Below are 55,483 nucleotides of genomic sequence, written 5' to 3' on the forward strand. Positions count from 1 at the left end.
TCGAGCATCGCACGGATCGCCGACTCGGGCTGGGCCCCGGCGAAACCGTCGACGGGCTGGCCGTCCTTGAACAGCACCACGGTCGGCAGGCTGCGCACGCCGAAGCTGGCGACGATGTCCTGCTCGACATCGCAGTTGACCTTCGCCAGCAGCAGGGCGCCGCCGTATTCCTCCGTGATCTTCGCCAGCAGCGGCATGAGCGCCTTGCAGGGCGCGCACCATTCGGCCCAGAAGTCGACCAGCACCGGCGTGTGGAAGGAGTTGTCGATGACCAGCTGCTGGAAGCTCTGGACGCCGTTGATTTCGAAAATATGGGGAGTCTGGCTCATCGGGTTCTCGACCGGGCAGGATGAACGAAAGGGCATGAAGCATGACATGTGAGGGCGCCCGGCGCCCGTTGCAAGTCTTCGCGCTGATCAGGCCAACCGCATCAGGGTGCCGTGAGCGGCCAGCTCTGCACGGCGTGGTAGCGCACGCCCTGGCTCGTGCTGTCGGAGCGGTACAGCCCGACGCGATCGGCCGTCAGCGCGTAGTCGACGGGTAGCGGCTGGGAGAGGGGTGCCGCGTCGCGCATCAGCGTGAGGTGCGGGCGATAAGGGCGTCCCTCGCCCGGCAGTCCGGCCTCGGCCAGGTGGTGGCGCAGCGTTTCGGCGAGCGACATGAGCGCCGCGGGCGGTGAGTCGCTGGTCAGCACCAGTGCGCCCGATCGCCAGCGCTCGAGGGTCGTGAATGCGAGGCTGAACGCGGCCCCGTCGAGCCGCGCGCCGATGTCGGCCAGCAGCGGCAGGTGGTCGGGTGGGTGGCCGCCGAGGAAGGCCAGCGTCACGTGGAAGTTCTCCACCGGCACGGGCCGCCCCGCAAGACCGAGCCCGTCGCGCCAGTGTCCGAGTTCGGTCGCCAGCGTGGCGGGGCAGGGAATGGCGAAGAACAGCCGCAGCGTAACGGACATCGGCGCCTCTCAAGCCGTCGCGGCGATCGCGACCGGCGGCGCGACGCGACAGGCGTGGTAGAGCGTGACGTGCCGAAACTCCGCTGGCTCGGCCAGATCCGGCCAGGTGCAGGCTTCGAACTGCGCCAGGCGGCTGTACAGCGGATGGGCGAAGTCGCGCACCCGCGAGTCCGCCACCAGCGCTTCGCGGCCGCGCGTCAGGAAGTGGTCGAGCAGCGGCAGGTTGGCGCGATCGTAGAGGACGTCGGCCACGATGATCAGGTCGTAACGGTCGGCTTCCGCGAAGAAATCCGCGCTGAAGCCAAGCTGCACACCGTTGAGCTCGGCATTCGCCCGGCAGGCCGCGAGCGCCAGCGGATCGAGGTCGCAGGCCACGACCTCGGCGGCGCCGGCCCTGGCGGCGGCAATGGCGGCCACGCCCGAGCCCGCGCCGAAATCCAGCACCCGCTTGCCTCGGACGCGCGCCGGCTGCTCGGCGATCCAGCGTGCCAGCACCAGGCCGCTCGCCCAGCAGAAGCACCAGTAGGGCGGCTCGTCGAGGATGCGTCGGGTCTCATCGACGTCGAAGGCGCGATCCATGTTGGCGGCGTCGATCAGCCACAGGCGCAGGTCCGTGCCCGGCAACGGCGTGTCGACCAGCCGGGCGCCGCCCAGCAGGCCGGCGAGCGCCGTTTGCAGGGTCTGCAGTGAACTCATGGTGCCGGCACGACACGCAGCGAGCCCAGCGCCTGGCTGGTCGAGCGTGGAATGCTGCGCGCCGGCAATCGGTGCGTCAGCGTGCCGGCCTGGGTGACCCGGCCACGCAGCTCGACGTGATCGCCCTGCTCGAACACCTCGGGGTTGAACTTGAGGACGAACGGCAGCTCGCCGCCGCGGCCTTTCAGGCGCAGGTTGCTCAGCAGCCGATCGGGTCGTTGCTTCGCATCGACGATGATCAGCGCCAGCTCGACCTCGGCACCGGCCGGGACGTCGAGCAGGCTGCCGCTCAGGCTGTTGAGCGGCTTGGTGTCGGGTGCGATGGTGATCGTTTCGGCCGGCGGCGGAGGGGCTGGTTCGGGCGTGGCGCAGCCGGCGATCGCGGCCAGCAGGACAGTCGGCAGAAGCGGGCGTAGGGTCACGGACGGCGTCCTCGCGAAGGCGGTTTGCGGGCTTGTATAGCAGCAATCCCGCCGGCTTGTCTTGCCGACCGGATGCGCTACCATGCCCGTCCCGACGTCTGACCAGCCCGCCTTCATGCACTGTCCCTTCTGTACCGCGCACGACACCAAGGTGATCGATTCCCGGCTCGTCGCCGAGGGCGATCAGGTGCGCCGCCGGCGTGAATGCCTGGCCTGTGGCGAGCGCTTCACCACCTTCGAAACGGCCGAGCTGGTCATGCCGCGGCTGATCAAGCAGGACGGCAGCCGCCAGCCCTTCGACGAAGACAAGCTGCGCGCCGGCATGCAGCGCGCGCTGGAAAAGCGCCCGGTCAGCGTCGAGCGTCTCGAAGAGGCCATCGTCCATATCAAGCACAAGCTGCGTGCCACCGGCGAGCGCGAAATCAAGTCGCGCGTGCTCGGCGAACTGGTGATGGCCGAGCTGCAGAAGCTCGACGAGGTCGCCTACATCCGCTTCGCGTCCGTCTACCGGCGCTTCCAGGACCTCAACGAATTCCGCGAGGAAATCGAGCGCCTGTCGCGCGAGCCCTCGAAAGCCTGATGGCCAATTCCGACCAGGCCTGGATGGCGCGAGCGGTTCAGCTGGCGCGCAAGGGGCTGTATTCCACCCATCCCAATCCGCGGGTTGGCTGCGTCATCGTCAAGGACGGCGTCGCCGTCGGCGAAGGCTGGCACCCGTTCGCCGGCGAGCCGCACGCCGAGGTGCACGCGCTGCGCCAGGCCGGTGCGGCGGCGAAGGGCGCCACCGCCTACGTCACGCTCGAGCCCTGCAGCCACTTCGGCCGCACGCCGCCCTGCGCCGACGGCCTGGTCGAGGCCGGCGTGGCGCGCGTGGTTGCCGCCATGCAGGACCCGAATCCCCAGGTGGCCGGTCGCGGCCTGGCCCGGCTGCGCGCCGCCGGTATCGAGGTCGCCAGCGGCATGCTGGAAGCCGAGGCGCGCGCGCTCAACCCGGGCTTCATCAAGCGCATGGAAACCGGCCTGCCGTTCGTGCGCCTCAAGCTGGCGATGAGCCTCGACGGACGCACCGCGATGGCCAGCGGCGAAAGCCAGTGGATCACCGGACCGGCCGCACGCCGCGAGGTGCAGCGCCTGCGCGCGCAATCCAGCGTGGTGCTCAGCGGCGCCGACACCGTGCTGATGGACGATGCCCGGCTCACGGTTCGCGCCGACGAGCTGGGGCTGGATGACGAACTGACCGCGCTGGCGCTGCGCCGGCCGCCGCTGCGCGTGCTGATCGACGGCCGCGGACGGGTGCCACTGGACGCCACCTTCTTTCGTGCCGGCCCGAGCCTGGTGGTTGGCCTCGCCGGGGTGCGCGCCGACGGCTACCACGCGGCCGGCCACGAGTGGCTCGCGCTGCCCGGCGCCGAGGGGCAGGTCGACCTCGATGCCTTGCTGCGTGAGCTGGGCCGCCGCGGCGTCAACGAGGTGCTGGTCGAAGCCGGGCCGCGGCTGGCCGGCGCCTTCGCCCGGCTCGGACGGGTCGACGAATTCCATCTCTTCATGGCGGGCAAGCTGATGGGCTCGGCGGCCCGGCCCTTGCTGGATTGGCCGCTGGCGCGCATGGCCGAGGCGCCGGCATTGCAGATCAAGGACATCCGCGCGTTCGGTGAAGACTGGCGAATCCTGGCGGTGCCGGTGCCTGCCTGACGCCTTTGGCGTGGGGGCGGTAACCAGCCGGGCGGTGACGAGGCTGCGCCGTTATCCGCCCTACGGGTTGCGCCCGGCGAGCCAGTCGAGCATGCCCCGTCCGGCCGCCCGACCGCTGGCGAAGCAGGCGCTGAGCAGGTAGCCGCCGGTCGGCGCTTCCCAGTCGAGCATCTCGCCGGCACAGAACACGCCCGGCCGCAGGCGCAGCATCGATCGCTCGTCGAGCGCCTCGAAGGGCACGCCACCGGCGCTGCTGATCGCCTCGTCTAGGGGGCGGGCTCGAACCAGCGTTATCGGCAGCGCCTTGATCGCATTCGCCAGGGCGGGCACGTCGTCCCACACCGGGCGGTCGGTCAGTTCCCGCAGCAGCGCGGCCTTGACGCCGTCCAGACGCAGCTGGCGGCGCAGATGGTTGGCCATCGATTGCGAGCCGCGCGGCCTGGCGAGGGCCTGTTCGACCGCGCCCAGGGTGCGATCCGGCAGCAGGTCCATCCGCACCGTGGCGTGTCCATGTACCCGAATCTGCTCGCGAATCTCGGCCGACAGCGCATAGACGAGGCTGCCCTCCAGCCCGCGCGCGGTCAGCACGCACTCGCCTTTGCGCGACGGGCCGTCGGCCAGCGCCAGGCCGATGCCCTTGAGCGGGGCGCCGGCGAATCGCTCGACCAGCAGCGCGCTCCAGGCGTCGACCTCGAAGCCGCAGTTGGCGGGCTTGAGCGGTGCGATCGACACGCCGAACGCTTCGAGCAGCCCGACCCAGGCGCCATCCGAGCCCAGGCGCGCCCAGCTGCCGCCGCCGAGGGCGAGCAGAACGGCGTCGGCCTCGGCCTGTCGTTCGCCGTCCGGGGTGGTGAAGCGCAGCGCACCGTCGGGCGCCCAGCCCAGCCAGCGGTGGCGCGTATGGAAGGTGACGCCGGCGTCGCGGAGCCGCTTGAGCCAGGCGCGCAGCAGCGGGGCGGCCTTCATCTCCGTCGGGAAGACCCGCCCCGAGCTGCCGACGAAGGTGTCGATGCCCAGCCCGTGGATCCACTCGCGCAGAACGGCTGGCGGAAAGGGGTCGAGCAGCCGCCGGACTTCATCCGCGCGCTCGCGATAGCGGCCGACGAACGCGTCGTAGGGCTCGGCGTGGGTGATGTTCATGCCGCCGACGCCGGCCAGCAGGAATTTGCGGCCCACCGAGGGCATGGCGTCATAGAGGTCGACCGCCACGCCGGCGCTGGCGAGGACTTCGGCGGCCATCAGGCCGGCGGGGCCGCCGCCGATGACGGCGACGCGGTGGGGGGCTTGTTTCATGGTCGGGCCTGCAATGCGGGGCGCCATTGTAGCGGCCTGCCGGGCCGCGGCCACTGGCGGCGCGCCTGGCTCAACGGCCGAGCCCGAACTGCGTCCACATCCGTTGCGAGCTGTGGTGCAGGATGCCGTGGCGACGGGCGAGCGCGGCGCGGTCCTTGTCGTAACCGCCGCCGATCACGCCGACCACGGGAATGTCGCGACCGAGGCAATGCTCGATGACCCGGCAATCGCGTGCGGCCAGGCCCTCGTCGGTGAGTTGCAGCAGGCCGAGCGCGTCGTCGCGGTGCACGTCGACGCCCGCATCGTAGATCACCAGGTCGGGCTGGTAGATCGGCAACAGGTAGCCGAGGGTGTCATCGACCACCTGCAGGTAGGCCTGGTCGCCCATCCCCGGCGGCAGCCCGATGTCCCAGTCGCTGCGCGCCTTGCGGACGGGGAAGTTCTTCTCGCAGTGCAGCGACACGGTGACGGCGTCGGGCACCTCTTCCAGCAGGCGTGCGGTGCCGTCGCCCTGGTGCACGTCGCAGTCGAAGATCAGTACCCGGCCGACCCGTCCCTGCTCGAGCAGGGACAGCGCGATGATCGCCAGGTCGTTGAAGATGCAGAAACCCGAGGCGTGGTCGCGATGCGCATGGTGCGTGCCGCCGGCCAGGTGACAGGCCAGCCCATGTTTCAGCGCCTGGTCCGCCGCCAGCAGCGAGCCGCCGACCGCGCGCACGGTGCGCCGCGCCAGTTCCGGCGACCACGGCAGGCCGAGCCGGCGAAGCTCCTCGCGGGTCATGTCGCCGGTGCAGTAGCGATCCACGTAGCCGGCGTCATGGGCGAGGGTGAGCAGCTCGCGCGGACAGAGGTCGGGGCGCAACAGCGCCTCGTCGGTGGTCAGGCCGCTATCGACCAGGTGGTCGCGCAAGAGCCGGAACTTCTCCATCGGGAAGCGATGCCCGGGTGGCAGCGCAGGGCTGTAATCCTCGTGATAGACCAGCGGCAACGGCATGGGTTACGACTCGACAAGGCGGCGCGCCAGTATGGCCGTCGCGCGCAACGCCCCTCAAGCAGGCCCGCGGGACGACGTCCGTCGCCGCGCTCCTCGGCGTCGCCGCCCGGCACATGCCTGAGCCGCGCGCGTCCGGCCCGGATCGGCGGGCGCGTATAGGCTCACATGGCGATGGAGCGCTGCCGGGCGAAGCCTTACCATTGCCGGCCTGCCCGTGCCCTCACAAGGAAGCCCCCAATGTCCCAGATACTCGAAGCCCTGGTGGACCTGCTGTCGCTGGAGCCGATCGAGGAGAACCTCTTTCGCGGCAACTCGCAGGATCTAGGGTTCCGCCAGCTGTTCGGCGGCCAGGTGCTCGGCCAGGCGCTGTCGGCCGCCAGCCAGACGGTCGATCCGGCGCGTCACGTGCACTCGTTGCACGGCTACTTCCTGCGCCCCGGCGATGCCCAGCTGCCGGTCGTCTACCTGGTCGACCGCGTGCGCGATGGCGGCAGCTTCACCACCCGCCGCGTCAGCGCGGTGCAGAAGGGCCAGACCATCTTCACCTGCAGCGCCTCGTTTCAGATCGTCGAGGAAGGCTTCGAGCATCAGTTGCAGATGCCCGAAGTCGTCGGCCCGGAAGGCCTGCCGAACGAAACCGAGCTGGCGGCGCAGGTCGCGCACCTGTTCCCGGAAAAGATGCGCGAGAAGTTCCTCTGCCCGAAGCCGGTCGAAATCCGCCCGGTGACCTACCAGAACCCGCTCGATCCGCAGCCGATGGAGCCGATCAAGCACGCCTGGTTCCGCGCCGACGGCACGCTTCCCGACAACGCGGCGCTGCACAAGTACCTGCTGGCCTACGCGTCGGACTTCGGCTTCATCGGCACCGCGTTGCAGCCGCATGCCGTGACCTTCTGGCAGCCCTACATGCAGCTCGCCAGCCTCGATCACGCCATCTGGTTCCACCGTGAGGTGCGCGCCGACGAATGGCTGCTGTACACCTCCGACTCGCCGTGGGCGGGCGCCGGACGCGGTTTCGCCCGCGGCAGCATCTTCAACCGCCAGGGGCAGCTGGTCGCCTCGGTGGCGCAGGAAGGGCTGGTCAGAAAGCGCAGCCCGCAATGAGCCACGCCCTGGCCGCCGCGACGCATTGGGTGTTCGACATGGACGGCACCCTGACGATCGCCGTGCATGATTTCGCGGCGATCCGGCGGGCGCTCGACATCCCCGCGGACGACGACATCCTGCATCACCTGGCCGCGCTGCCCCCGGACGAGGCGGCGCCCAAGCGCGCCTGGCTGCTGGAACACGAGCGGGAACTGGCCTACGCCGCGCGCCCGGCGCAAGGGGCTCGTGCGCTGCTGCATGCGCTACGCGCGCGGGGCTGTCGGCTCGGCGTGCTGACCCGCAATGCGCGCGAGCTGGCGCAGGTCACGCTGGAGGCGGTCGGGATGGGCGACTGCTTCGCGCCCGACGACGTGCTGGGCCGCGACGAAGCCCCGCCCAAGCCCGATCCGGGCGGGCTGCTGAAACTCGCCGATCGCTGGCAGGTAGCGGCGAACACGCTGGTGATGGTCGGCGACTACCGCTTCGATCTCGAGTGCGCGCGCGCCGCCGGTGCTCGCGGCGTGCTGGTCAACCTGCCGGGCAACCCCTGGCCGGCGCTGGCCGATGCGCATGCGGTCGACTGCGCCGCGCTGCTGGCCGAGCTGGAGCGCTGCTGGTCGGCGGGCTGAGCCTTCGTTCATCAAGCGCCCGCCGGGCTACAGCGTGGCGGCCTCGAAGGTGTTGCAGCGCTCCGGCGCGCCGCTCTCGAAGCCATTGCGGAACCAGCGCACGCGCTGCTCGGAGGTGCCGTGGGTGAAGGCGTCCGGCACCACCCGACCCTGCGAACGCCGTTGCAGGCGATCGTCGCCGATGGCGCTGGCGGCGTTCAGCGCTTCCTCGACATCGCCGGGCTCCAGCCACTGGTGGCGACGCTGCGCGTGATAGGCCCAGACGCCGGCGAGGCAGTCGGCCTGCAATTCCTGGCGCACCAGCAGGCCGTTGTCGCCCTCCAGCTGCACGCCGCGCTGCCGCGCCGCCTGGATATCCTGCGAGACGCCGAGCAGCGTCTGCACGTGATGGCCGACCTCATGGGTGATGACATAGGCCTGGGCGAAGTCGCCGGCGGCCGAGAATCGCTCGGCCATCTCATCGAAGAACGACAGGTCGAGGTAGACCTGCTCATCGCCGGGGCAATAGAACGGACCGGTCGCCGAGGTCGCGAAGCCGCAGGCGGAGTTCACGCCCTGGCGAAACAGGATCAGCCGTGGCTCGCGATACGGCGCGCCGGCCTGCTGGAACAGCGCGCCCCAGGTGTCTTCGGTATCGCCGAGGATGGCGCGGACGAACTCGACCTCGGGTTCGGCGACCGGCGGCGGTCCGGCGCCTTCGGTAGATACCGGGGCCGTGGCGACCGGTCCTTCGCCAGCGAGCTGATCGAGCACCTGGATCGGGTCCTGCCCCAGCAACAGGCTCAGCGCGACGACGATCACCACGCCGCCCAGGCCCAGCCCCCCACCGATCTTCAGCCCGCGCCCTGACCGCCCGCGGGCATCCACTACGTTGTCGCTGCGACGTGCCTTTTGCCAGCGCATGAGGTCTCCCGGCCGTTTGCGGTGCCGCCGGCAGGATTCCGAGCGGCGTTACCATCGAAGCAAACGACCCTGGCGACAGCGCAAAGGTTCGCGTCGGCCGGCTATGGCCAGGGCTCGGAGATCGGGCGAGGGCGCGAGCGAGGGAAAGGGAAGGCAGGGAAAGGGCGAGGCGATGGGCGCGAGGAAGCGCCGGCCCGCGATGGCCGGCGCAGGCGGATCAGCGGGCCGGGTATTCGGCCAGCACCTGTTCCCCGTTCGATTCGGTCAGGCCGATGACCTGATAGGCATCCTGGCGGTCGCCCATATCCATGCCGGGCGAGCCGGCGGGCATGCCGGGCACCGCGGCGCCGATGAGGTCGTCGCGCTTGACCAGCTCGCGGACCTCGCTGGCCGGTACGTGCCCTTCGACGAACTTGCCGTCGATCACGCCGGTGTGGCACGAGCCCAGGCGATGCGGCACGCCCTGCGCGGTTTTGAAGGCGGCCATGTCCGACTCGACGTGATCGCGCACCACGAAGCCGTTGCTCTCCAGGTGCTTGATCCACGCCTTGCAGCAGCCGCAGTTGGGGTCGCGATGGACGTCGATGGTGAGGGGCTCGGCAGCCTGGGCGAGACCGGCGAACAATGTGGCAACGAGCAGAAGACGGCGCATGGCGGCTCCGAAGGTGAGTGGAACGCGGCCAGCATAGCGGCACCCGGGCGAGGCTCAAGGGGCAGTTGTCGGCAAGATGTGTCCAGGGCCTGCGCAGGGCTGCGACCGATCGTCTCGGTCCGGCCGAACGAGGCGCAGGGCGAACGAAACGCCGTTTGTCGGGTCTTCTAGCTCACCCGTAAAGGATGCCCCGCGTCGGGGTTGCGCTATCGGCGGAGGAAAGCATGCGGTTCGCCCGGATCGTCTTGGCCATCGAGGCCGTCGTGATGTTGGGGCTCAGTCTGGCCTACTGGATCTGGCCCTACGAGATGGCCAATCTCAACGGCATGCTCCTGATGGAGACTGCATCGGTCAGCCATATGCGCGTCTATTACGGCGGCCTCCAGCTGGGGCTGGCGCTGTTCCTGCTGTGGTCGATGCGCGATGTCCAGCGCATCCGCCCGGCGCTGGTGCTGCTGGTCTTCACGATGCTGGCGCTGGTCATCGGCCGGCTCGGATCGCTGCTGCTCGATGGCGGCGAGCTGATCGGCTTCGACCTGGCGTCGCTCATCTACCGGTTGGTCGCTGCGCTGCTGGCCGGCATCGCCTGGCTGCTGGTACGCCGCGACGTCGCGCCTGAAGTCGAATCGGACGAGGACGTCGGCGCCGACCCGGAACCGCTGCCGCAGCGGGTCGAGCCGCCGACACGGCGCCTGTTCGACGAGCCGCCCAAGCCCTTTCGGGTTGGTGAGGTGCCGCCGGATGCCGAGCTGGCTCCACGCACGAGTCCCTCGACAGCCGATGCGCCGGCGCCCGGTGGCACTGGCGTCCACACCTGGGACCCTGACGCCCCCGGCCTGGACGGATCGATCGATCGACCCGACGGGCCGGTTCGATGAAGTACCCGACCCGCGTGCGCGGCCTCGGCCTGCTGGCCGGCGCCAGCCTGCTCCTGCTGCTCGGTGGCTGCGGTGTGCGCGGTACGGCGCCGATGCCCGAGCCCGAGGAAATCCAGTCGCGGCTGATGCGTGTGCTGCCCAAGACCGTGTCGGACCGCGCCGGCTGGGCGAAGGACATCCAGGTGGCCTTTACGGAGCTGGAGATCGAGCCCAGCTACGAGAACCTCTGCTCGGTGCTCGCCGTGACCGAGCAGGAGTCGACCTTCCAGGTCGCGCCGCCGGTGCCGGGGCTGGCGAAGATCGCCCGCGCCGAGATCGACCGCCGTGCCGAGCGGCTGCACATCCCCGCGTTTCTCGTGCGCGCCGCCCTGCAGCTCGAATCGCCGACCGGCAAGACCTACGCCGAGCGGCTGAGCGCGGTGCGCACCGAAGAGCAGCTCAACGACCTGTTCAGCGATTTCATCGGCATGGTGCCGCTCGGTCGGCAGCTGTTCGGTACTTTCAACCCGGTGCACACCGGCGGGCCGATGCAGGTCAGCATCGACTTCGCCGAGGAGTACGCGCACCGTTACCCCTACGAGGTCGAGCGCTCGATCCGTGACGAAGTGTTCAGCCGCCGCGGCGGGATGTTCTTCGGCATCGCGCACCTGCTCGACTACCCGGCGCATTACGAGCGCTCGCTGTATCGCTACGCCGACTTCAATGCCGGTTGGTACGCCAGCCGCAATGCCGCCTTCCAGAATGCGGTGGCCCGGCTGAGCGGCCGGCGGCTGGCGCTGGACGGCGACCTGATTCGCCACGGCACGCGCGAGCCGGGGCAGACCGAGCAGGCGGTGCGTTCGCTCAGCCGGAAGCTCGGGCTGGACGATGCCGAGATTCGCCGCGCGCTGGAACAGGGCGACAGCCTCGATTTCGAAGAAACCGAGCTGTACGAGAAGGTCTTCGCGTTGGCCGACAAGGCGGCCGGCAAGCGTTTGCCGCGTGCGCTGGTGCCGAACATCGCGCTGGAAAGCCCCAAGATCACCCGCAAGCTCACCACCGCCTGGTTCGTCGAGCGGGTCGACGAGCGCCGCAAGCGCTGCCTGGCACGCGCCGGCTAGGGCCTGCCGACGCGCTTGCGTTAACGACAGACGATCAGGCGCTGGCCGTCAGGGCGGGCCGGGGCGTCTGGGGTAGGGGCTCCTTACCGAGGCGGGCAGGGCGGCCGCCGGCAAGCCGGGCCTGGCGCCAGGCCGCAAGGCCGGTGTCGGCGGAAACGGGGGTGTTGCTGCGAGCGATCAGGCGTTCGAGCTTGCTCATGGGGCCTCCTGTCGGACCGGGTGCCGGTGGAGGCACCCTAACAAGCGACGGATGACCGAATGGTGTCAGCACGGGGCGCTGCCGATGGGCGGCTAGCGCCGCTCGAGCAGCACGCCGGCTTCCATGTGGTGGGTATAGGGGAACTGGTCGAACAGCGCGCTGCGGGTTACCCGGTGGGTGTCGTGCAATTGCGCGATGTTGGCCGCCAGCGTCTGCGGGTTGCAGGAGATGTAGAGGATGCGCTCGAAGCGCCGGGTGAGTTCGCAGGTGTCGCGGTCCATGCCGGCACGCGGCGGGTCGACGAACACGGTGCCGAAGTCATAGCGCTTCAGATCGATCCCGGCGAGCCGGCGGAACGGCCGCACCTCGTTCAGCGCCTGGGTCAGCTCTTCGGCCGACAGGCGCACCAGCGCGACGTTGTCGATGCCGTTGTCGGCCAGGTTCGCCAGCGCGGCGTTGACCGAGCTCTTGCTGATCTCGGTCGCCAGCACGCGGCGCACGCGGGTGGCCAGCGGCAGGGTGAAGTTGCCGTTGCCGCAGTACAGTTCCAGCAGGTCGTCGTCCCGCTCGCCGAGCGCCTCGTAGGCCCAGCCGAGCATCTTCTGGCAGACCTCGCCGTTGGGCTGGCTGAAGGCACCCTCGGGCTGGCGGTAACGGTAGGAGCGGCCTGCGACCTCGAGCGTTTCTTCCACGTAGTCCCGTCCGATGACCAGCCGCTGGCCGCGCGAGCGCCCCACGAGGCTGGCGCCGAGCGAGGCGGACAGTGCCTCGGCTTCGGCCCGCCAGCTGTCGTCCAGAGGGCGATGGTAGGCGAGGGTGATCAGCGCATCGCCCGCCAGCGTGGTCAGGAATTCGACCTGGAACAGCTTGAAGCTCAGCGCCTCGCTCGCCTGCCAGGCCGCCTTCAGCGGCGGCATCAGTTCATTGATGCGCCGGCTGGCGACCGGGAAGGTGTCGAGCAGGATCGGCGTGTGCTTGTCGCCCGGGGCGAACATGGCGTAGTGACGCTCTTCGCCCTCGCGCCACAGGCGGAACTCGGTGCGCAGCCGATAATGCTCGCGCGGCGACTCGAAGACCTGCGGCGCCGGTGCGTCGAAGGGGGCCAGCAGCTCGATCAGGCGCTGGCGCTTGTCGTCCAGTTGCGCGGCATAGCCCGCGGCGTCGACCGAGCCGGTCATGCGTTGGTGCCGAAGGCGAACTTGACGATGAAGATCGCCGCGAGGATTACCAGCGCCGCGTTCAGGTCCTTGAAGCGTCCGGCCAGCGCCTTGATCACGACCCAGGTGATGAAGCCGAACGCAATGCCGTTGGCGATCGAGAAGGTCAGCGGCATCGCCAGCGCGGTGATCACCACGGGCGCGGCGACGGTGATGTCGTCCCAGTCGATTTCGGCGAGGCCCGAGGTCATCAGCACGGCGACGAACAGCAGCGCCGGCGCCGTGGCGAAGGCCGGCACGGTGCCGGCCAGCGGGGCGAAGAACAGCGCCAGCAGGAACAGCGCTGCGACGACCACGGCGGTCAGGCCGGTGCGCCCGCCCGCCGCGGCACCGGCCGCCGACTCGATGTAGCTGGTGGTGGTGCTGGTGCCCAGCAGCGAGCCGCCCATCGCGGCGGTACTGTCGGCGATCAGGGCGCGACCCATCTTTGGCAGGTGGCCGTCCGGGGTCATCAGGCCGGCGCGCTTGGCGACGCCGATCAGGGTGCCGGTGTTGTCGAACAGGTCGACGAACAGGAAGGCGAAGATCACGCTGATCATGCCGACGTCCAGCGCGCCGGCGATATCCAGTTGCAGGAAGGTCGGCGCCAGCGACGGCGGCATCGACACCACGCCGGCGAAGGGCGTGATGCCCAGCAGCACGGCGATGGCCGTGACGACGAGGATGCCGATCATCACCGCACCGGTCACCCGCAGGGCTTCCAGCGCGACGATCAGCACGAAGCCCAGGATCGCCAGCAGCGGGCCGGGGGCGGTGAGGTCGCCGAGGCCGACCAGGGTCGCCGGGTTGGCGACCACCAGACCCGCTTCCTTCAGCGCGATCAGCGCCAGGAACAGGCCGATGCCGGCGGCAATCGCCGAGCGCAGCGGCAGCGGGATGCTGTTCACGATCCACTCGCGGATGCGGAAGATCGACAGCAGGAAGAACAGCGTCGCCGAAATGAACACCGCGCCCAGTGCCACCTGCCAGCTGTAGCCCATGTGCAGCACGACGGTGTAGGTGAAGAAGGCGTTCAGGCCCATGCCCGGCGCCAGGGCGATCGGGTAGTTGGCGATCAGCCCCATGATCGCCGAGCCGATGGCGGCGGCCAGGCAGGTCGCGACGAACACCGCCCCCTTGTCCATGCCGGTTTCGCCGAGGATCGCCGGGTTGACGAAGAGGATGTAGGCCATCGTCAGGAAGGTGGTGAGACCGGCGAGGATCTCGGTACGCACGGTGGTGCCGTGCGCGTTGAGTTGGAACAGCTTTTCCAGCATGGCGATTCCCCTGGGTTGTGCCGCTGCGGTGCGTGAGGGCGGTTCTTGTTATGGCATTCCGACCGGAGCGGCCGGAAAAAGGCCGGCATCTTACACCGGCTGCCGGCGCCTTGAGCGCGGCGTTCAGGGCGTGATGGCGGACGATCCTGCCAGTGCGCGGCGCAACGGGCGAACTTGTCCGCGGGCCGCCGGGTCTGTCCCCAAGACTCTAGCCGAAGCGATCGAACGGGGCGCGAATGGACACTGTGGATCTGGCGGTATTGCGCCGCGCGCGGGACTGGTTGGCCGACGGGCACCGCGTCGTCCTCTACACCGTGGTGGAAACCTGGGGCAGCGCGCCGCGACCCGTTGGCGCGCTGCTGGCCCTGCGCGAAGACGGGCGCGTGGAAGGCTCGGTCTCCGGCGGCTGCGTGGAGGACGACCTGCTCGCTCGCCTGCCCACCGCCGCAACCGAGCATGGCCGCGCCTGCCGGCTGATCACCTACGGCGTCACGCGCGAGGAAACCGCCCGCTTCGGCCTGCCCTGCGGTGGCACGCTGCGCCTGGTCGAGGAGCCGCTCGGCGAGGGCGCCTGGCTCGGCGAGCTGATCGAGCGTTGCGAAGCCCACCAGCGGGTGGTGCGTCGGCTCGATCTCGACAGCGGGCGCGTGACGCTCGCCCAGGTCGAACGGACCGCTCCGCTGCGATTCGATGGCCAGACGCTCGAGGCCGGCTTCGGGCCGAGCTGGCGGCTGCTGCTGATCGGCGCCGGGCAACTGTCGCGCTACGTCGCCGACCTGGCCGGGCCGCTCGGCTTCGAGGTGTCGATCTGCGACCCGCGCGAGGCCTACGCCCATGACTGGCCGGCCGGGCAGGCGCGCTTCGTCGACGGCATGCCGGACGACGCGGTGCTGGCCATCGAGCCCGACCCGCACACGGCGATCGTCGCCCTGACCCACGACCCGCGGCTGGACGACATGGCATTGCTCACCGCCCTGCAATCGCGCGCCTTCTATGTCGGCGCCCTGGGTTCGCGGCGCAACAATGAGGCGCGCAAGGGCCGTCTGCGCTCGCTCGGGCTTCCCGCGGAGGCGGTCGAGCGGTTGCATGGGCCGATCGGGCTGCCGATCGGCAGCCGCACGCCGGCGGAGATCGCCCTGTCGCTCATGGCCGAGGTCGTGGCCTGCAAGAACGGCCTGCGCCTGGGTGCGACCGAGGCTGCCCGCCGCTGTGCCTGAGCCGCGCGATGGCGTGGTGACGCTGCTGCTGGCCGGTGGGCTCGGCAGCCGGTATCGGCAGGAGGATGACCGCGACAAGCTGCTCGTGCCCAGCGCCGGGGCGGGCTCGCGACCGGTGCTCGAGGCAGCGATCGAGACGTTGCGGGGCCTGACCGAGCGGCTGGTGGTGGTCGCGCGGGCCGACAATCGGCCGCTGTGCGAGCGGCTCGAGATCTGGCGGCGCTCGCGGGCATTCGATGTGTTGTCGGTAGACACGCGTGGCCTGGGCCATAGCCTGGCGCAGGGGGTTGCCGCCTGTCCGGCTGCGCGAGGCTGGCTGGTGGCGCTCGGCGACATGCCCTATGTGCGACGCGACACCCTGGCCACGCTCGTCGCGCACATCGAACCCGATCGTCTGTTGCTGCCGGTGCACGACGGGCAGCCGGGGCACCCGCGCGGCATTGGCGCTCGCCATCGGTCGGCCTTACTGGCGCTCGACGGCGACCGAGGCGCGCAGGCGTTGTTCACTGAGTCGCCCGTTCTGCGGTTGCCCGTGCAGGACGCCGGCGTGCTGCGCGATATCGACCGTCCGGGCGATCGGACGGATCGGGCGTCGGGCCAAGCCGACGGCTGAACGTTTGCCGCCGCGGGGCAGTCGTAACCCCGACAACGCAGACGATCGGCGCCGATCGGTACGTCTGCCATGTACGCACGGAAGCGCCACCGCCAAACCGTGAGGCCCGCATGAGCGCCACTACCCCCATCCCGGAGGCCGACGGCATCGCCGCCTGCCCCGTCAGCCTCGAACTCAACGGCCAGCGTCGACACCTCGACATCGAACCCTGGACCACGCTGCTCGACCTCCTGCGGGATCGCCTGGCCATGACCGGCACCAAGAAGGGCTGCGACCACGGCCAATGCGGCGCGTGCACCGTGCTGGTCGATGGCAAGCGGGTGAACGCCTGCCTGACCCTCGCGGTGATGTGCGACGGCAAGCAGGTCACCACCATCGAGGGGCTGGCACGCGGTGACGAATTGCACCCGATCCAGCAGGCCTTCATCGACCATGACGCCTTCCAGTGCGGCTACTGCACGCCGGGGCAGATCTGCTCGGCGGTCGGCATGGTGAATGAAGGGCGCGCGCGGAGTCGCGACGACATCCGCGAGCAGATGAGTGGCAACATCTGTCGTTGCGGCGCCTACCCGCACATCCTCGAGGCGATCGAAGACGCCCTGCCGGCGGCCAGGGCCTGGGCCGGGGAGGGCGAGCGATGAATCCGTTCAGCTACGCACGGCCTGCCTCGGTCGACGACGCGGTGAAGCTCGCCGGGCCGGACGCGCGCTTCATCGCCGGCGGCACCAACCTGCTGGACCTGATGAAGGAAAACGTCCTGCGGCCCCGGCAACTGATCGACATCACCCACCTGCCGCTGCGCGAGGTGGCGGCGAGTGGCAACGGCGGCCTGCGCGTCGGGGCGCTGGTCAGCAACGCCGACCTCGCCTGGCACCCGGAGGTCGAGGCGCGCTATCCGCTGTTGTCGCAGGCCATTCTGGCCGGCGCCTCGGGCCAGCTTCGCAACATGGCGACCACCGGCGGCAACCTGCTGCAACGCACCCGTTGCTGGTACTTCTACGACACCGGCACGCCCTGCAACAAACGCGAGCCGGGCTCGGGCTGCGGCGCGCGCGATGGCGTCAACCGGATGAACGCCATCCTCGGGGCCAGCGACGCCTGCGTCGCGGTGCACCCGTCGGACATGTGCGTGGCGCTGGCCGCGCTGAAAGCCACCGTGCACGTGCAGGGACGGCAGGGTGCCCGCGAGATCGCCTTCGCCGACTTCCATCGCCTGCCGGGCGACGAGCCGCAGCGCGACAACGTGCTCGCCGACGATGAGTTGATCACCGCCATCGAGCTGCCCGCCGAAGGCTTCGCCACGCATTACCGCTACCTCAAGGTGCGCGAGCGTGCGTCCTACGCCTTCGCCCTGGTGTCCGTCGCCGTCGCGCTGGAGATGGACGGTGACACCGTTCGCCAGGCGCACGTCGCCCTCGGTGGGGTCGCCCATAAGCCCTGGCGGCGCGAAGAGGCCGAGGCCCTGCTGGTGGGCCAGCGCGCCGATGACACCCATTTCGCCGCGGCGGCCGACGCGCTCCTCGCCGGCGCGCAGCCCCTCGCCTACAACGCCTTCAAGGTCGAACTCGCCCGCCGCGCCATCATCCGTGCGCTCGACGAGGCAGCCAGAGGAGTGACCCGATGAACAGCACCTCACCCATCGGCCAGCCGCTCCCACGGGTCGACGGCCGCCTCAAGGTCACCGGACAGGCGAAGTACGCCGCCGAATTCGAGATTCCCGGGCTGCTGCACGGCAGCGTGGTCAACAGCACCATCGCCCGCGGTCGCGTCAGGCGCATCGATACCACCGCGGCCGAGGCCGTCGCCGGCGTGGTGCTGGTGCTGACCCACGAAAATCGCCCGCCGGTCGCCAGTTACGACGAGCCCTACCAGGACGACGATGCCGCCGACGGCTCGCCGTTCCGCCCGCTGTACAACGATCGGGTGCTCTACAGCGGCCAGCCGCTGGCGCTGGTCGTCGCCGAAAGCCTGGAGCTGGCGCGCTACGCCGGCTCGCTGGTGCGCATCGAATATGACGTCGAGCCGCACCAGACCGACCTCGCCGCGGTGCGCGAGCAGGCCCACCCCGCGCCGGAAGAGGTCCCCTCGCGCGGCGACTTCGAGGCGGCGTACCGTGGCGCGCCGTTGCAGATCGACCATGAGTACGGCACACCCATCGAGCATCACAACCCGATGGAGCCGCACGCCTCGACGGTGCACTACCAGCCGGGCGACGAGCTGATCATCCATGACAAGACCCAGGGCGTGCAGAACTGCATGCGCTATGTCGAAGGGGTGTTCGGCCTCGAGGGCAAGGTGCAGGTGCATTCGCCCTTCGTCGGCGGCGCCTTCGGTTCGGGGCTGCGGCCGCAGTATCAGTTGCCGCTGGCGGTGATGGCCGCACTCAAGCTCAAGCGCTCGGTGCGGGTGGTCCTCAAGCGGCAGCAGATGTTCACCTTCGGCTACCGGCCGCGCACGTTGCAGCGCCTGGCCATCGGCTTCTCGCCGAACGGCCGGCTGGAGGCGCTGCACCACGGTTCGCTCGGGCAGACGTCGCGCTTCGAGGACTTCACCGAGCATGAGGTCGAGTGGTCCGGGGCGCTGTATGCCTGTGACAACGTCCAGCTCGAGTACAGGCTCGGATCGCTCGACGTCTACACGCCGATCGACATGCGCGCCCCCGGCGCGGCGATCGGCGTCTATGCGCTGGAAGCGGCGATGGACGAGGTGGCCTACGCGGCGGCGATCGACCCGCTGCAACTGCGGCTGCGCAACTACACCGAGATCAATGGCAACCAGGGCAAACCCTATTCGAGCAAGGAGCTGTGCGCCTGCTACGAGCAGGGCGCCGAGCGTTTCGGCTGGTCGCGCAGGCCGCTCGAAGCGCGCAGCATGCGCGACGGGCATGAGCTGATCGGCTGGGGCATGGCGACCGGCGTCTGGGAGGCGATGCAGATGCCCGCCAGTGCCAAGGCATGCCTGGCGGCGGACGGTCGGCTGATCGTCAGCAGCGCCACGGCCGACATCGGCACCGGCACCTACACGGTGATGACGCAGATTGCGGCCAGCGCCCTCGGCCTGCCGATGGACCGCGTGGAGTTTCGCCTGGGTGACTCGCGTTTCGCCCAGGCACCGCTCGAAGGCGGCTCGGCAACGGTCTCGTCGGTCGGCAGCGCGGTGCACCAGGCCTGCGTCGGCCTGCGGGAGAAGATCCTCGACGCGGCCCAGCAGTCGCCGGCCTCGCCCTTCACCGGGGCCAGCCTCGACGATGTGGCGTTCGAAGACGGCGAACTGGTGCTCAAGCGCGAGCCGGCGCGGCGCGTGCCGCTGACGCAGCTCATCCAGACCAGCGGCACCCTCGAGGCCGAGGCGAGCGTCAAGCCCGGCGACGAGCGCGAGAAGTACGCCACCGGCACGCACTCGGCGATCTTCGTCGAAGTCCGCGTGGACGAGGCCCTCGGCACGGTGCGCGTGACCCGCGTGGTCAGCGCCGTCGCCGCCGGCAAGGTAATCAATCCGAAGACGGCTGCCAGCCAGATCCTGGGCGGCGTGGTCTGGGGCATCGGCATGGCCCTGCACGAGGAAACCTGGACCGACCACCGGCTGGGTCGCTACATGAACCACAACCTGGCCGAGTATCACGTTCCGGTGAACGCCGACATCCATGACATCGACGTGTTCTTCGTCGAGGAGCAAGACAGCGTGGTGAACGACCTTGGCTCCAAGGGCGTCGGCGAGATCGGCATCGTCGGCGTGGCCGCGGCGGTGGCTAACGCCATCTACCACGCCACCGGCAAGCGCGTGCGGGACCTGCCGATCACGCCGGACAAGCTGCTCTGAATGCCGGGTAGCGCGGGAAGGCTGGACGACAAGCGTAGGGTGGATGACGGCACAGCCTCATCCACGCGTCCGGTCGGACCCGCACCAAGCTCGCCATGGCCACCGGGCGCCACCGCGGGCCACAGTGGAAAACGCTCCGCGGTTTTCCACCCTACGGCCCTAAAGCGAGCACCGTAGGGTGGACGACGGCGAAGCCTCGTCCACGTGTCGCCAGGACCGTAGGGCGGATTCAGGAGCGAAGCGAACAATCCGCCGGGGCGGTGCACAAACGAAGCCCCGCGCCGAATACCGGTGCATTGCTGCGCGAATGCACCCTGCGGATGCGCATCAGCCAGCCTGCTCCGGCTTCAACTCGCTCAAGCGATCGCGCTTGGCCAGCGTCGGGAAGAGCTTCATCCACAGCCCCGTCACCACCAGCGTGCCGGCGCCGCCGAGAACCACCGCCGGCACGGTGCCGAACCACGCCGCGGTCAGGCCCGACTCGAATTCGCCGAGCTGGTTCGAGGCGCCGATGAACAGCCCGTTGACGGCGCTCACCCGGCCGCGCATCTCGTCCGGCGTCTCGAGCTGCACGAAGGCGCCCCGAATGACCATGCTGATCATGTCTGCCGCGCCCAGCACCGCCAGTACCGCCAGCGAGAACCAGAACGACGTCGACAGGCCGAAGGCGATCGTCGCCACGCCGAACACGCCAACCGAGATGAACATGATCCGCCCGACCTGACGCTGAATCGGAAAGCGCGCCAGCCAGAACGCCATCGCCAGCGCGCCCACCGCCGGGGCCGAGCGCAACAGGCCCAGCCCCCAGGGGCCCGTGAGCAGAATGTCCTTGGCGAACACCGGCAACAGTGCCGTGGCACCGCCGAGCAGCACGGCGAACATGTCCAGCGAGATGGCGCCGAAAACGTCCGGCCGGCTGCGAATGAAGCGAATCCCGGCAAGCAGGCTGTGCAGGCTGGCCTTCTCCTGCTTCAGCGGTTTCTGCCGCGCCGGCAGGCTCAGCATCAGGCACACGGCCAGCGCGTAGAGCGCGACGCTCGGCCCGTAGGCCCAGACTTCGCCGAACGCGAACAGCAAGCCGCCGAGGGCCGGCGCGACGATGGTGGCGGTCTGCATGGCTGACGCCGAGGCCGCTACCGCCGCGGGAAACAACCCCGGCGGCACGATGTTGGGCAGCAGCGCCTGGGTGGTCGGCATCTCGAAGGCGCGGGCGGTGCCGAAGATGAAGGCGATCGCGAAGATCATCTCCCGCGTCACGCTGTCGTTGAGGCTGCCGATCACCAGCGCCAGCGCCGTCAGGCCCTGCACGGTCTGGCACAGCGCGGCGACCTTGCGGCGGTCGAAGCGGTCGGCGACGTGCCCGGTGTGCAGCATGAAGAGCACCCGCGGCAGGAACTCCACCATGCCGACGAGGCCCAGGTCGAGCACGCTGCCGGTCAGCGCATAGAGGTGCCAGCCGATTGCCACGGTGATCATCTGAAACGCGCTGGCCGTGAACACCCTGGCGAACCAGAATTTGAGAAAGGGGCGGTGGCGACGCAGTTGCAGGGAGGTTTCGACGGACATGGCGGGCGGGTTCGGACGTGCTGGCGGCGGGCCGCCGAGGCTAGCACGGACACGGCCGCCCGGCGCGCAGCCCGCAAGCATAGCGGGCGCTGATCGCCCACACGTGCGCTACAGTGCAGCGACCCTCACCGCGATGGAGTCGCGCCATGCTACCCGGCAATACCGAGCTGACCATGACCGTCCTGATGACGCCCGACATGGCCAATTTTTCCGGCAACGTGCATGGCGGCACGCTGCTCAAGTACATGGATGAAGTCGCCTATGCCTGCGCCAGCCGCTATGCCGGGCACTACGTGGTGACCCTGTCGGTCGATCAGGTGACCTTTCGTCAGCCGGTGCACGTCGGCGAGCTGGTCACCTTCCTGGCCTCGGTGAACTTCACCGGCAATACCTCGATGGAAATCGGCATCAAGGTGATCGCCGAGCACATCCGCAACAAGACGGTCCGGCACTGCAACAGCTGCTTCTTCACCATGGTGGCGATGGGCGAGGACGGCAAGCCGACCCCGGTTCCGTCGCTCGACCCGCAGACCCCCAACCAGCGCCGTCGCTGCGTGCAGGCGCAGCAGCGACGGGCGATACGGCAGGAGCTGGAAGCGCGGTATCGGGAAATGAAAGGCAGCTATTGATCGGCATCGGCATCGGCATCGGCGCCGGTGGACGCGTGGATAAGGCTTCGCCGTTATCCACCCTAGGGTGTCTGTAAGCGTGGGAAGCCAGGGTTACCGAGTGCCGGACGTCGGGTGGAAAGCCGCGCCACGTTTTCCACCGCGAAGCCTCACCCCTTGGTCGCCCGCAGGATGACGAATTTCGGCGTCGCGCCGACCTGCTCAACCCCGCCGAACAGGCGCTTGAGCTTCTGGTGGTAGCCCAGGTGGCGGTTGCCGACGATCCACAGCTCGCCGCCCTTGACCAGCGCCGCACGCGCTTGCTGGAACATGCGCCAGGCGAGGAAGTCGCCGACCACCTGCTGCTGGTGGAACGGCGGGTTGCACAGCACAAGGTCCAGCGATTGCGGCGGCTGCTCGGCCAGGCCGTCGCCGGCACGGACGTCGGCCGGTCGCTCGCCCAGCGCCGCGTGCCAGTTGGCCTGGGCCGACTGCACCGCCATGTAGCTTTCGTCGACCAGCGTCAGCTCCGCCTGCGGATTGCCGAGTGCGTAGACGATCCCCAGCACGCCATTGCCGCAACCGAGATCGGCGACCCGCAGGTGGCCGAGCGCGCGCGGCAGATGCGGCAGAAAGGCGCGGGTGCCGATGTCCAGCCCGTCGCGGCAGAAGACGTTGGCGTGGTTGATGAGCGTCAGCGGCGGTTGGTCGAGCCGGTAGGCGGACGGATAGGGCGAGGTCGGCGCAGGCTTGGCTTCGGGCGTCGCGAACAGCAGCCGCGCCTTCTTGACCGCCAGGGAGGCCTGCACCGGCCCGATGTAGCGTTCCAGCAGATCGCCGGCCGCGCGCGGCAGGTGCTTGATCATCCCGGCGGCGACCACCCGAACGCCCGGCGCCAGCTGGCCGTGCAGGCGGATCAGCTGTTCCTCCAGCAGGGCCAGCGTCTTGGGCACGCGGACCAGCACCCAGTCGAACGGCCCCTGGGCCATCTCGCTGGCCGGGACGAAGGTCACGCCGTCTTCGGCGAGCCCGTTGCGCGCAAGGTTCTTCCTCAGCGCCAACTGCCCGAGGTAGGAATCGCCGCTGCTCGTCACGACCGCGCGACCGGCGAGCGAGCTGGCCAGCGCACCGAACGCGTCGTTGAGCACTAGCACCCGATCGCCCGCCGCGAGCCCTTGCTCATGCAGGTGCGACAACAGGTACTCGTCGGCCGCATCGAAGGCCTGCAAGGGCTCGTTGGCCTGCTCCGGCTGGCGGATCAGGTCGAGGCGGGCGAACGGCGATTCGAGAATAGGCATGGAAACTGGCGGTGTTTGTCGGCGTCGGAATGCAGTATCAAGACGACTGGTGGCCGTGAGGGTCGCCGCCGTCCAGTCCGAAAGGGAGCGCAGTATGACCGTCAGCGAAGAGAAGTTCACCCGCCAACGCCTGCTCGAAGTCGAGACGCTCACGCCCAATCTGTTCACCCTGCGCACGACCCGCGATCCGGGCTTTCGCTTTCGCGCCGGGCAGTTCGCGCGGCTGGGCGTGCGCAAGCCCAGCGGCAGCATCGTGTGGCGGGCCTATTCGATGGTCTCGGCGCCGCATGACGAGTTTCTCGACTTCTTCTCGATCGTCGTGCCGGACGGCGAGTTCACCAGCGAGCTGAGCCGCCTGCGTCCCGGCGATGAACTGCTGGTCGACAAGCAGGCCTTCGGCTACCTGACGCTCGACCGCTTCCCGGACGGCCGCGACTTGTGGCTGCTGGCGACGGGCACGGGCGTCGCGCCCTTCATTTCCATTCTTCAGGACCTCGAGGTGTGGGACCGTTTCGAACGCATCGTGCTGGTCTACAGCGCGCGGGAGGCACGCGAGCTGGCCTATCAGGAGCTGATCCGCACGCTGCCCGAGCGCGACTACCTGGAAGGCGTCCGTGCACGACTGACCTACCTGCCGGTGGTGACGCGCGAGCAGGTGCCGGGCGCGCTGCACGGCCGCATTACCACGCTCATTCCCAGCGGCGAGCTGGAGCGGGCGGCGGAGCTGAAGCTGGAGCCGGAACACTCGCGCATCATGCTCTGCGGCAACCCGCAGATGATCGAAGACACCCGGCTGCTGCTCAAGTCGATGGACATGAACCTCGCGCTGACCCGCAAGCCCGGTCAGGTGGCGGTGGAAAACTACTGGTGAGCTGACCCGGTCGGTGAACTGTGGTAAAAACGCCGCCGGGCCGAACGGCCCGTTACGTTCTCAGGGCGGGGTGCAATTCCCCACCGGCGGTGATGACGCGATGCGTCCAGCCCGCGAGCGCTTGCCCACGGCAAGGTCAGCAGATCCGGTGCGATTCCGGAGCCGACGGTCATAGTCCGGATGAGAGAGAGCGGGATGCCTCGACAGGTGTCGTCCGTGCGCCTGTCCGATCCCTTTTCGATCGCACGCCCTGTTTTTCATAAACAGGAGTTCGTTTTCATGTTCGTTTCCCACCTCGTCGGAGAGCTGCCATGTTCACCGGCATAATCGAAGCCATCGGTACCATCCGCGCGCTCACCCCCAAGGGCGGCGACGTCCGCGTGCGGGTCGAGACCGGCAAGCTGGACCTGTCCGACGTCAAGCTCGGCGACAGCATCGCGGTCAACGGCGTCTGCCTGACCGCGGTCGAGCTGCCGGGCGACGGCTTCTGGGCCGACGTCAGCCGCGAGACGCTGGCCCGCACCGCGTTCATCGACCTCAAGGCCGGCAGCCGCGTCAACCTGGAAAAGGCCCTGACGCCGACCAGCCGGCTTGGCGGGCACCTGGTAAGCGGCCACGTCGATGGCGTCGGCGAGATCGTCGCGCGCGACGAGAACGCGCGTGCCGTGCAATTGCGCGTGCGTGCGCCGGCCGAGCTGGCCAGATACATCGCCATGAAAGGCTCGATCACGGTCGACGGCACCAGCCTGACGGTCAATGCGGTCGATGGCGCCGAGTTCGAGCTGACCATCGTTCCGCACACGCTGGCCGAGACCATCATGGTCGACTACCGGCCGGGGCGGCAGGTCAACCTCGAAGTCGACCTGCTGGCGCGCTACCTCGAGCGCCTGCTGCTCGGCGACAAGGCGGCGGAGCCGGTGAAGAAGGCGTCCTCGCTGACCGAACATTTCCTGGCCGAACACGGCTACCTGAAGTAGGAACTGCCCAGATGGCACTCAACAGCATCGAAGAACTCGTCGAAGACATCCGCCAGGGCAAGATGGTCATCCTCATGGATGACGAGGACCGCGAGAACGAAGGCGACCTGATCATGGCCTCCGAATGCGTGCAGGCCGAGCACATCAACTTCATGGCGCGCTTCGCCCGCGGCCTGATCTGCATGCCGATGACGCGCGAGCGTTGCGAGACGCTCAAGCTGCCGCTCATGGCGCCGCGCAACGGTTCGGGCTTCGGCACCAAGTTCACGGTCTCGATCGAAGCGGCCGAAGGCGTCACCACCGGCATCTCCGCCGCCGACCGCGCGCGGACCGTGCAGGTCGCCGCCGCCAAGTTCGCCAAGGCCGACGACATCGTCAGTCCCGGCCACATCTTCCCGCTGATGGCGCAGGCCGGTGGCGTGCTGGCCCGCGCCGGCCATACCGAAGCGGCGTGCGACCTGGCGCGCATGGCCGGCTTCGAGCCGACCGGCGTGATCTGCGAAATCATGAACGACGACGGCACCATGGCCCGCCGGCCGGAGCTGGAAGTCTTTGCGCAGGAGCACGGCATCAAGATCGGCACCATCGCCGACCTGATCCACTACCGGCTGATCCACGAACACACCATCGAGCGCGTCGCCGAGCAGCCGCTGGATACCGAGCTCGGCCAGTTCAGCCTGGTGACCTACCGGGATTCGGTCGAGGGCGACGTGCACATGGCGCTGGTGCTCGGCCAGATCCGCAAGGACGAGCCGACGCTGGTGCGCGTCCACAATATGGACCCGCTGCGCGACCTGCTGATGGTGCGCCAGGCCGGACGCTGGAGCCTGCGCGCGGCGATGGCCAAGGTGGCCGAGGCCGGCAGTGGCGTGGTGCTGCTGCTGGGTCATCCGCTGGACAGCGAGGACCTGCTCGCCCACGTCCGCGAAGGCAACGCCGGGCAGCCGTCGAAGACGCCGAGCACCTACAGCACGGTGGGCGCCGGTTCGCAGATCCTGCGCGACCTGGGCGTTCGTCGGATGCGGCTGATGAGTTCGCCGGTGCGCTTCAACGCAATATCCGGCTTCGATCTCGAGGTTGTAGAATACCTGCCCGCTGAATGACGGCGGCCGGTGCAAGGGGTGTCTCGACCGTTATCGAGACGCCCTGAAGGTCGGGCAGGACGAGGATCGCCGCGCGGTCATCGCCCACCCGACCGTCCCGCAAGGACGGGGACGACGATTTCTTTCGGTGCGCACCGCGCGCCGGCTCTTTAAACGCATTACGAGACCCGCTCATGTCCCTGAAGACCATCGAAGGTACCTTCATCGCCCCCAAGGGCAAGTTCGCCCTGGTCGTTGGCCGCTTCAACAGCTTCGTGGTTGAAAGCCTGGTCAGCGGCGCCGTCGACACCCTGGTTCGCCACGGCATCGGCGAAGACAACATCACCATCATCCGCGCGCCGGGTGCATTCGAAATCCCGCTGGTCTCGCAGAAGGTCGCTCAGCAGGGCGAGTACGACGCCATCATCGCGCTGGGCGCGGTCATCCGTGGCGGCACCCCGCACTTCGAATACGTCGCGGGCGAGTGCACCAAGGGCCTGGCGCAGGTCTCCATGGAGTTCGGCGTGCCGGTCGCCTTTGGCGTGCTGACCGTCGATTCCATCGAGCAGGCGATCGAGCGCTCCGGCACCAAGGCCGGCAACAAGGGCGCCGAAGCCGCGCTTTCCGCCCTGGAAATGGTCAGCCTGCTGGCGCAGTTGGAGGCCAAGTGAGCCTGAATCGCGACGACAGCCCGGACGCCGAACCGGCCAAGCCCGCCAAGGGCAAGATCGCCATGCGCCGCGTCGCCCGCGGCCTGGCCATGCAGGCGCTCTACCAGTGGCAGATGGCGGGCCAGTCGCTGAACGAGATCGAAGCGCAGTTTCGCGTCGACAACGATTTCGCCGGCGTCGACGGGCCGTACTTCCATGAGCTGCTGACCGGCGTGGCGCATGACAAGACCGACATCGACGGCGCCATCGCCCCGCATCTCGATCGTCCGCTGGACGAGCTCGATCCGGTCGAACTGGCCATCCTGCGGCTGTCGACCTACGAGCTGAAGCATCGCCTCGACGTACCGTACCGGGTCGTGATCAACGAAGGCATCGAGCTGGCCAAGGTCTACGGCGCCACCGACGGGCACAAGTTCGTCAACGGCGTCCTGGATAAGCTGGCCCCGCAGCTGCGCAGCGCCGAAACGCGCGAACGGCGCTGACCGACACGCCGGCATGGGTGAGTTCGAACTGATCCGCCGCTACTTCGCCACCGCGTCCTGTGCCAGGGCCGGTGGCGAAGTCGTATTGGGCATCGGCGACGACTGCGCGCTGCTGGCGGTGCCGGCGGGCGAGGTGCTGGCGATTTCGACCGATACCCTGGTGGCCGGCGTGCATTTCCCCGAGGGCTGCGATCCGTTCCTGCTTGGCCAGCGTGCACTGGCGGTCTCGGCCAGCGATCTGGCGGCGATGGGGGCGGCACCGATCGGCTTCACCTTGGCGTTGACGCTGCCGGCGGTCGAGCCGGTATGGCTCGAAAGGTTCGCCCGTGGACTCGAGCGCATGGCGAGTCGCTGCGCATTGCGGTTGGTGGGCGGCGACACAACGCGCGGGCCGCTGACGCTGACCCTGACCGTGTTCGGCCGCGTACCCGAGGGCGCCGCGCTCCGGCGCGATGGCGCACGTCCCGGCGATCTGGTCTGCGTCGGTGGCGGGCCGCTGGGCGACGCCGCCGGTGCGTTGCCGCTGGTGCTGGGCCAGCGGAGCGCCGCACCCGCTGTCGCCAAGCCGCTGCTGGATCAGTACTGGCAGCCGCTGCCGCAGCTTGCGCTCGGCCAGGCCTTGCGCGGCAGGGCGAGCGCGGCACTGGACATATCCGATGGCTTGCTCGCCGATTGCGGGCACCTGGCGACCGCTTCCGGCGTTGCATTGTTCATCGACGCGCCGCGGGTGCCGCGCTCGGCCGAACTGGTCGACTTCATGGGCGAGGAGGCCGCATTCGCCTGCGCGCTCGCCGGTGGCGACGACTACCGGCTGGCCTTCACCCTGCCGCGCCAGCACCTGGCCGCGCTGGCCTCGGACTGGCCGATCACGGTCATTGGCGAGGTGCGGGACGGCGCGGGTGTTCACCTGCTCGATGCGCAGGGCCGGGCGATGGAGCCGCCGCGGCGTGGCTACACCCATTTCTGAGAGAGACGCGCCGGCGCGGAGTGCGCCAGGCGATTGCACGAGGACAGTGCCTTGACCGATCCACTTCAGGCGCCGGCCACGCCGGTCCCGCTCTCCATCTGGAGCAACCCCTGGCATAACCTCGCATTCGGCTTCGGTGCTGGTGGCATGCCCAGGGCGCCGGGGACCTGGGGCACGCTCGTCGGTCTGCCGTTCGTATTGCTCTGGGCCTCGCTCCCGCTGTGGGGCCAAGGGCTCGTGCTGGTCGCGTCGATCGTTTTCGGCGTCTGGCTGTGCGGCAAGGTCGCGCGCGAGCTGGGCGTCCACGACCACGAAGGCATCGTCTGGGACGAGATGGTCGGCATCTGGCTGACCTGCTTCCTGCTGCCGGCCGAACCGCTCTGGCTGGCGCTGGGCTTCGTCGTGTTCCGCGTGATGGACATCGCCAAGCCCTGGCCGATCAGTTGGGCCGACCGCCATGTGCATGGCGGCTTTGGCATCATGCTGGACGACGTGCTGGCCGGGGTCGCCGCCTGGGGCGTGATGCAGGCTTTCGTCTGGGCCTGGGCATGATCCGCTTCGCAACGCCGCTCCAGCGGCCTCTGCCAGGCCGGCGCTTTTTCACAAGGACACCGCGCATGCGTATTCGGGTTTTGCTCGCTGCGACACTGGGTTTGTTGCCTGCGCTCGGTCTGGCGCAGCCGCAGGTTCAGGTGGTCGGCTTGTTTCCCGGCGCGGCGGTGCTCACCGTCGATGGCCAGCGCAAGCTGGTGCGTGTCGGACAGACCGGTCCGGGCGGCGTACAGGTAGTGAGCGTGGACGGGCAGGGCGCTCGGCTGCGGGTCGATGGCGTCGAGCGGCATTACCCGCTGGGTCGCGAGTACAGCGCCGGGTTCGCCGCGCCCACCGCCACCAGCGTGTCGATCGCCCGCGGCGCCGGCGGACACTACTGGATCGCCGGCTCGATCGACGGACACGTCACGCAGTTTCTGGTCGACACCGGTGCCACCTCGGTGGCGATGAACGAAGCCCACGCGCGGCGCCTCGGGCTCGATTACCGCACCCAGGGTCGTCGCATCACCGTCAATACGGCGTCCGGAACGGCGCGCGCCTGGAGCCTTCGGCTCGACAGCGTGAAGGTCGGGGCGATCGAAGTGCTGGGGGTCGATGCGGTGGTCATCGAGGGTGGCGCGCCGAGCGAAATGCTCCTGGGCATGAGCTTCCTCAACCGCGTCCGCTGGCGCGAAGAACAAGGCACGCTGAGGCTCGAGTCGCGGCTGTAACGGCCGACCGACTGCCAGCCGCGGTGCAGCTTGCTGTTACACTATCCGCTCTTTTTTCTCTGGAGTTCCTCCGGTGTCCGTCGTGTTCGTCGCTGCTTGCCAACTCCCCACCCCCTTCGGGGTATTCACCATGCACGGGTTCCTCGATCAGGACACCGGCAAGGAGCATGTCGCGCTGACCCTGGGTGACGTGGCGGACGGCCGGCCCGTGCTTGGTCGCCTGCATTCCGAGTGCCTGACCGGCGATGCCCTGTTCAGCCTGCGTTGCGATTGCGGCTTCCAGCTCGAGGCGGCGCTCAAGGCGATTGCCGATGAAGGCCGCGGCGTGCTGCTGTATCTCCGGCAGGAGGGTCGTGGCATCGGCCTGCTGAACAAGGTTCGTGCCTATGAATTGCAGGATGCCGGCGCCGACACGGTGGAGGCGAACGAGCGACTCGGCTTCGCGCCGGACCAGCGCGATTACGCGATCTGCCGGCCGATGCTGGCGCACCTCGGCATCAGTGAAATCAAGCTGATGACCAACAACCCACGCAAGGTCAACGCCTTGCAGGGCTTTGGCATTCGCATTTCCGAGCGCCGTCCGCTGCAGGTCGCGCACAACCCGCACAACCAGAAGTACCTGGCCACCAAGGCCGGCAAGCTTGGACATCTGCTGGGCGAGATTCACCAGGGCGAAGCCGAGCAGTCGTGATCGCGGCGGCAGCCCGGCGCCGGTTGCGGCGCCAGCAGTGGCTGGCCGGCATGGTCATGCTGGCCGCGCCGTTGCTGGCTTCGTCGCTGCCGTCCGCGGGGCTTCCCGCCTGGATCGGCCCGGTGTTCTTTGTCGCGGGGCTTGCCGCCTTCTTCCCCAGCCTGCCGTATTTCAAGGCGTACAAGCATGCGCTGATCGCCACCGGGCAGGCGCTGGGTAGCGATGCCGAGGCGCAAGCCTGGGCACATCTCGTACAGGCCCAGCGAGCCGGTCTCGCGGTGGCGGCGGCGCCTGCGCTCGTCGCGGCAGCGGGCTTGCCGCTCGGCCTGGAACCGGTCGCCGCGCTGCTGCTGACAGGCGCAAGCCTGACGCTCTGGCTGCTGTACCGCTTGCCTCGGTTGCTGCAATGAGGCGGTGGCTCGTCTGTCTGCTCGGTTGCTTGCTCGGTGGCCTGCTGGTGCTGCCGCTGCAGGCGGCAGAGCGGGTGGTCAGCCTTGCCCCGTCGCTATCCGAAATCATGCTCGAGCTGGGTGCCGAGGATCGTCTCGTCGGCGTACTCGACGGCGGCGAGCGTCCGGCCGCCCTGGCCGGCATTCCCTCCGTGGGGCGCTACGGGCGCGTCGAGATGGAGACCCTGCTCAGCCTGTCACCCGACCTGGTCCTGCTCTGGCCCGACAGCATCGGTGCCGGCGAGCGCCGCCAGCTCGAACAGTTCGGGATTCCGCTGTTGATCGTCGAGCCCCATCGCCTCGAAGACCTCGCCGAGGGCGTGCAACGGATCGCCGATGGCATCGGCCTGCCGGCGCGGGGCCATGCGCGCGCGGAAGCGGTACGCGAGCGGCTGAAGGCGCTGGAAGAACGCTATCGCGACGCCGAGCCGCTGTCGGTCTTCTATCAGATCTGGGACCAGCCGCTATACACGGTCGGCGGCAACCAGATCATCAGCGATGCGCTGGAAACCTGCGGGGCACGGAATGTCTTCGCCGACCTTGAGCTGCCTGCGCCGCAGGTCGGCATCGAAGCCGTACTGGCGCGCGACCCCGATGTCATCGTCGTCAGCGAACCGCGGCTGGCCGAGGCCTGGAAGGCCTGGCCGCAACTGAGTGCGGTGCGCGAGGGCCAGGTGTGGGCCGTGCCGGACCGTGGCCTCGAACGGCCCAGCCTGCAGATGCTCGCGGCGACCGAGCGGTTGTGCGAGCGGCTGGACGCCGCCCGCATCGCCCTCGATACCGCCGATTAGAAGGTCGGCGTCCAGGTCATGCCCAACAGGGCGGTGGTGCCGGCCGTCTCGTACACCTCGCGCGCGCCGAAGCCCCGGTAGGTGGTTTCGACATAGTCGTTGCCCAGCAGGTTGGCGATCTTGATGTCGAATTCCAGCGTTGGGGTGGCGTTCCAGCTGCCGCGCACGTCGACCACACCGTAGCCGCCTATGCGTACGTCGTTGGCGGCGTCGTCATAGCGGCTGCTGACCAGCCGCCAGGTGCCGCCGACGCCGAAGGCGCCGAACCGACGGTCAAGATCGAGCGACGCCGTGCGCTTGGCGCGGCGAGGCAGGACATGCCCGCTGTCACGGTCGCGCGGGTCCAGGATGCCGACGGCCAGGCGCGTCTGCCAACCCAGCAGCGTTTCCTGGTAGGTCGCCTCGAAGCCGTTCACCCGAGCGGTCTGCACGTTGCGCGGGATGTCGGTGAAGACAATCGCGTCTTCGAGGTCGATGCGGTAGAGCGAGGCTTCCAGCGACCCGGTCTCGCTGAAGGCATGCCGCCACTGGGCTTCATAGCTGCGCGAGGTCTCGGGTTGCAGGTCCGGGTTGGCGCTGGCGAAGCAGCCGAAGCCCGGGTAGCAGTAGTCCGGGTAGTAGAGGTCGTTAAAGGTCGGCGCGCGGAAGCCTTCGCTGTAGGACAGGATCAGTTGGTCCGCGTCGCCAAGCGGCAGGGTAAGCGCACCGCTCCAGGTGTTCACGCTGCCGAACTGCTCGTTGTCGTCATGGCGCAGCCCCAGCTCGGTGGCGAAGGCTTCGCCCTGGTAACGGTGCTGAATGAAGGCGGCCTGGTTCCAGCGCGACTCCTCGACGAAGGTCGTGGTGGCATGCAGGCGGTCTTCGTACCAGTCGGCGCCCAGCAGCAGCTGGTGCGCCGGGGCCAGTTGCAGCGTATTCACCCAGCTGGCCGAGTCTCGGTAGGTGTTGTACGTGTAGAAATCGCTGGCCGCGGCAAACGACGCATCGTTGCCGGTGTCGCGCTTGTCTTCGCTGTGCCCGATTTCCAGCCGGCTGTGCCAGCGGTCGAGCAACTGGGCGCTGAAGAAGGCCGACGCCGCGCTGAGCTGATAGTCGTCATATGGGGCGGTGCCCGCGTAGATGTCATCGAACTCGACCTGCCCGCGTTGATCGAGCAGCGACAGCCCCGCCTCGGCGCGCTCGCTGAACCGGTGCGTCACGTTGAGGCTCAGCGAGCGCTTGCGCAGGGCGTCGTCGTCGCCGCTTTCGCCAAGCTCGCTCTGGGTGATATCGAAGCCCTCGCTTTCGCTCAGGCTCGCACCGAGGTGCACGCGCGTCTGCTCCGTGCCGCCGGAAACGCCAAGGCTGCGCTCGAAAGTACCGTCGCTGCCGGCGGCCAGGCGCAGGTAGGGGTGGGCGCCTGCGCGGTCGGCGCGACGCGTGAAAATCTGTACGACGCCGCCGATGGCATCGGAGCCATAGAGCGCCGAGCGCGTGCCGCGCACCACTTCGATTCGCTCGATCTGGCTCGGGTCGAGAAACTCCAGGCTCGCCGCGCCATTGCTGGCGGCCGCGATCCGCTGTCCGTCCACCAGCACCAGCGTTTGTGCGCTGGACATGCCGCGGATGAACAGACCGGTGACGTTGCCAGCGCCGCCATTGCGCACGACGGTCGCCCCCGGCACGCGCTCCAGCAGCTCGCCGACGGACCGCGGACGAAGCCGTTCGATGTCGGCGCGGGTGAACACCGTGGTGGCGGCCGTCGCATCGCTACGGGCCTCGCCGACACGACCGGACGTGACGACCAGCGCCGGGAGATCGACCTGTGCGTCGTCGGCGAACGCCTGCATGGAAACGGGACTGGCCAGCGCAACGGCCAGGGCAAGACGGGACAGCTTCATGGAGATTCCTCAAAAGAAAGAGACTTTCGAGGAGGGCAGGGGCAAGGGCGGACAGCCGGAGGGCGAGCCAGCGCTTGACGGTGATGCCCTCCGCAACACCAGTCGCACTACGCACCGAGGCCGGTCTCCGGGCTCGCGACAGGCGCCGTCTCACCTTCCCATGCCGAGGCACAGTGGTTGTCGAGGGGCGTGCGATCGATGATCGCGGTCGCTTACCGTTGCGGGGGCAGCGCAGGCATTCGAGCGGGGCTCGGCACCTGACTTCCCGTTTAATCCGCGGCGACGAGGCCTGCGGAACCTTCGGTGCTGTTCAAAGCGGGTCGCACCCTAAAGCGGGGGCGATCGCCGGTCAAGCCGCGTGCAGCGGCGGGTTCATTCGGGCGAGCGTGCGAGTCGCGCACGGATGGCGGCCTCGATGCCGGCGGCGTCCAGTCCGCATTCGGCAAGCATTTCGCTGGGCTTGGCGTGCTCGACGTAGCGATCCGGCAAACCGAGCTGCAAAAGCGGAACCTGCAGGTTCTCGGCGGCCAGGAATTCACCGACCGCACTGCCGGCGCCGCCCATGATGCTGTTCTCCTCGAGGGTGACGAGCAGGCGGTGGCGCTGCGCCATCTCCCGCACCAGCGCCTCGTCGAGCGGCTTCACGAAGCGCATGTCGACCACCGTCGCATCGAGCGTTTCGGCGACTTGCAGCGCCTCCGGCACCTGGACGCCGAACACCAGCAACGCCACGTCCCGGCCGTCGCGGCGGACCAGGCCCTTGCCGATTTCCAGCGGCTCGAGGCCGGGCTCAAGCGGCGCATTCGGACCGCTGCCGCGCGGATAGCGCACCGCCGCCGGGCCGGGGTAGTGAAAGCCGGTGGTCAGCATGCGGCGCAGCTCGTTCTCGTCGCTGGGCGTCATCACCACGACGCCCGGGATGCAGCGCAGGTACGACAGATCGAAGCTGCCGGCATGCGTCGGGCCGTCTTCGCCGACCAGGCCGGCGCGATCGATGGCGAACAGTACGTCGAGGTTCTGCACCGCCACGTCGTGAATGAGCTGGTCGTAGGCCCGTTGCAGGAAGGTCGAGTAGATGGCCACCACCGGCTTGGCGCCTTCGCAGGCCATGCCGGCGGCGAGGGTGACGGCGTGCTGCTCGGCGATCGCGACATCGAAATAGCGCTGCGGGAAGCGCTCGCTGAAGGCCACCAGGTCCGAGCCTTCCTTCATGGCGGGCGTGATGCCCATCAGGCGGGGGTCAGCCTCGGCCATGTCGCACAGCCACTGGCCGAACACGTTGGAGTACTTCGGCCCGGCCGGCTTCTTGGGCGCCGGCTTGGCGTCCAGCGGCTCGAGCTTGCTGATCGCGTGCCAGGTGATCGGGTCGACCTCGGCGGGCGCGAAGCCCTTGCCCTTCTTCGTCACCACATGGAGGAACTGCGGGCCCTCCAGGTCGCGCATGTTGCGCAGCGTGTGGATCAGCGTGGGCAGGTCGTGGCCGTCGATCGGGCCGATGTAGTTCCAGCCCAGCTCCTCGAACAGGGTGCCCGGCACCAGCATGCCCTTGGCGTATTCCTCGGTGCGACGGGCGATCTCCCAGGCGCCGGGCAACCGCGAGAGCACCTTCTTGCTGCCTTCGCGGACGCTCGAATAGGTGCGGCTGGACAGCAGCTTGGCAAGGTAATTGGACAGGCCGCCGACATTGCGCGAGATCGACATGTCGTTGTCATTCAGAACGACGAGCATGTTGGCACCGACATCGGAGGCATGATTAAGCGCCTCGAAGGCCATGCCCGCGGTCAGCGCGCCGTCGCCGATCACCGCGACCGTCTTGCGATCGATGCCTTGCATGCGCGCGGCGATCGCCATGCCCAGCGCGGCGCTGATGCTGGTGCTGGAATGGCCGACGCCAAAGGTGTCGTACTCGCTTTCCGCGCGGCGCGGAAAGGCGGCGAGGCCGTCTTTCTGGCGCAGGCTGGGCATGCGTGTGCGGCGGCCGGTGAGCATCTTGTGCGGATAGGCCTGATGGCCGACGTCCCACACCAGGCGGTCGGCGGGCGTGTCGAACACGTAATGCAGCGCGATGGTCAGCTCGATCACGCCGAGGCCGGCGCCGAAGTGGCCGCCCGTCAGCCCGACGTTGTAGAGCAGGTCCTGGCGCAGCTCGTCGGCCAGCGCTTCGAGTTCCGACTCACCGAGCCGGCGCAGCTGCTCCGGGTCGGCCGCACGGTCTAGAACGGGCGTCGCTGGGCGCGTCCGAGGAATCTCATGGAACGTCTTCGGCATCAGGCGATTATCTGTCGGGGAAAAGTGCGGCAGTTTAACTGCAAAGGCGCACTGGATACAGGTTGCGCGGCGGCTGCGGACGCTGGCCGCAGGATGCTGGCGGGCCGTTGTCGATGCTGGGGAGGGCGCGTCTCGCCATTAACGACCGGCCGGGCGAAGGGCGCCCGGTGGCGTTCGGTTCAGTGGCGCCGTTCGACGATGAAGCGCGCCAGCGCACGCAGCGGCTCGGCCGTCGGGCCGAAGTCGCGCAGCGCCTGGAGGGCGAGATCGCGCAGCTCCAGCGCGTAGGCCTTGGCCTCGTCCAGGCCGAGCAGGGCGGGGTAAGTGGGCTTGTCGCGAGCGATGTCGGCGCCTTGCGTCTTGCCGAGCGTGGCGGTGTCGCTTTCCACGTCGAGGATGTCGTCCTGCACCTGGAACGCCAGGCCGATGGCGGCGGCGTACTGCTGCAAGGAGGCCAGCGCCTGGCGATCGGCCTGGCCGCTGGCCAGCGCACCGAGCTGCACGCTGGCCTCGATCAGCGCGCCGGTCTTGTGCCGGTGCATGCGCTCGAGGGCCTGCTGATCGAGCTTGTGGCCGACCGAGCCGAGGTCGATCGCCTGGCCGCCGACCATGCCGACCGGCCCCGCCGCCCGCGCGAGCGTGGCGACCATGCGCAGGCACACGGCCGGGTCGGCGGGATTGCGCCCGGCGTGCGTCAGCGCCTCGAAGGCGAGCGCCTGCAGCCCATCGCCGGCGAGGATGGCGCAGGCTTCGTCGAAGGCCTTGTGCGTGGTCGGCTGCCCGCGGCGCAGGTCGTCGTCGTCCATTGCCGGCAGATCGTCGTGCACCAGCGAGTAGGCATGGATCAGCTCCACGGCGCAGGCGGCGCCGTCGGCCTGGTCCCGCTCGCCGGCCAGGGCCTCGCAGGCAGCGTAGACCAACAGGGGGCGCACCCGCTTGCCGCCGTTCATCACGCTGTAGCGCATCGCCTCCACCAGCCGCGCGAGCGCCGGCTCCGCGGTCTGCAGCAGCGCGGACAGATGCTGGTCGACGCGTTGCTGGCAGGCTCGCTGGTACGCGTCGATCATGCGTCGGTATCCGTCTGGAAGGGGGCGGCTTCGAGTTCACCGTTGCGCTCGAGCAGAATCTGCACCTTTTGCTCGGCCTGCGACAGCGCGGCCTGGCATTCACGGGTGAGGCGGATGCCCTGCTCGAAGCAGGCCAGCGAATCTTCCAGCGACAGCTCGCCGCTTTCCAGGCGCTCGACCAGCTGCTGCAGGTCGGCGAGGGATTGTTCGAAATCGACGGCTTTCTTGCGGGCCATGAAGGGACCTGTCTGGCGGGTTCTGGAACGGGGGCGACATTAGCAAAGTGCGGTTGCCCCAGCCAGCGCGGAGGCTTACCAGGCGCCGTAGGTGTCGCCGAAGTAGTAGACCGTCATGGCCGTCCCGACCAGGATGACGAAGGCCCGCAGCCAGGCGGCCGGCAGTTTCTGGCTCAGCGCGCCACCCACGTAGCCGCCGACTGTCGCGCCGACCAGCAGGATCGCCAGCTCGACCAGGCTGACCCGGCCGGCGAACAGGAAGGTCACCGTGGCGATGCTGTAGATGACGGCGGAGATCAGATTCTTCAGCGCGTTGGCGCGGGCATAGGCGTGCCCTTCGATGGAAAACGCCGCCAGTTGCAGGATGCCCATGCCCGCGCCGAAATACCCGCCATAGATCGAAACCAGCCCGTGGGCGACCAGTGACAGCGGCGAGTGCGGCGGGACCAGCGCCTCCTGGCGCCGCGCCGCGAGCCACCGGCTCAGCCACGGGCTGGCGGCGAACAGCGCGGTGGCCAGCAGCAGCAGCCAGGGAATCAGCAGGCTGAACACGTCGTCACCGCCGGCGAGCAGCAGCAGGCCGCCGAGCAGTCCGCCGGCCAGCCCGGCCAGCAACAGCGGAATCAGGTAGCGGCCGAGTGGACGCAGCGTCGAGCGCGCGGCCCAGGCACCGGCCAGGCTCGCCGGCCACAGTGCAACGGCGTTGGTCGCGTTGGCGGTCACGGGCGGCAGGCCGGTCGCCAGCAGGGCGGGAAAGGAGAAAAAGGTGCCACCGCCGGCCAGGGCATTCATGCCGCCAGCGGCAAAGCCGGCGGCAACCAGCAGAAGCATATCGGTGAGGGGCATACCCGGCGCTCGCACAAAAAGAGGGCACTGTATAGCCGGCCGTCGGGCGGGCCAAGCCTGCGCGCGCTGCGAGGCAGATCACCAGCGGCGAGAACTCCCGCACAATGGCGCGGCCTATAGCAAGCCGGCGATGGCGCCGGGACCATCAAGGAGTGTGCATGTTTGATTCGATAGTCGGGATGATCGAGCAGAGCGGATACCTCGGCATCCTGTTCCTCATGCTGCTGGAAAACATTTTTCCGCCGATTCCGTCCGAGGTGATCATGCCGCTGGCGGGCTTCACCGCCGCGCGTGGCGACCTGAACATTTACCTGGTGGTTGTCAGCGGCACCCTGGGCTCGGTGCTGGGCGCGCTGCCCTGGTACTACGCGGGCGCCAAGCTCGGTGAGGCGCGTCTGCGCAGGCTCGCCGAACGTCACGGGCGCTGGCTGACGCTGTCGTCTGACGACGTGACGGAAGCCTCGCACTGGTTCCGTTCGCACGGCGCCAAGGCGGTGTTCTTCGGACGGCTGGTGCCGGCGATCCGTACGCTGATCTCGGTGCCGGCCGGCATCGCGCGCATGCCGTTCTGGGCCTTCCTGGCCTACACGGTGGTGGGGTCGCTGATCTGGACGAGCATCCTCGCGCTGGCCGGCTACCTCCTGCACGCCGAATACAAGCGTGTGGCCGAGTACGTCGACCCCGTATCCACCGCCGTGGTGGTCGGCGTGGTGCTTATCTATCTGTACCGGCTGCTGACCTGGGATCGGCGCAAGGGCAGCGATCGCTGATACGCGACGCCTGGCGATGCCGCGCGCACAACAAGGGCGCGGCGGTCGCCAGGCGGGCGGCTTATCGGCCGCTACCTTCCTGATTCAGCGCGCCCGGCGCATCGGGCAGCACGAGACGGGCGAGCATGTCCTCGTCGCCGACCGTCTCGGTCTCGGCCAACCGTTCGCCGACATACTCGACCTCGCGGAACGAATAGCCGTCGGCCCACACACCAATCACCCGCTCTCTGATATCGCTCATGCCGCACGCTCCTAGGGAACGCCAGCCAGGTGCTGGGTCGGGGTTGGCAGCGCAATTTCGACCGGCGCCACGGGCGGCACCGTTTCGATTTGCCGCTCGCCCAATAGCCGGGCCGTGACGCCGAGGGTTTCCAGCGGCGCGTCGGCCGATTCGGGGCTGGGGGTGAAGCGAAGGCTTTCCAGCAGGCCGATCAGCACGATCTTCGCCTTGTTGAATTCGCGGTCGCGCAGCAGCCGTGTCAGCAGAATCATGCGCGAAAACATCAGACCCAGCAGGCGACGTTTCTTGTAGAAGCGCCGGAAGACGTACACCTCGTTGCGCACGAAGTGCCGGTGCAGCGGCACGCGCGCCGGGTTGGTCTCGCGCCGGATGTTGATCGTCCCGCTGATGCGGCGCAGGTGCAGCACCTTGCTCGCGGCCACCAGGTAGCCGGGTTCGCGCTCGGTGATGCGCAGCGTGAACTCGGTGTCGTCCCCCCACATGAACATCGGCGCGATCGGCAGCCCGTAGCGTTGCAGGGTGGCGCGCGGCACCAGGATGGAGACGAAGGTGGCGCGCCGGACCGGCACCAGCCCGAACTCCACCAGGCGCGGCCAGTATTCGTAGTCGATGCCGTTGGTGCGGTCGTCCACGCTGGGCACGTTCGTCAGGGTGCCGGCCTCGGTGTAGGCGTTGGAGACGAGGAACGAGCGGGGCTCGCCCAGCTCGGCCAGTTTGTCGTCGGCCTGGAGCAGCTTTTCCAGCGCATCGGGTTGAGGAATGACGTCGTCGTCCATCATCCAGACGAAGTCGGCACCGCTCTGGTACGCAATGCGGAAGCCCGCATTGAAGCCACCCGAGGCACCGGTGTTCTCGGAAAGCACATAGACCTTCAGCTTGGGCAGACCCAGTTCGAGGAGCATCTCCTCGGTGCCGTCGTTGCTGGCGTTGTCGACGACGATGACCGCGTCGCAGGGGCGTGTTTGGGCGGCAATGGCTTCAAGGCATTGCTTGAGGAGTTCCTTACGCTTGTAAGAAAGCACCACGGCAAAAATCTGGTTCATGGCGAGCACGCTCGGTAATTCAGGCGGAAAGGTGACGTTCCCTTGTCACGAACCGAACGGCTGGTCGAACCGCCCAAAAGGGCGCGTAGCTCAGTCTGGCCAACGGTCGTCACTCGCGGCGTACGACGCGGGCGATCGGGGTTGGTTCCGGGTTCCGAGAAGAATATTTCAAAAGTTTTCGCGGCCCCCGATCCGGCGCGGCTTCTAGCGGCTCGGATGCTCTGGAATGGGCGTTTCAGGCCGATACGGATTAATCCTTCAAACAGCGTGAAGGCGACGATCGGTTCGCCCGGTTCTTTCAGGAAGCGAAGGTGCAGTCACAGGCGGCGGGCCGGGCGAAGCGACTGATGGCTACGCTTGCGCCCGGTGTAACAGTGACCTGCTGGAGGGCATCGTCCGGTGCGGTTTCAGCCCTCGCTCGGTCGGGCGACCGAGCGATCGCCTTCCTCGAGGGCGACAGCGCGCGGCTGCCTGGACAGGTCCGTGATCCTGTCTTGGAAGCGTCGATACGCCCTTGAGGCGAAGAAGGCTTCGGCTGCCATCTTCGAGCCGTAGATGCTCAGGTGCCCGGAGGTGTCCAGGCCGAAGGGAATGTTCTCTTCGGTCACGTCCGAGGGGGTGCCATTGATGTGGAACAGCGCGCCGCGGTCGAGGAAGGTCACGTTGTCCCAGGCGCTGGCGAATGTTTTGAGCTTCTCGTTGGCCTCCCGGCTGGGAACATCGCGCTGCTTGCTGTAGCGGGCGATATCGAATGGCAGGTCGAAGCGAAGGCTGCGTGCGTAATGGTCGCCGACATTCACGTCGAAGTTGGTCGGTGTCGGCATGATCACCAGCAGCGGCGTGGCCTCGGCGGTTTCTTCGATGGCGGCATAGACGCCGTCGAGCTTGTTCTGTTGATCGATCACGCCCCAGGAGCCGGCGAAGATGACCAGGTCATAGCTGCCCACATGCTTCTCCAGGTAGTCCCGGTTGACCATGCACTGGCGAAACCCGCGGCTGGTGGTCGGGCCGGTGTAATCGTCGTCGGCGGACGGAAAGCACCAGTTGGTGGAGATGGTGTGGATCTGCATGGCGTGGCGCTTGCCGACCGCATCCCAGAAGGGCCCGTAGTGGCCGGCGAACGAGTCGCCGATCAACAGGGCGTCGAGCGTCCCGTTCCGATCGCCGACCTGGCAGGTATGGCCGCGCGAGCCGATGGGTAGCGTCTCGATGCTCTCCACGCTGTAGAAGCACCAGCCGTTGGTCACGATCGGCAGGGCGATCTCCGCGATGGCGGCGCGGTAATCCCGAGGCAGGCGTTCCGGTAGGCCCTCGGTCACCACGGCCACCATGCCAACGCCGGCAATGCCGAACACGGCGCTGTATTTCGTCAAGGGGCTGCTGCGATGGATCCGTCCCTCCCGGCGAGAGGCCGACAGCTCGACGAAGCGGTAAGACAGGTGCCCCACCAGGATCGACGCGAGCATGCCGAGGCCGACCCAGAGCGGTTGCTTGTCCAGGCCGAAGTAGTACAGCCAGACGGCGAATGGCCAGTGCCACAGGTAGATCGAATACGAGGTGGTGCCGAGGTACTGAGCGACCGGATTGTTAAGCAGCCAGCACCCCTGATGCGCCGCCGCGATGATCAGCGCCGCACCGCCCACGGGTAGCAGTGCGAAGTAGCCCGGCCAGAGCATCCCGGGCGTCGCGAAGGCCGCCGACGCCGCGATCATCGCGCAACCTGTCCAGGTGGCGACCTGACGCCCCAGTGGGCTGAACCTCAGCGGGAACAGGAAGACCAGCGCGCCGGCGAGCATTTCCCATGCACGGGCGGGCAGGAGGAAGAAGGCCCCGGTCGGCCAATGCACCGAGGCGACCAGCGAGATCGCGAAAGACGCGATCGCGGCAGCGAGAAGCACCCACCGTCCGCGGCTGATGGGCATGAACCGGCACAGGGCGATGATCAGCAGCGGATAGAGCAGGTAGAACTGCCACTCGACCGATAGCGACCAGGTGTGAAGCAGCCAGAGGTCGTGCGCGCTTGGCTGGAAGTAACCGGTGTCGAGCCAGAAGAACAGGTTCGAGACGAAGGCCAGGCTGGTCATGACCTGCGTGCCAAGCGACACGTAGTCCTTGGGCAAGGTCAGGATCAGCCCGACCACCAGCAGGACGGCACACAGCACGACGAGCGCCGGGAGGATCCGGCGGCAACGGGCCTGGTAGAACTCCATCAGCCGGAAGCGCCCCTCCTGATGCCTGGACACGATGATCTGCGTCATCAGGTAGCCGGAGATCACGAAGAAGACGTCCACGCCGACGAAGCCGCCACTCACCCCAGGTATCGCGAAGTGGAACAGCACCACCAACAACACGGCGATGGCGCGCAGGCCGTTGATATCGTTCCGGAAGGTCATGGCCGGCCCTCCGTCGCCAGGCGGCATTGGCGCGTCCGCATGGCGAGACGTGCGCCAGGCGGTGGCGACAAGGGTGTGCGAGAGGGCGCGACGGGGCATCCGGTTGTGTAGAACATGGCATCCGACCTTTAAAGCGACCTTGGCCTTTCCGGCCTTGGTAAAAACGGAGCGCGCACGATGAAAGCCGCGTGGGGCCTAGGTGAAGCTATCGATGTGAAGGGTGCGCGATCGAGCGATCGCCGCGAAACGTCAGCGCGGCGACATGAAGGCAGCAAGGGGCACACGCAGGCGCGCCAGACTTGCTGGACGGGGGGAGCGGTCAACTATGGCGGAGTGACAGCCATGGGGAAGTACCTGGTCGGTTCGGAGGCGGTGCAAAAAATGCACTGCACCTACAGAGTGGACGATGGCTTGTAAGTTCCGCTCCGGGCAGTCGGCGTTCCATGCGGCCTCTCGCGAGCCGTACGGGTTGTCGGTCGGCATCGTTCGTATCGGAGCCAGCTGCATCTGGCGGTCGATGTGAGGGCGCGCTGGGTCAGTTCGTCGATGACGCCGACATCGAGCTTCACATTTACCGATGACTTTCCTAGACTCCCGGCTCCACGACGAAGCCAAGTATTCACTGCCCATGCGTGCGTTCCCTCTCTCCTCGGCTGTCACGCCGCCATAGCCCCAGGCTCACTCGACTAGCGACTCGATGTTCGAGGCCCGGCTAGTCACGCTGTCTCCGCGACAGGAGACCTTCGCTGAGTTCTCGGCTCGGCTATTTGCCGCCGCGCCTAAAACCGGAACTCGTCACCAGTCTGTTCACTTGATGCTCACGCGGGCATGGCTGACCGAGCCATGCCGTGGAATGGCTTTCTGGATCGGTGCACGCTTCGCCGCTGTCGTACTTCACGTGCCTTGGCTTGGCACGCAAGGCTCGCGGCGTCGCCTGTGGTTGATGGGCTGTTACCGCTCGCATGGGCATCGGGTCTGCTTGTTGCGGAACACCGATGTTTAAAACGATTCAGCAAAACTGGCTTTGCAACATTCGTGGCGACCTCCTGGCCGGCATCGTGGTTGCGCTCGCGTTGATACCCGAGGCCATCGCCTTCTCAATCATTGCCGGTGTGGATCCGCGTGTCGGTCTCTACGCGTCCTTCTGTATCGCGGTCGTCATCGCATTTATCGGTGGACGCCCCGGCATGATCTCTGCCGCCACGGGTGCGATGGCCTTGTTGATGGTGACGCTGGTAAAGGATCACGGTCTGCAGTACTTGCTGGCCGCGACCCTTCTGACGGGCGTTCTGCAGATCGGGGCGGGCTACCTGAAGCTCGGTTCCTTGATGCGCTTCGTATCGCGCTCGGTGGTGACGGGCTTCGTCAATGCGCTGGCGATACTGATCTTCCTGGCGCAATTGCCTGAGCTGACCGGCGTGACCTGGCAGGTCTATGCGATGACCGCTGCCGGGCTCGCCATCATCTATCTGTTCCCATACGTGCCGCTGCTGGGCAAGTCGGTGCCGTCGCCGCTGATCTGTATCGTCGTGCTGACGGGCGTTGCGATCCATTGGGGGCTGGACATCCGGACGGTCGGCGACATGGGCGAGCTGCCGGACACCCTTCCGGTGTTTCTGTGGCCGGACGTTCCGCTGACCCTCGAGACACTGCTGATCATCCTTCCGTACTCGGCTGCCCTGGCGGTGGTGGGCCTGCTGGAATCGATGATGACCGCGACCATCGTCGACGACCTGACCGACACGCCGAGCGACAAGAACCGAGAGTGCAAGGGTCAGGGCGTGGCCAACATCGCGTCGGGGTTTCTGGGTGGCATGGCCGGCTGCGCCATGATCGGGCAGTCGGTGATCAACGTGAAATCCGGTGGCCGTACGCGCCTATCGACCCTGTCGGCGGGCGTGTTCCTTCTGCTGATGGTGGTTTTCCTCGGGGAGTGGCTGTCGCAGATACCGATGGCCGCGCTGGTAGCCGTGATGATCATGGTCTCCATCGGCACCTTCAGCTGGGATTCGCTGCGCAACCTCAAGCGCCACCCGCTCTCGACCAATATCGTCATGGTGACAACCGTCATCGTCGTGGTGGCTACGCATAACCTCGCTTACGGCGTACTGGCCGGTGTTCTGCTCGCCGCGATGTTCTTCGCCAACAAGGTTGGCCATTACCTGGCGATAACGTCCGGTCTGGCCGACGACTCGGCTACGCGGCACTACCGTGTCATCGGCCAGGTGTTCTTCGCCTCTTCCGAAAAATTCTCCCGCGCCTTCGATTTTCGCGAAGCGATCGATCGTGTGGTCATCGACCTGACCCATGCGCATTTCTGGGACATCACCGCGGTCGCCGCGCTGGATCGGGCTGTCATCAGATTCCGCCGCGAAGGCACGGACGTCGAGGTCCTGGGCCTCAACGAAGCAAGCGCAACCATCGTCGATCGATTCGGCATTCACGACAAACCCGGTGCGATCGACGACCTGATGGGTCATTGAGCGATTTACGAGACCCGCGCCATCCAATTCAACAGGCGGGGCGACCTGGACGGTCGAGCCGCCGACGTACAAGGAAAATGCCATGACCACGGTTGTCGCCTGCATCGACGGCTCCATACACGCCCCCGCCGTCTGCGATTGCGCCGCTTGGGCAAGCCTGCGCATCGAGGCGCCCCTCATGCTGCTGCACGTGCTTGATCACCAGCGATATCCAGTACCTGGCGACTACTCCGGCAACATCGGCCTCGGGAGCCGTGAACACCTGCTGGAAGAACTCACGGCGCTTGACGTGCGGCGAGGCCGCCTCGCGCTCGAGCAAGGCAGGCACATGCTGCAGGCCGCCACTGCGAGAGTCGTCGCGCGGGGTCAGGAGGATGTGGAACTGAAGCAACGACATGGCGACTTGGCTCAGGCCTTGAGAGAGCTGGAGGAGCGGACTCGTCTGCTGGTGATGGGAAAGCGTGGCGAAGAACGCCACGACAGCGACCGGTCGCTGGGTCATCAGCTGGAGCGGGTGATTCGGCACATTCACCGGCCGATCCTGATCACGCCCCAGGTGTTCCTTCCGCCTCGCAGTCTGATGTTCGCCTTCGACGGGCGTCCGACGGCGAACAAGGGAATCGAGATGATCGCCAATAGCCCGCTGCTCAAGGGCATGTCGGTGCATCTGGTGATGGTCGGCGCGGAAACGGGTGCCGCCTGGGCGCACATACGGCGAGCCAGGCAGACGCTCGTGGAGGCCGGCTTCGACGTGCTGACCGCCATCTGTGAGGGCGAGGTGGAGCGCACCCTGCACAACTATCAGTGCGAGAAGCGCATCGACTTGCTGGTAATGGGCGCCTATGGGCATTCCCGACTAAGGGAGCTGCTGCTGGGGAGCACCACGAACAAGATGCTCGCGGTCACCGACACGCCGGTCCTGTTGATTCATTGAGGGATTGGAAGACGCAAGAATCCGCATATGGGCGGGCACGGCACCGTGCGTGCCGCCCGGATCGCCCGCAAGCGGGCTCCTACAGGGGGCGCTGCTGATCTGCGAACGAACGGATTTCAGCCGTAGGGCGGATTTAGGAGCGAAGCGAACAATCCGCCAGAAGGCCGCGCCTGATGCGAAACCCCGGTGCATTGCTTCGCGAATGCACCTTACGGACCGCACGCCACGATCTTCGCTCCGACCGGCATTGGCCGTGCAGTTGGCTTGCCGGCGATGCTCGCCGGATCGCCCGCAAGCGGGCTCCTACAGGGCCCTGCGAATCTCCGAACGAACGGATCTCAGCCTGTAGGGCGGATTCCGGAGCGAAGCGAACAATCCGTCAATGCCCGACTCCGTGGGTTCCCATCAAGATGCATTGCCTCGCGAATGCACCCTACGCACGACCATCCGCGCCGATCGTGGGATTCAGCCCCGGCCATGCTTTCGTAGGCCAGGGCATCGCAAACAAAAAAGCCGGCTTGTGGCCGGCTTTCAGGGGGTGGTGTCGGCTTACTTCTGGTAAGCCGCAACCGCCTTGGTGATCTCGGCGCGGGCGGCGTCGGCGTTGCCCCAGCCTTCGACCTTCACCCACTTGCCCTTTTCAAGGTCCTTGTAGTTCTCGAAGAAGTGCTTGATCTGCTCGAGCAGCAGGGCGGGCAGGTCGGTGTATTCCTTCACGTCGACGTACAGCTGGCTCAGCTTGTCATGCGGAACGGCGATGAGCTTGGCGTCGCCGCCGGCTTCGTCGGTCATGTGCAGGACGCCGACCGGGCGGGCGCGGATGACCGAGCCCGGCGCAACCGGGTAGGGGGTCACGACCAGCACGTCGAGCGGGTCGCCGTCGTCGGCCAGGGTGTTGGGGATGTAGCCGTAGTTGGCCGGGTAGAACATCGGGGTGGCCATGAAGCGGTCGACGAACAGGCAGTCGCTGTCCTTGTCGATTTCGTACTTGATCGGCGCGTGGTTGGCCGGAATCTCGATCGCGACGTAGATGTCGTTGGGCAGGTCTTTGCCAGCCGGGATCTTGCTGTAGCTCATGGTCGATGGCTCCGTTATCGGCCGATGCGCGGCCAGGGGGCGAAAAAGCGGCCGCGATTATAGGCCGAACGTGCCGACCGATACCACGCTACCGATATAGCCCATTGGTAGCGGTCGGGCCGGCATTCGACGGCGTTGGGTCAGCCCGGTTCCTTCGCGTCGCGGTATTCGGGATGGTTGGCCTGCAGATGCCGCAGCCGGGCGAACGGATCCTGGCGGTAGAACAGGCCGAGCTGCCGGTACACCGCCGGGAAGGCGTCGTGCAGCAGGTCTGGCGCGGTGAAGAAATACTCGCTGGTGACGGCGAAGAATTCGGCCGGGTCTTCGGCCGCGTAGGGGTCGATCGGCGTCTCGGCAGCGGGGTCGGCGTCCAGTTGCGCGTTGAGCGCGTCGTAGGCCGGCTGCATCGCCTCGGCCCAGTCGGCGATGCGCATGTCGCGGTGCAAGGGCGGCAGGCCATTGGCGTCGCCGTTGAGCATGTCCAGCTTGTGGGCGAGTTCGTGGATGATCAGGTTGTAGCCTTCCCAGCCGCCGCTCTGTTCGATGCCCGGACGCGCCAGGATTACCGGCCCCTGCTGCCAGGCTTCGCCGCTGTGCTCGGCGTCCCATTCGTGGACGACGCCGGAGTCGGGGTCGCGGTGCTTCTGCGGGCTGGCGAAATCATCGGGGTAGATCACCAATTCGTGAAAGCCGCCGTACCAGTCCAGGTCCGGCAGTTCCAGCAGCGGCAGTTGCGCCTGGGCGGCCAGCCGCAGGCGCGCGACGGTGTCGAGCGATACGGTCGGCAGGCAGGTGAGTCGCTTGGCGTGCAGGAACAGCACGCAACGGTCGCGCAGCCGATCGAGCGCTTCGGGCTCCAGCCCGTCGAGCAGCGGCAGGCTGTCGATCACCTGCTGCCAGAGCGCGGTGTCGATCGGGAATCGGGCAAGAAGGCGCCGGCGTCGCCAAGCGCGATACGACCACATACAGAGGCTCCAGGGGCGGGTGGCCACCATAAGCGGGACGCCCGAGACGGGCAAGCGGGTGGCTGGCGGGTGCTCGTCGGCTTTCTGTCGCAGAGTCATATTTCTGTCAATCGACTGGCGTACACCAGTGACGTTCGCGCACGACGCACCCATCACCAGGAGAGCCGCATGAGCCAGCCGGACCGCAATCGTCGTTTGTTGGTACAGGGAATTGGTGCCGGCCTCGCATTGCCGGCGCTTGGCGTAGCGCCGGCGATCATCGCCTCGCCGAACGCTCGGCCACGGGTAATGGACGGCGTGCAATCCGGCGACGTCAGCGGCAGCCGGGCGATCGTCTGGAGTCGCTGCGATCGGCCGGCCCGGCTCGTCGTCGAATGGGACACCCGCAGTAGCTTCGCCAATCCGCGACGCATCCAGTCGCCGGTGACCACCGATGCGCTGGACTTCACGGCCAAGGTCGATCTGCGCGGCCTGCCCGCCGATCAGGCCGTCTTCTACCGCGCCCGCTTCGAAGACGCCCGCGACGGCAGCCTCAGCGAGCCGTGGTTCGGCCACCTGCGCAGCGCTCCGCGTCGCGACCGCGATATCCGCTTCGTCTGGGGCGGCGACACCTGCGGCCAGGGCTACGGCATCAACCCTGACATCGGCGGCATGCGCATCTACGAAGCCATGCGGCGCCGGCAACCGGATTTCTTTTTGCACAGCGGCGACGTCATCTATGCCGACGGCCCGATCCCCGAGCAGGTGACCGCCGAGGACGGCCGCATCTGGCGCAACCTCGTCACCGAAGCCAAGAGCAAGGTGGCCGAGACACTGGACGAATACCGCGGTAACTACCGCTACAACCTGATGGACGAGAACCTGCGGCGCTTCAACGCCGAAGTCCCGCAGATCTGGCAGTGGGACGATCACGAGGTGACCAACAACTGGTCCCCTTCGAAGGTCCTCGATGACCGTTACCGGGTAAAGGACATCGACGTGCTGGTCCGCCGTGCGCGGCAGGCTTACCTCGAATACGCGCCCATGCGGCTGACGCCCCGTGACGCGCTCGGTCGCGTGTACCGCAAGATCGCCTACGGGCTGCAGCTCGACGTGTTCGTACTGGACATGCGCAGCTACCGCGGCCCGAACACCGCCAACCTTCAGGCCGAGCCAAGCGCCGAGACGGCCTTCCTGGGCCAGCAGCAGCTGGACTGGCTCAAGCGCGAACTGCGCAGCTCGCAAGCGACCTGGAAGGTGATCGCCGCCGACATGCCGATCGGCCTGCACGTGCCGGATGGCCCGCGCTGGGAGGCCATCGCCAATGGCAACGATGGCCCGGCGCTGGGCCGCGAACTGGAGATCGCCGACCTGCTGGCCTTCATCCAGCGGGCGCAGGTACGCAATACCGTCTGGCTGACGGCCGATGTTCACTACTGCGCCGCGCACCATTACCATCCCAGCCGCGCCGCCTTCCAGCGATTCGATCCGTTCTGGGAGTTCGTCGCCGGGCCGCTCAACGCCGGCAGTTTCGGGCCGAACGCGCTGGACGCGACCTTCGGTCCGGAAGTGGTTTTCCAGAAGGCACCGCTCACGCCTAATAGCTCGCCGTTCGCCGGCTTCCAGTTTTTTGGCGAGGTCGAGATCGAATCGCGCGGCGCGCTCACCGTCTCGCTGCGCGACATCGACGGCAACGCCGTCTTCACCCAGACCCTCGAACCCCAACTGGCCTGAGCCGCTGCCAAGGAGCGACACATGCGTGCGTCATCTTTTCGTCGTCACCCGCTGGGCCTGGCGCTGGCCGCAACCGTAGCCGCCAGCGCCGCGCCGCTGGCGATGGCCGACCTGCTGATCTCCGAATACGTCGAGGGCAGCGGCAACAACAAGGCGCTGGAGTTCTACAACACGGGGGACGCCCCGCTGGCGCTCGACGGGCATCAGGTCGAGTTCTACTTCAACGGCGCCCGCGAGCCGGGTCGGCGAATCGAGCTGACCGGCAGCCTGGCGGCCGGTGCGGTGCATGTGCTGGTGCATGGCGAAGCCGACCCGGCGCTGCGCGCGCTGGGTGCGCAGGTCGCCGGTGGCAGCTGGTACAACGGCGACGACGCGATCCTCCTGCGCGGGCCGGACGGGACGGTGGTCGATAGCCTCGGCCAGCTGGGCATCGATCCTGGCAGCACCTGGGGCGGCGGCAACACCCAGACGGCGGATCGCACCCTGGTGCGGCTGACAACGGTGACGCGAGGCGATCGCGAGCCGGCCGACGGCTTCGACCCGGCCGCCGAGTGGCAGGGGTTTGCGCGCGACACCTTCGCCTCGCTCGGCGGGTACGGGCCGGGCAGTGGCGAGCCCGGCGGTGGCGGCGCGGCGAGCGAGCGCAGCATCGCCGAGGTCCAGGGACGTGAGGAAACCAGCCCGCTGGCCAATCAGGTGGTGATCGTCGAAGGCATCGTGGTCGGCGACTTTCAGGGCGAAGACCAGTTGCGCGGCTTCTTCATTCAGTCTTCGGCGGGCGATGCGGACAGCGACGCCCTGACGTCCGAGGGGTTGTTCATCTACGGCGGCCAGACCGACGTGCAGGTCGGCGATCGCGTCCGCGTGCAGGGCCGGGTCGAGGAGTTCAACGGACTCACCGAACTGACCGCCCCGCAGGTCAGCGTGCTGGCGCGTGGCCAGGCGTTGCCGGCTGCCGTACCGGTTCGTCTGCCACTGGCGTCGTCCGATGCGCTGGAGCGGCTCGAAGGCATGCGCGTCGCATCGCCGACGCCGCTGATCGTGAGCGAGGGCTACAACCTCGGCCGCTACGGCGAGCTGGTGCTGACCTCCGGCGAGCGGTTGTGGATTCCGTCCCATCGTGTCGCGCCGGGGGCTGCGGCGCAGGCGCTGCAGGCGCAGAACGACCTTGATCGTCTTGTCCTCGATGACGGCCTGAGCGGGCAGAACCCCGATCCCGTGCGCTATCCGGCGCCGCAGCTCAGCGCCTACGCGACGGTGCGGGTGGGCGACCGCGTCGAGGGTGTGCAGGGTGTGCTGCATTACCTGGCCGGCAGTTACCGCATCCAGCCCACCGTGCAGCCGACCATCACCCAGGCCAACCCGCGCCCGGCTGCGCCAGAGACCATCGACGGGCGGCTGCGGGTCGCCAGTTTCAACGTGCTCAACTATTTCAATGGCGACGGGCAGGGCGGCGGCTTCCCGACTTCGCGCGGCGCCGACAGCCTCGAGGAATTCCAGCGCCAGCGCGAGAAAGTCGTCGCCGCGATCCTGGGGGCGGACGCGCACATCATCGGCCTGATGGAAATCGAGAACGATGGCTACGGCGCGGACAGCGCCATCGCCGACCTGGTCACCGCATTGAACCGCTCGGCGGTCGGCCGGCAGCGTTATGCCTATGTCGACCCGCGGCAGGATCGGCTGGGCACCGACGAGATCGCCGTCGGCCTGATCTACCGGGAAGATGTCGTCCGGCCGCACAAGGCTGCGGCCGTGCTGGACGCCTCGGTCGATCCGCGCTTCGACGACACTCGCAACCGACCGGCACTGGCGCAGACCTTCCGCGAGCGGCACAGCGGCGAGCGCCTGACCGTGGCGGTCAACCACCTCAAATCCAAGGGCTCGTCCTGCGAAGACCGGGGCGACCCGGATCGCGGAGACGGCCAAGGCAACTGCAACCTGACCCGTGCCCTTGCCGCTCAGGCGCTGGTCGACTGGCTGGCCACCGACCCCACCCGCGCGAAGGACCCGGACCGCCTGATCATCGGCGACCTCAACGCCTATGCGAAGGAAGACCCGATCACCGTCATCCGTGCGGCCGGCTATGTCGACCTGCTGGCACGCTTCGTCGGCGACTCGGCCTACTCCTACGTGTTCGAGGGGCAGTCCGGTTACCTCGACCACGCGCTGGCCAGCCCGACCCTCGCCGGGCAGATACGCGGCGCCACCGAGTGGCACATCAACGCCGACGAGCCCCGCGCGCTGGACTATAACCTCGAGTTCAAGACGCCAAGACAGCAGAGCGGCTTCTACAGCCAGCAGCCGTACCGGGCCTCGGATCACGATCCATTGGTGATTGGCATCGACCTGAACCGTCGCTGAAACTCGTTCGGCGGACGGCTGCACATCCCTGTAGGAGCCCGCTTGCGGGCGATCCGGCAAGCATCGCCGGCAGGCTTGCAGCATGTAGGGTGAGCTTCAGCCCACCAGCCCATCCATGTTTCCGATGGGCTGAAGCCCACCCTACAACGCTGAAGCCCACAACAACGCGAGGCCTGAGCTGAATCCGCCCAATCGGCGCGGGCGGTGCCTTGGCGTAGGGCGCATTCGCGAAGCCATGCACCTTGGGACGCACGCAGCCGAGTATTGGCGGATTGTTCGCTTCGCTCCTGAATCCGCCCTACGGCCTGACCGGCCATCAAGAACCCGTTCGGCGATTGGTCGCGCACCCCTGTCGGAGCCCGCTTGCGCGCGATCCGTGAGCATCACCGGCAAGCTTGCAGCGTGTAGGTGGGCTTCAGCCCACCAGCCCATTCATGTTTCCGGTGGGCTGAAGCCCACCCTACAACGCGAGGCCGGAGTTGAATCCGCCCAATCAGCGTGGGCGGTGCCTTGGCGTAGGGCGCATCACGAAGCCATGCACCTTGGGACGCACGCAGTCGGGTACTGACGGATTGTTCGCTTCGCTCCTGAATCCGCCCTACGGCCTGGCCCACCATCAAAAACCCGCTCGGCGATTGGCGCGCACCCCTGTAGGAGCCCGCTTGCGGGCGATCCGGCGAGCATCGCCGGCAAGCGGCACCGGCCAGCGCAACCCGCCGAAAGCGGGGCGGCGCCAGGCCAAGCGATGAGTGCCTAAAACAAAAACCCCGCCGATTAGGGCGGGGTTTGTTTGCGCCAATTAGGCGATATGGAATCGCGTGGATTCATCGTCTATAAGGCGTCGAAACAGTCATTAACGGCAGCTGGCCGGAAGATACTTGGCTTCAATACCGCCCGTGGCTGCAGCTTTACATTTCCAACCACGGATAGGTTTGATGGTTGCGCTAGCAAAGTCATTAGCAGCCGAAGCGGTTGTCAATCCTGCGTCGCTGTAGGGAATAAAATCGACCTTCGTATTAGTGCTGCCGAGTTGAGAAATATTTCGTGCCTCAACGGTGATTACACCCTCTTTGCTAGTGGTGATCTTATTAACGTACTGCGAGACTGGACCGGTAGCGTCTTCACCACATCCAAAGCTATTTGCAGCTGTGGGAGCGGCAGCAAACCCGGTCTGCGATGCCTCCGAAATTGCGGTGCGGCAAGCCGAGGCTGCAAGTACGACTTCCGATACTTTCGCCCGAGCGGTGTAATCCTGATAAGCCGGCAGCGCCACAGCAGCCAAAATACCGATAATCGCCACAACGATCATCAATTCAATCAGGGTAAAACCTTTTTGCATCTGAGCTTTCATGTGTTTCTCCTTGAAAGTGTTCAGGCGTTGAGCCTGCTCTCCCTGTAGCACCCAGCGTGCCAACTTCGCAGAGCCCGCGAAATCGCTCGTCTGGCGTCTTTTCGCAAACCGGCCAGCGGCACTCTTCAGCACCTTGTGACAATTCCCGTCACCTGCGAAAGCCGCGTTTGGCACGCCTTGTCAACTGCGCTATAAGGCGGGCACTTCTTCGGGCGAGGTGAACATGACGGACGCTATTCCGCTCTCCGGCTTGGCACGGCAGATGGTGCTTGCAGGGCTGCTGGACGACAAGACGGCCCAGCAGGCTCAACAACAGGCGACGCGCAACAAGCTGTCGCTGGTGACCTATGTCGTGCAGAACAAGCTGGCGCAGGGCCGGGCGGTCGCGGAGCTGGCGGCTGAGCAGTTCGGCATCGCCTTCATGGACCTCTCCGTGCTGGATAAGGATAACCAGCCGAAGGACGCGGTCAGCGAAAAGCTTGTCCGCCAGCACCGCGTCGTGCCGCTGTGGAAGCGTGGCAACAAGCTCTATATAGGCGTCTCCGATCCGGCCAATCATCAGGCGGTGACGGACATCCAGTTCAGCACGGGTCTCACGACCGAAGCGATCCTCGTCGAGGATGACAAGCTCGGCGAGGCGATCGACAAGCTCTATGACAACGGCGCGACAGGCCTCGAAGACCTGGGTGACGTCGATCTTGATGGGCTCGAAGTCAGCGCCGCCAACGATAACGACAAGGAGGAGCAGGCTGGTGGCGATGCCGACGATGCGCCTGTGGTCCGCTTCGTGAACAAGATGCTGCTCGATGCCATTCGCGGCGGCTCGTCGGACTTGCACTTCGAACCCTATGAGCGGGCCTACCGGGTGCGGTTGCGTACCGACGGCATCCTGCATGAGGTCGCGCGTCCGCCGATCCAGCTGGCGCCGCGTATTTCCGCGCGTCTCAAGGTGATGGCGGGGTTGGATATTTCCGAGCGCCGCAAGCCGCAGGACGGCCGCATCAAGATGAAGGTCTCCAAGACCAAGGCCATCGATTTCCGGGTCAACACGCTGCCCACTCTGTGGGGCGAGAAGATCGTGATGCGGATCCTCGACCCGACGAGTGCGCAGATGGGCATCGATGCGCTGGGGTATGAGGAGAATCAGAAAGAGCTGTACATGAATGCGCTGCGCCAGCCGCAGGGCATGATCCTCGTGACGGGCCCGACCGGCTCGGGCAAGACGGTCTCGCTGTATACCGGCTTGAACATCCTCAATACCGTCGATGTGAACATCTCGACGGCCGAGGACCCGGTGGAAATCAACCTCGAGGGCATCAACCAGGTCAACGTCAACCCACGGCAGGGCATGGACTTCGCCCAGGCGCTCCGCGCGTTTCTGCGGCAGGACCCGGACATCATCATGGTGGGGGAGATCCGTGACCTGGAGACGGCCGAGATCGCCATCAAAGCCGCGCAGACCGGCCACATGGTGATGTCGACGCTGCACACCAACAGCGCCGCGGAGACGCTGACCCGTTTGCGCAACATGGGTGTGCCGGCCTTCAACATCGCCACGTCCGTCAACCTGATCATTGCCCAGCGCCTGGCGCGCAAACTCTGCGGTACTTGCAAGAAGGAGCTTGATGTGCCGCGCGAAGCGCTGCTGCGCGAGGGCTTCCCGGAGTCGGCGATCGGTACCTTCAAGATCTACGGGCCGGTGGGGTGCGACAACTGCAAGGGTGGCTATCGCGGCCGTGTCGGTATTTATGAAGTGGTTAAAATCACGCCAGCTTTGCAGCGCATTATCATGGAGGACGGCAATTCGATAGACATTGCCAGCCAGATGCGTAAAGACGGCTTCAACGACCTGCGCACTTCAGCCTTGCTGAAGGCGATGCAAGGCGTCACGAGCCTTGAAGAAGTCAATCGGGTCACCAAGGATTAAGCATGGCGCAGAAAGCGATCAAAACCAGCCTCTTTACCTGGGAAGGCACCGATCGTCGGGGCTCGAAGGTCAAGGGCGAGCTCAGCGGTGTAAGCCCGGCGCTGGTCAAGGCGCAGCTGCGCAAGCAGGGCATCAACCCGCAAAAGGTTCGCAAGAAAGGCGTCTCGCTGTTCGGCGCCGGCAAGAAGATCAAGCCGATGGACATCGCCCTGTTCACGCGTCAGATGGCGACCATGATGAAGGCGGGCGTGCCGCTGTTGCAGTCCTTCGACATCATCGGCGAAGGCTTCGACAACCCGAACATGCGCAAGCTGGTCGACGACCTGAAGCAGGAGGTGGCCGCCGGTAACAGCTTTGCTTCGTCGCTGCGCAAGAAGCCCCAGTATTTCGACGACCTTTACTGCAACCTGGTCGATTCCGGCGAGCAGTCCGGTGCGCTGGAGACGCTGCTCGATCGCGTCGCGACCTACAAGGAAAAGACCGAAGCGCTCAAGGCCAAGATCAAGAAGGCGATGAACTACCCGATCGCGGTGGTCGTGGTGGCGGTCATCGTGTCGGCGATCCTGCTGATCAAGGTGGTGCCGCAGTTCCAGTCGGT

General features: G+C 67.4%; 54 protein-coding genes and 2 riboswitches (2 of these 56 running past the window's edge). Of the genes, 30 read left to right on the plus strand and 24 right to left on the minus strand.

Annotated features, from left to right (window positions below):
- The 4 genes from trxA to D7325_RS16535 all read right to left on the minus strand — a co-directional run.
- A protein-coding gene (trxA, locus tag D7325_RS16520; protein ID WP_120997550.1) for a thioredoxin crosses the window boundary here: on the minus strand, window positions 1-329 show its 5' end (the start). 544 nt of this gene lie to the left of the window's left edge; only the first 329 of its 873 coding nucleotides appear in the window; it begins with the start codon at window positions 327-329; its stop codon lies off the left edge, out of view.
- Between the two features lie 101 nt (window positions 330-430).
- The gene (gene thpR, locus D7325_RS16525; protein WP_120997551.1) at window positions 431-949 is read right to left on the minus strand and encodes an RNA 2',3'-cyclic phosphodiesterase; all 519 of its coding nucleotides are present in this window, start codon (window positions 947-949) and stop codon (window positions 431-433) included.
- Window positions 950-958: 9 nt separating this feature from the next.
- Window positions 959-1,645 carry a class I SAM-dependent methyltransferase gene (locus tag D7325_RS16530; RefSeq protein ID WP_120997552.1) on the minus strand — a complete coding sequence of 229 codons (687 nt, stop codon included), beginning with the start codon at window positions 1,643-1,645 and terminating at the stop codon, window positions 959-961.
- A complete protein-coding gene (locus D7325_RS16535) occupies window positions 1,642-2,067 on the minus strand; it encodes a YbaY family lipoprotein (protein ID WP_120997553.1) in 426 nt (141 codons plus the stop codon). The genes D7325_RS16530 and D7325_RS16535 overlap by 4 nt, the downstream gene beginning before the upstream one ends.
- A gap of 115 nt (window positions 2,068-2,182) precedes the next feature.
- Here D7325_RS16535 and nrdR point away from each other — a divergent pair, with 115 nt between their 5' ends.
- Window positions 2,183-2,647: a transcriptional regulator NrdR gene (gene nrdR / locus D7325_RS16540; RefSeq protein ID WP_120997687.1), complete on the plus strand. Its 465-nt coding sequence runs from the start codon at window positions 2,183-2,185 to the stop codon at window positions 2,645-2,647.
- Window positions 2,647-3,759 (plus strand): bifunctional diaminohydroxyphosphoribosylaminopyrimidine deaminase/5-amino-6-(5-phosphoribosylamino)uracil reductase RibD, encoded by a 1,113-nt coding sequence (gene ribD, locus D7325_RS16545; protein WP_120997554.1) that lies wholly within the window; start codon window positions 2,647-2,649, stop codon window positions 3,757-3,759. Before nrdR ends, ribD begins: the two co-directional genes overlap by 1 nt.
- Window positions 3,760-3,819: 60 nt before the next feature.
- Here ribD and D7325_RS16550 read toward each other — a convergent pair whose 3' ends face one another.
- Window positions 3,820-5,052: a TIGR03862 family flavoprotein gene (locus D7325_RS16550; RefSeq protein ID WP_177431807.1), complete on the minus strand. Its 1,233-nt coding sequence runs from the start codon at window positions 5,050-5,052 to the stop codon at window positions 3,820-3,822.
- 70 nt (window positions 5,053-5,122) lie between these two features.
- Window positions 5,123-6,046, minus strand: coding sequence for a histone deacetylase family protein (locus tag D7325_RS16555; protein ID WP_120997556.1), 924 nt, complete (start codon window positions 6,044-6,046; stop codon window positions 5,123-5,125).
- Between the two features lie 237 nt (window positions 6,047-6,283).
- Between D7325_RS16555 and tesB the strand changes: the two genes are divergently transcribed.
- Window positions 6,284-7,150, plus strand: coding sequence for an acyl-CoA thioesterase II (gene tesB / locus D7325_RS16560; protein WP_120997557.1), 867 nt, complete (start codon window positions 6,284-6,286; stop codon window positions 7,148-7,150).
- A complete protein-coding gene (locus D7325_RS16565; RefSeq protein ID WP_120997558.1) occupies window positions 7,147-7,761 on the plus strand; it encodes an HAD family hydrolase in 615 nt (204 codons plus the stop codon). Before tesB ends, D7325_RS16565 begins: the two co-directional genes overlap by 4 nt.
- A gap of 27 nt (window positions 7,762-7,788) precedes the next feature.
- Here the strand turns inward: D7325_RS16565 and ypfJ are convergent, their stop codons facing one another.
- Both ypfJ and D7325_RS16575 read right to left on the minus strand, forming a co-directional pair.
- Window positions 7,789-8,664, minus strand: a complete 876-nt coding sequence (ypfJ, locus tag D7325_RS16570; RefSeq protein WP_120997559.1) for a KPN_02809 family neutral zinc metallopeptidase — start codon at window positions 8,662-8,664, stop codon at window positions 7,789-7,791.
- A gap of 217 nt (window positions 8,665-8,881) precedes the next feature.
- The gene (locus tag D7325_RS16575; RefSeq protein WP_120997560.1) at window positions 8,882-9,316 is read right to left on the minus strand and encodes a DUF411 domain-containing protein; all 435 of its coding nucleotides are present in this window, start codon (window positions 9,314-9,316) and stop codon (window positions 8,882-8,884) included.
- 224 nt (window positions 9,317-9,540) lie between these two features.
- On the opposite strand from D7325_RS16575, the gene D7325_RS16580 reads away from it, so the two are divergent.
- Both D7325_RS16580 and D7325_RS16585 read left to right on the plus strand, forming a co-directional pair.
- Complete coding sequence (locus D7325_RS16580; protein WP_120997561.1) at window positions 9,541-10,194, plus strand: DUF4345 domain-containing protein; 654 nt, start codon at window positions 9,541-9,543, stop codon at window positions 10,192-10,194.
- On the plus strand, window positions 10,191-11,294 hold the full coding sequence (locus D7325_RS16585; protein ID WP_120997562.1) for a DUF1615 domain-containing protein: 1,104 nt from the start codon (window positions 10,191-10,193) through the stop codon (window positions 11,292-11,294). Before D7325_RS16580 ends, D7325_RS16585 begins: the two co-directional genes overlap by 4 nt.
- A 34-nt stretch (window positions 11,295-11,328) precedes the next feature.
- Here the strand turns inward: D7325_RS16585 and D7325_RS19135 are convergent, their stop codons facing one another.
- From D7325_RS19135 to D7325_RS16595, 3 genes are all read right to left on the minus strand, one after another.
- Window positions 11,329-11,493 carry a hypothetical protein gene (locus D7325_RS19135; RefSeq protein WP_162988065.1) on the minus strand — a complete coding sequence of 55 codons (165 nt, stop codon included), beginning with the start codon at window positions 11,491-11,493 and terminating at the stop codon, window positions 11,329-11,331.
- A 92-nt stretch (window positions 11,494-11,585) separates the two neighbouring features.
- Entirely contained in the window at window positions 11,586-12,671 is a 1,086-nt protein-coding gene (gene trmA / locus D7325_RS16590; protein ID WP_120997563.1) for a tRNA (uridine(54)-C5)-methyltransferase TrmA, read from the minus strand.
- Entirely contained in the window at window positions 12,668-13,966 is a 1,299-nt protein-coding gene (locus tag D7325_RS16595) for an NCS2 family permease (protein ID WP_120997564.1), read from the minus strand. Before D7325_RS16595 ends, trmA begins: the two co-directional genes overlap by 4 nt.
- A gap of 236 nt (window positions 13,967-14,202) precedes the next feature.
- On the opposite strand from D7325_RS16595, the gene D7325_RS16600 reads away from it, so the two are divergent.
- The 5 genes from D7325_RS16600 to D7325_RS16620 all read left to right on the plus strand — a co-directional run bounded on the left by D7325_RS16600 (window position 14,203) and on the right by D7325_RS16620 (window position 19,615).
- Complete coding sequence (locus D7325_RS16600; RefSeq protein ID WP_120997565.1) at window positions 14,203-15,183, plus strand: XdhC family protein; 981 nt, start codon at window positions 14,203-14,205, stop codon at window positions 15,181-15,183.
- Complete coding sequence (locus tag D7325_RS16605) at window positions 15,176-15,796, plus strand: nucleotidyltransferase family protein (protein ID WP_177431806.1); 621 nt, start codon at window positions 15,176-15,178, stop codon at window positions 15,794-15,796. The genes D7325_RS16600 and D7325_RS16605 overlap by 8 nt, the downstream gene beginning before the upstream one ends.
- A gap of 110 nt (window positions 15,797-15,906) precedes the next feature.
- Window positions 15,907-16,437 carry a (2Fe-2S)-binding protein gene (locus tag D7325_RS16610; protein WP_120997567.1) on the plus strand — a complete coding sequence of 177 codons (531 nt, stop codon included), beginning with the start codon at window positions 15,907-15,909 and terminating at the stop codon, window positions 16,435-16,437.
- Window positions 16,434-17,420 carry an FAD binding domain-containing protein gene (locus D7325_RS16615; RefSeq protein WP_120997568.1) on the plus strand — a complete coding sequence of 329 codons (987 nt, stop codon included), beginning with the start codon at window positions 16,434-16,436 and terminating at the stop codon, window positions 17,418-17,420. The genes D7325_RS16610 and D7325_RS16615 overlap by 4 nt, the downstream gene beginning before the upstream one ends.
- Window positions 17,417-19,615, plus strand: coding sequence for a xanthine dehydrogenase family protein molybdopterin-binding subunit (locus D7325_RS16620; RefSeq protein WP_120997569.1), 2,199 nt, complete (start codon window positions 17,417-17,419; stop codon window positions 19,613-19,615). Before D7325_RS16615 ends, D7325_RS16620 begins: the two co-directional genes overlap by 4 nt.
- A 327-nt stretch (window positions 19,616-19,942) precedes the next feature.
- On the opposite strand, the gene D7325_RS16625 is transcribed toward D7325_RS16620, so the two are convergent.
- Window positions 19,943-21,181: an MFS transporter gene (locus tag D7325_RS16625; RefSeq protein WP_120997570.1), complete on the minus strand. Its 1,239-nt coding sequence runs from the start codon at window positions 21,179-21,181 to the stop codon at window positions 19,943-19,945.
- A gap of 146 nt (window positions 21,182-21,327) precedes the next feature.
- Here D7325_RS16625 and D7325_RS16630 point away from each other — a divergent pair, with 146 nt between their 5' ends.
- Window positions 21,328-21,810 carry an acyl-CoA thioesterase gene (locus D7325_RS16630; RefSeq protein ID WP_120997571.1) on the plus strand — a complete coding sequence of 161 codons (483 nt, stop codon included), beginning with the start codon at window positions 21,328-21,330 and terminating at the stop codon, window positions 21,808-21,810.
- A gap of 149 nt (window positions 21,811-21,959) precedes the next feature.
- Here the strand turns inward: D7325_RS16630 and D7325_RS16635 are convergent, their stop codons facing one another.
- Window positions 21,960-23,087 carry a methyltransferase gene (locus tag D7325_RS16635; protein WP_120997572.1) on the minus strand — a complete coding sequence of 376 codons (1,128 nt, stop codon included), beginning with the start codon at window positions 23,085-23,087 and terminating at the stop codon, window positions 21,960-21,962.
- Between the two features lie 94 nt (window positions 23,088-23,181).
- Between D7325_RS16635 and D7325_RS16640 the strand changes: the two genes are divergently transcribed.
- From D7325_RS16640 to D7325_RS16690, 11 genes are all read left to right on the plus strand, one after another.
- Entirely contained in the window at window positions 23,182-23,958 is a 777-nt protein-coding gene (locus D7325_RS16640) for a ferredoxin--NADP reductase (RefSeq protein WP_120997573.1), read from the plus strand.
- A 52-nt stretch (window positions 23,959-24,010) separates the two neighbouring features.
- Window positions 24,011-24,154, plus strand: a riboswitch (FMN riboswitch).
- A gap of 115 nt (window positions 24,155-24,269) precedes the next feature.
- Window positions 24,270-24,935, plus strand: coding sequence for a riboflavin synthase (locus tag D7325_RS16645; protein WP_120997574.1), 666 nt, complete (start codon window positions 24,270-24,272; stop codon window positions 24,933-24,935).
- Between the two features lie 11 nt (window positions 24,936-24,946).
- A complete protein-coding gene (gene ribBA / locus D7325_RS16650) occupies window positions 24,947-26,038 on the plus strand; it encodes a bifunctional 3,4-dihydroxy-2-butanone-4-phosphate synthase/GTP cyclohydrolase II (RefSeq protein WP_120997575.1) in 1,092 nt (363 codons plus the stop codon).
- 173 nt (window positions 26,039-26,211) lie between these two features.
- Window positions 26,212-26,688, plus strand: a complete 477-nt coding sequence (gene ribH / locus D7325_RS16655; RefSeq protein WP_120997576.1) for a 6,7-dimethyl-8-ribityllumazine synthase — start codon at window positions 26,212-26,214, stop codon at window positions 26,686-26,688.
- Window positions 26,685-27,170 (plus strand): transcription antitermination factor NusB, encoded by a 486-nt coding sequence (gene nusB / locus D7325_RS16660; RefSeq protein ID WP_120997577.1) that lies wholly within the window; start codon window positions 26,685-26,687, stop codon window positions 27,168-27,170. The genes ribH and nusB overlap by 4 nt, the downstream gene beginning before the upstream one ends.
- Before the next feature lie 13 nt (window positions 27,171-27,183).
- Window positions 27,184-28,137 carry a thiamine-phosphate kinase gene (thiL, locus tag D7325_RS16665; protein ID WP_120997578.1) on the plus strand — a complete coding sequence of 318 codons (954 nt, stop codon included), beginning with the start codon at window positions 27,184-27,186 and terminating at the stop codon, window positions 28,135-28,137.
- Between the two features lie 51 nt (window positions 28,138-28,188).
- Entirely contained in the window at window positions 28,189-28,689 is a 501-nt protein-coding gene (locus tag D7325_RS16670; protein WP_120997579.1) for a phosphatidylglycerophosphatase A family protein, read from the plus strand.
- Between the two features lie 65 nt (window positions 28,690-28,754).
- Window positions 28,755-29,399 carry a retropepsin-like aspartic protease family protein gene (locus tag D7325_RS16675; protein WP_120997580.1) on the plus strand — a complete coding sequence of 215 codons (645 nt, stop codon included), beginning with the start codon at window positions 28,755-28,757 and terminating at the stop codon, window positions 29,397-29,399.
- Between the two features lie 73 nt (window positions 29,400-29,472).
- Entirely contained in the window at window positions 29,473-30,090 is a 618-nt protein-coding gene (ribA, locus tag D7325_RS16680) for a GTP cyclohydrolase II (RefSeq protein ID WP_120997581.1), read from the plus strand.
- Window positions 30,087-30,500 carry a hypothetical protein gene (locus D7325_RS16685; protein ID WP_120997582.1) on the plus strand — a complete coding sequence of 138 codons (414 nt, stop codon included), beginning with the start codon at window positions 30,087-30,089 and terminating at the stop codon, window positions 30,498-30,500. Before ribA ends, D7325_RS16685 begins: the two co-directional genes overlap by 4 nt.
- Entirely contained in the window at window positions 30,497-31,330 is an 834-nt protein-coding gene (locus D7325_RS16690; protein WP_120997583.1) for a cobalamin-binding protein, read from the plus strand. The genes D7325_RS16685 and D7325_RS16690 overlap by 4 nt, the downstream gene beginning before the upstream one ends.
- Here the strand turns inward: D7325_RS16690 and D7325_RS16695 are convergent.
- The 5 genes from D7325_RS16695 to D7325_RS16715 all read right to left on the minus strand — a co-directional run bounded on the left by D7325_RS16695 (window position 31,327) and on the right by D7325_RS16715 (window position 37,627).
- Window positions 31,327-33,210 carry a TonB-dependent receptor domain-containing protein gene (locus tag D7325_RS16695; RefSeq protein ID WP_120997584.1) on the minus strand — a complete coding sequence of 628 codons (1,884 nt, stop codon included), beginning with the start codon at window positions 33,208-33,210 and terminating at the stop codon, window positions 31,327-31,329. The genes D7325_RS16690 and D7325_RS16695 overlap by 4 nt on opposite strands.
- 101 nt (window positions 33,211-33,311) lie before the next feature.
- A riboswitch (cobalamin riboswitch) is annotated at window positions 33,312-33,528 on the minus strand.
- A 54-nt stretch (window positions 33,529-33,582) separates the two neighbouring features.
- Window positions 33,583-35,478, minus strand: coding sequence for a 1-deoxy-D-xylulose-5-phosphate synthase (gene dxs / locus D7325_RS16700; RefSeq protein ID WP_120997585.1), 1,896 nt, complete (start codon window positions 35,476-35,478; stop codon window positions 33,583-33,585).
- 179 nt (window positions 35,479-35,657) lie between these two features.
- Window positions 35,658-36,545, minus strand: a complete 888-nt coding sequence (ispA, locus tag D7325_RS16705; protein ID WP_120997586.1) for a (2E,6E)-farnesyl diphosphate synthase — start codon at window positions 36,543-36,545, stop codon at window positions 35,658-35,660.
- Window positions 36,542-36,781, minus strand: coding sequence for an exodeoxyribonuclease VII small subunit (locus D7325_RS16710; protein ID WP_120997587.1), 240 nt, complete (start codon window positions 36,779-36,781; stop codon window positions 36,542-36,544). Before D7325_RS16710 ends, ispA begins: the two co-directional genes overlap by 4 nt.
- Before the next feature lie 75 nt (window positions 36,782-36,856).
- Window positions 36,857-37,627 (minus strand): sulfite exporter TauE/SafE family protein, encoded by a 771-nt coding sequence (locus D7325_RS16715; protein WP_120997588.1) that lies wholly within the window; start codon window positions 37,625-37,627, stop codon window positions 36,857-36,859.
- A gap of 158 nt (window positions 37,628-37,785) precedes the next feature.
- Between D7325_RS16715 and D7325_RS16720 the strand changes: the two genes are divergently transcribed.
- Window positions 37,786-38,397 carry a DedA family protein gene (locus D7325_RS16720; protein WP_120997589.1) on the plus strand — a complete coding sequence of 204 codons (612 nt, stop codon included), beginning with the start codon at window positions 37,786-37,788 and terminating at the stop codon, window positions 38,395-38,397.
- Window positions 38,398-38,458: 61 nt separating this feature from the next.
- Here the strand turns inward: D7325_RS16720 and D7325_RS16725 are convergent, their stop codons facing one another.
- From D7325_RS16725 to D7325_RS16735, 3 genes are all read right to left on the minus strand, one after another.
- On the minus strand, window positions 38,459-38,638 hold the full coding sequence (locus D7325_RS16725; protein WP_120997590.1) for a hypothetical protein: 180 nt from the start codon (window positions 38,636-38,638) through the stop codon (window positions 38,459-38,461).
- An 11-nt stretch (window positions 38,639-38,649) separates the two neighbouring features.
- Entirely contained in the window at window positions 38,650-39,681 is a 1,032-nt protein-coding gene (locus D7325_RS16730; protein WP_120997591.1) for a glycosyltransferase family 2 protein, read from the minus strand.
- Window positions 39,682-40,088: 407 nt separating this feature from the next.
- Window positions 40,089-42,074 (minus strand): acyltransferase family protein, encoded by a 1,986-nt coding sequence (locus tag D7325_RS16735; protein ID WP_162988066.1) that lies wholly within the window; start codon window positions 42,072-42,074, stop codon window positions 40,089-40,091.
- 995 nt (window positions 42,075-43,069) lie between these two features.
- On the opposite strand from D7325_RS16735, the gene D7325_RS16745 reads away from it, so the two are divergent.
- Together D7325_RS16745 and D7325_RS16750 are read left to right on the plus strand one after the other, a co-directional pair.
- Window positions 43,070-44,557 carry a SulP family inorganic anion transporter gene (locus D7325_RS16745; protein WP_120997594.1) on the plus strand — a complete coding sequence of 496 codons (1,488 nt, stop codon included), beginning with the start codon at window positions 43,070-43,072 and terminating at the stop codon, window positions 44,555-44,557.
- An 82-nt stretch (window positions 44,558-44,639) separates the two neighbouring features.
- Window positions 44,640-45,491: a universal stress protein gene (locus tag D7325_RS16750; RefSeq protein WP_120997595.1), complete on the plus strand. Its 852-nt coding sequence runs from the start codon at window positions 44,640-44,642 to the stop codon at window positions 45,489-45,491.
- Between the two features lie 549 nt (window positions 45,492-46,040).
- On the opposite strand, the gene ppa is transcribed toward D7325_RS16750, so the two are convergent.
- Complete coding sequence (ppa, locus tag D7325_RS16755; RefSeq protein ID WP_069563117.1) at window positions 46,041-46,568, minus strand: inorganic diphosphatase; 528 nt, start codon at window positions 46,566-46,568, stop codon at window positions 46,041-46,043.
- 140 nt (window positions 46,569-46,708) lie between these two features.
- Entirely contained in the window at window positions 46,709-47,533 is an 825-nt protein-coding gene (locus D7325_RS16760; protein ID WP_120997596.1) for a M90 family metallopeptidase, read from the minus strand.
- Window positions 47,534-47,701: 168 nt separating this feature from the next.
- Here D7325_RS16760 and D7325_RS16765 point away from each other — a divergent pair, with 168 nt between their 5' ends.
- Together D7325_RS16765 and D7325_RS16770 are read left to right on the plus strand one after the other, a co-directional pair.
- Window positions 47,702-49,246, plus strand: a complete 1,545-nt coding sequence (locus D7325_RS16765) for an alkaline phosphatase D family protein (protein ID WP_120997597.1) — start codon at window positions 47,702-47,704, stop codon at window positions 49,244-49,246.
- 21 nt (window positions 49,247-49,267) lie between these two features.
- Window positions 49,268-51,607, plus strand: a complete 2,340-nt coding sequence (locus D7325_RS16770) for an ExeM/NucH family extracellular endonuclease (protein ID WP_120997598.1) — start codon at window positions 49,268-49,270, stop codon at window positions 51,605-51,607.
- 853 nt (window positions 51,608-52,460) lie between these two features.
- On the opposite strand, the gene D7325_RS16775 is transcribed toward D7325_RS16770, so the two are convergent.
- Window positions 52,461-52,958, minus strand: a complete 498-nt coding sequence (locus D7325_RS16775; RefSeq protein WP_120997599.1) for a pilin — start codon at window positions 52,956-52,958, stop codon at window positions 52,461-52,463.
- A 223-nt stretch (window positions 52,959-53,181) separates the two neighbouring features.
- Between D7325_RS16775 and pilB the strand changes: the two genes are divergently transcribed.
- Entirely contained in the window at window positions 53,182-54,885 is a 1,704-nt protein-coding gene (gene pilB / locus D7325_RS16780) for a type IV-A pilus assembly ATPase PilB (protein WP_120997600.1), read from the plus strand.
- 2 nt (window positions 54,886-54,887) lie between these two features.
- Window positions 54,888-55,483 carry the 5' portion of a type II secretion system F family protein gene (locus tag D7325_RS16785; protein WP_120997601.1) on the plus strand. The gene runs 622 nt beyond the window's last position, so 596 of the gene's 1,218 nt are visible here — the first part of the coding sequence; it begins with the start codon at window positions 54,888-54,890; its stop codon lies beyond the right edge, outside the window.

The organism is Stutzerimonas urumqiensis (assembly GCF_003640395.1).
In the GTDB taxonomy this organism is placed as follows: domain Bacteria; phylum Pseudomonadota; class Gammaproteobacteria; order Pseudomonadales; family Pseudomonadaceae; genus Stutzerimonas; species Stutzerimonas urumqiensis.

Excerpts from the sequence above, each read along its gene's own strand:
- D7325_RS16575 (WP_120997560.1), bottom strand. The coding sequence starts at position 9,316 with ATGCGCCGTCTTCTGCTCGTTGCCACATTGTTCGCCGGTCTCGCCCAG.
- D7325_RS16775 (WP_120997599.1), bottom strand. The coding sequence starts at position 52,958 with ATGAAAGCTCAGATGCAAAAAGGTTTTACCCTGATTGAATTGATGATC.
- D7325_RS16730 (WP_120997591.1), bottom strand. The coding sequence starts at position 39,681 with ATGAACCAGATTTTTGCCGTGGTGCTTTCTTACAAGCGTAAGGAACTC.
- D7325_RS16710 (WP_120997587.1), bottom strand. The coding sequence starts at position 36,781 with ATGGCCCGCAAGAAAGCCGTCGATTTCGAACAATCCCTCGCCGACCTG.
- ribH (WP_120997576.1), top strand. The coding sequence starts at position 26,212 with ATGTCCCTGAAGACCATCGAAGGTACCTTCATCGCCCCCAAGGGCAAG.
- D7325_RS16635 (WP_120997572.1), bottom strand. The coding sequence starts at position 23,087 with ATGCCTATTCTCGAATCGCCGTTCGCCCGCCTCGACCTGATCCGCCAG.
- D7325_RS16745 (WP_120997594.1), top strand. The coding sequence starts at position 43,070 with ATGTTTAAAACGATTCAGCAAAACTGGCTTTGCAACATTCGTGGCGAC.
- ribD (WP_120997554.1), top strand. The coding sequence starts at position 2,647 with ATGGCCAATTCCGACCAGGCCTGGATGGCGCGAGCGGTTCAGCTGGCG.
- ribBA (WP_120997575.1), top strand. The coding sequence starts at position 24,947 with ATGGCACTCAACAGCATCGAAGAACTCGTCGAAGACATCCGCCAGGGC.
- pilB (WP_120997600.1), top strand. The coding sequence starts at position 53,182 with ATGACGGACGCTATTCCGCTCTCCGGCTTGGCACGGCAGATGGTGCTT.
- tesB (WP_120997557.1), top strand. The coding sequence starts at position 6,284 with ATGTCCCAGATACTCGAAGCCCTGGTGGACCTGCTGTCGCTGGAGCCG.
- D7325_RS16735 (WP_162988066.1), bottom strand. The coding sequence starts at position 42,074 with ATGACCTTCCGGAACGATATCAACGGCCTGCGCGCCATCGCCGTGTTG.
- D7325_RS16725 (WP_120997590.1), bottom strand. The coding sequence starts at position 38,638 with ATGAGCGATATCAGAGAGCGGGTGATTGGTGTGTGGGCCGACGGCTAT.
- D7325_RS16630 (WP_120997571.1), top strand. The coding sequence starts at position 21,328 with ATGCTACCCGGCAATACCGAGCTGACCATGACCGTCCTGATGACGCCC.
- trmA (WP_120997563.1), bottom strand. The coding sequence starts at position 12,671 with ATGACCGGCTCGGTCGACGCCGCGGGCTATGCCGCGCAACTGGACGAC.
- D7325_RS16565 (WP_120997558.1), top strand. The coding sequence starts at position 7,147 with ATGAGCCACGCCCTGGCCGCCGCGACGCATTGGGTGTTCGACATGGAC.
- nrdR (WP_120997687.1), top strand. The coding sequence starts at position 2,183 with ATGCACTGTCCCTTCTGTACCGCGCACGACACCAAGGTGATCGATTCC.
- D7325_RS16760 (WP_120997596.1), bottom strand. The coding sequence starts at position 47,533 with ATGTGGTCGTATCGCGCTTGGCGACGCCGGCGCCTTCTTGCCCGATTC.
- D7325_RS16625 (WP_120997570.1), bottom strand. The coding sequence starts at position 21,181 with ATGTCCGTCGAAACCTCCCTGCAACTGCGTCGCCACCGCCCCTTTCTC.
- D7325_RS16555 (WP_120997556.1), bottom strand. The coding sequence starts at position 6,046 with ATGCCGTTGCCGCTGGTCTATCACGAGGATTACAGCCCTGCGCTGCCA.
- D7325_RS16620 (WP_120997569.1), top strand. The coding sequence starts at position 17,417 with ATGAACAGCACCTCACCCATCGGCCAGCCGCTCCCACGGGTCGACGGC.
- D7325_RS16615 (WP_120997568.1), top strand. The coding sequence starts at position 16,434 with ATGAATCCGTTCAGCTACGCACGGCCTGCCTCGGTCGACGACGCGGTG.
- D7325_RS16530 (WP_120997552.1), bottom strand. The coding sequence starts at position 1,645 with ATGAGTTCACTGCAGACCCTGCAAACGGCGCTCGCCGGCCTGCTGGGC.
- D7325_RS16550 (WP_177431807.1), bottom strand. The coding sequence starts at position 5,052 with ATGAAACAAGCCCCCCACCGCGTCGCCGTCATCGGCGGCGGCCCCGCC.
- D7325_RS16585 (WP_120997562.1), top strand. The coding sequence starts at position 10,191 with ATGAAGTACCCGACCCGCGTGCGCGGCCTCGGCCTGCTGGCCGGCGCC.
- D7325_RS16640 (WP_120997573.1), top strand. The coding sequence starts at position 23,182 with ATGACCGTCAGCGAAGAGAAGTTCACCCGCCAACGCCTGCTCGAAGTC.
- thpR (WP_120997551.1), bottom strand. The coding sequence starts at position 949 with ATGTCCGTTACGCTGCGGCTGTTCTTCGCCATTCCCTGCCCCGCCACG.
- ppa (WP_069563117.1), bottom strand. The coding sequence starts at position 46,568 with ATGAGCTACAGCAAGATCCCGGCTGGCAAAGACCTGCCCAACGACATC.
- D7325_RS19135 (WP_162988065.1), bottom strand. The coding sequence starts at position 11,493 with ATGAGCAAGCTCGAACGCCTGATCGCTCGCAGCAACACCCCCGTTTCC.
- D7325_RS16695 (WP_120997584.1), bottom strand. The coding sequence starts at position 33,210 with ATGAAGCTGTCCCGTCTTGCCCTGGCCGTTGCGCTGGCCAGTCCCGTT.
- D7325_RS16645 (WP_120997574.1), top strand. The coding sequence starts at position 24,270 with ATGTTCACCGGCATAATCGAAGCCATCGGTACCATCCGCGCGCTCACC.
- thiL (WP_120997578.1), top strand. The coding sequence starts at position 27,184 with ATGGGTGAGTTCGAACTGATCCGCCGCTACTTCGCCACCGCGTCCTGT.
- D7325_RS16765 (WP_120997597.1), top strand. The coding sequence starts at position 47,702 with ATGAGCCAGCCGGACCGCAATCGTCGTTTGTTGGTACAGGGAATTGGT.
- ypfJ (WP_120997559.1), bottom strand. The coding sequence starts at position 8,664 with ATGCGCTGGCAAAAGGCACGTCGCAGCGACAACGTAGTGGATGCCCGC.
- dxs (WP_120997585.1), bottom strand. The coding sequence starts at position 35,478 with ATGCCGAAGACGTTCCATGAGATTCCTCGGACGCGCCCAGCGACGCCC.
- D7325_RS16675 (WP_120997580.1), top strand. The coding sequence starts at position 28,755 with ATGCGTATTCGGGTTTTGCTCGCTGCGACACTGGGTTTGTTGCCTGCG.
- D7325_RS16750 (WP_120997595.1), top strand. The coding sequence starts at position 44,640 with ATGACCACGGTTGTCGCCTGCATCGACGGCTCCATACACGCCCCCGCC.
- D7325_RS16690 (WP_120997583.1), top strand. The coding sequence starts at position 30,497 with ATGAGGCGGTGGCTCGTCTGTCTGCTCGGTTGCTTGCTCGGTGGCCTG.
- D7325_RS16720 (WP_120997589.1), top strand. The coding sequence starts at position 37,786 with ATGTTTGATTCGATAGTCGGGATGATCGAGCAGAGCGGATACCTCGGC.
- D7325_RS16595 (WP_120997564.1), bottom strand. The coding sequence starts at position 13,966 with ATGCTGGAAAAGCTGTTCCAACTCAACGCGCACGGCACCACCGTGCGT.
- D7325_RS16770 (WP_120997598.1), top strand. The coding sequence starts at position 49,268 with ATGCGTGCGTCATCTTTTCGTCGTCACCCGCTGGGCCTGGCGCTGGCC.
- D7325_RS16580 (WP_120997561.1), top strand. The coding sequence starts at position 9,541 with ATGCGGTTCGCCCGGATCGTCTTGGCCATCGAGGCCGTCGTGATGTTG.
- ispA (WP_120997586.1), bottom strand. The coding sequence starts at position 36,545 with ATGATCGACGCGTACCAGCGAGCCTGCCAGCAACGCGTCGACCAGCAT.
- D7325_RS16715 (WP_120997588.1), bottom strand. The coding sequence starts at position 37,627 with ATGCCCCTCACCGATATGCTTCTGCTGGTTGCCGCCGGCTTTGCCGCT.
- D7325_RS16600 (WP_120997565.1), top strand. The coding sequence starts at position 14,203 with ATGGACACTGTGGATCTGGCGGTATTGCGCCGCGCGCGGGACTGGTTG.
- D7325_RS16610 (WP_120997567.1), top strand. The coding sequence starts at position 15,907 with ATGAGCGCCACTACCCCCATCCCGGAGGCCGACGGCATCGCCGCCTGC.